The 50,055-nt window shown below is 37.2% G+C and carries 44 protein-coding genes and 1 pseudogene; 26 read left to right on the top strand and 19 right to left on the bottom strand.

Features of this window, described 5'->3' with window-relative positions; all coding sequences use genetic code 11:
- From PHO43_RS05695 to PHO43_RS05625, 15 genes and pseudogenes are all read left to right on the top strand, one after another.
- The coding region (locus tag PHO43_RS05695; RefSeq protein WP_288011591.1) for a hypothetical protein at nt 1–352 on the top strand (352 nt) is incomplete at its 5' end.
- 111 nt (nt 353–463) lie between these two features.
- Nucleotides 464–1,213: an inorganic diphosphatase gene (locus PHO43_RS05690; protein WP_045090666.1), complete on the top strand. Its 750-nt coding sequence runs from the start codon at nt 464–466 to the stop codon at nt 1,211–1,213.
- Nucleotides 1,214–1,278: 65 nt separating this feature from the next.
- Nucleotides 1,279–3,153, top strand: a complete 1,875-nt coding sequence (locus PHO43_RS05685; RefSeq protein ID WP_231623099.1) for a peptide deformylase — start codon at nt 1,279–1,281, stop codon at nt 3,151–3,153.
- Nucleotides 3,150–5,096, top strand: coding sequence for an NAD(+) synthase (locus tag PHO43_RS05680; protein WP_231623100.1), 1,947 nt, complete (start codon nt 3,150–3,152; stop codon nt 5,094–5,096). Before PHO43_RS05685 ends, PHO43_RS05680 begins: the two co-directional genes overlap by 4 nt.
- A gap of 27 nt (nt 5,097–5,123) precedes the next feature.
- Nucleotides 5,124–6,539, top strand: coding sequence for a RapZ C-terminal domain-containing protein (locus PHO43_RS05675; RefSeq protein ID WP_288010314.1), 1,416 nt, complete (start codon nt 5,124–5,126; stop codon nt 6,537–6,539).
- Nucleotides 6,540–6,556: 17 nt separating this feature from the next.
- Nucleotides 6,557–7,285: a nucleotidyltransferase family protein gene (locus tag PHO43_RS05670; RefSeq protein ID WP_053826963.1), complete on the top strand. Its 729-nt coding sequence runs from the start codon at nt 6,557–6,559 to the stop codon at nt 7,283–7,285.
- Between the two features lie 415 nt (nt 7,286–7,700).
- Complete coding sequence (locus tag PHO43_RS05665; protein ID WP_045090663.1) at nt 7,701–8,876, top strand: n-acyl-d-glucosamine 2-epimerase; 1,176 nt, start codon at nt 7,701–7,703, stop codon at nt 8,874–8,876.
- A 62-nt stretch (nt 8,877–8,938) separates the two neighbouring features.
- A pseudogene (locus PHO43_RS05660) lies at nt 8,939–9,202 on the top strand (RagB/SusD family nutrient uptake outer membrane protein); the annotation flags it as partial.
- A gap of 93 nt (nt 9,203–9,295) precedes the next feature.
- Complete coding sequence (locus PHO43_RS05655) at nt 9,296–9,970, top strand: GDSL-type esterase/lipase family protein (RefSeq protein WP_045091055.1); 675 nt, start codon at nt 9,296–9,298, stop codon at nt 9,968–9,970.
- Nucleotides 9,963–12,062 carry a GDSL-type esterase/lipase family protein gene (locus PHO43_RS05650; protein WP_045090662.1) on the top strand — a complete coding sequence of 700 codons (2,100 nt, stop codon included), beginning with the start codon at nt 9,963–9,965 and terminating at the stop codon, nt 12,060–12,062. The genes PHO43_RS05655 and PHO43_RS05650 overlap by 8 nt, the downstream gene beginning before the upstream one ends.
- Before the next feature lie 76 nt (nt 12,063–12,138).
- The gene (locus PHO43_RS05645) at nt 12,139–13,740 is read left to right on the top strand and encodes a sialidase family protein (RefSeq protein ID WP_288011587.1); all 1,602 of its coding nucleotides are present in this window, start codon (nt 12,139–12,141) and stop codon (nt 13,738–13,740) included.
- A 14-nt stretch (nt 13,741–13,754) separates the two neighbouring features.
- Nucleotides 13,755–15,710, top strand: coding sequence for a family 20 glycosylhydrolase (locus PHO43_RS05640; RefSeq protein WP_288011585.1), 1,956 nt, complete (start codon nt 13,755–13,757; stop codon nt 15,708–15,710).
- A 15-nt stretch (nt 15,711–15,725) separates the two neighbouring features.
- Nucleotides 15,726–16,940: a cyclically-permuted mutarotase family protein gene (locus PHO43_RS05635; RefSeq protein WP_288011583.1), complete on the top strand. Its 1,215-nt coding sequence runs from the start codon at nt 15,726–15,728 to the stop codon at nt 16,938–16,940.
- Between the two features lie 66 nt (nt 16,941–17,006).
- Nucleotides 17,007–18,269: an MFS transporter gene (locus PHO43_RS05630; protein WP_288011581.1), complete on the top strand. Its 1,263-nt coding sequence runs from the start codon at nt 17,007–17,009 to the stop codon at nt 18,267–18,269.
- A 54-nt stretch (nt 18,270–18,323) separates the two neighbouring features.
- Nucleotides 18,324–19,247: a dihydrodipicolinate synthase family protein gene (locus PHO43_RS05625; RefSeq protein WP_288011579.1), complete on the top strand. Its 924-nt coding sequence runs from the start codon at nt 18,324–18,326 to the stop codon at nt 19,245–19,247.
- 24 nt (nt 19,248–19,271) lie between these two features.
- Here PHO43_RS05625 and PHO43_RS05620 read toward each other — a convergent pair whose 3' ends face one another.
- The 5 genes from PHO43_RS05620 to PHO43_RS05600 all read right to left on the bottom strand — a co-directional run bounded on the left by PHO43_RS05620 (nt 19,272) and on the right by PHO43_RS05600 (nt 25,464).
- Nucleotides 19,272–20,906 (bottom strand): sialidase family protein, encoded by a 1,635-nt coding sequence (locus PHO43_RS05620; RefSeq protein WP_288009349.1) that lies wholly within the window; start codon nt 20,904–20,906, stop codon nt 19,272–19,274.
- A gap of 126 nt (nt 20,907–21,032) precedes the next feature.
- Nucleotides 21,033–22,940 (bottom strand): acetate--CoA ligase, encoded by a 1,908-nt coding sequence (gene acs / locus PHO43_RS05615; RefSeq protein WP_053826972.1) that lies wholly within the window; start codon nt 22,938–22,940, stop codon nt 21,033–21,035.
- Between the two features lie 161 nt (nt 22,941–23,101).
- Nucleotides 23,102–24,259 carry a molecular chaperone DnaJ gene (dnaJ, locus tag PHO43_RS05610; RefSeq protein WP_045090655.1) on the bottom strand — a complete coding sequence of 386 codons (1,158 nt, stop codon included), beginning with the start codon at nt 24,257–24,259 and terminating at the stop codon, nt 23,102–23,104.
- Nucleotide 24,260: 1 nt separating this feature from the next.
- Nucleotides 24,261–24,863: a nucleotide exchange factor GrpE gene (locus tag PHO43_RS05605; protein ID WP_045090654.1), complete on the bottom strand. Its 603-nt coding sequence runs from the start codon at nt 24,861–24,863 to the stop codon at nt 24,261–24,263.
- 64 nt (nt 24,864–24,927) lie between these two features.
- Nucleotides 24,928–25,464: an HD domain-containing protein gene (locus PHO43_RS05600; RefSeq protein ID WP_053826973.1), complete on the bottom strand. Its 537-nt coding sequence runs from the start codon at nt 25,462–25,464 to the stop codon at nt 24,928–24,930.
- 122 nt (nt 25,465–25,586) lie between these two features.
- Between PHO43_RS05600 and PHO43_RS05595 the strand changes: the two genes are divergently transcribed.
- Both PHO43_RS05595 and PHO43_RS05590 read left to right on the top strand, forming a co-directional pair.
- Nucleotides 25,587–25,937, top strand: coding sequence for a DUF8478 family putative metalloprotein (locus PHO43_RS05595; RefSeq protein WP_052673248.1), 351 nt, complete (start codon nt 25,587–25,589; stop codon nt 25,935–25,937).
- 119 nt (nt 25,938–26,056) lie between these two features.
- Complete coding sequence (locus PHO43_RS05590; RefSeq protein ID WP_053826974.1) at nt 26,057–28,486, top strand: TonB-dependent receptor; 2,430 nt, start codon at nt 26,057–26,059, stop codon at nt 28,484–28,486.
- Between the two features lie 188 nt (nt 28,487–28,674).
- Here the strand turns inward: PHO43_RS05590 and PHO43_RS05585 are convergent, their stop codons facing one another.
- The 4 genes from PHO43_RS05585 to PHO43_RS05570 form a co-directional block, all read right to left on the bottom strand.
- Nucleotides 28,675–29,619: a hydrogen peroxide-inducible genes activator gene (locus PHO43_RS05585; protein ID WP_053826975.1), complete on the bottom strand. Its 945-nt coding sequence runs from the start codon at nt 29,617–29,619 to the stop codon at nt 28,675–28,677.
- 45 nt (nt 29,620–29,664) lie between these two features.
- Nucleotides 29,665–30,642 (bottom strand): dihydroorotate dehydrogenase-like protein, encoded by a 978-nt coding sequence (locus tag PHO43_RS05580; RefSeq protein WP_288009356.1) that lies wholly within the window; start codon nt 30,640–30,642, stop codon nt 29,665–29,667.
- A gap of 99 nt (nt 30,643–30,741) precedes the next feature.
- Nucleotides 30,742–31,404 carry a YggS family pyridoxal phosphate-dependent enzyme gene (locus tag PHO43_RS05575; RefSeq protein WP_053826977.1) on the bottom strand — a complete coding sequence of 221 codons (663 nt, stop codon included), beginning with the start codon at nt 31,402–31,404 and terminating at the stop codon, nt 30,742–30,744.
- Nucleotides 31,401–31,853, bottom strand: a complete 453-nt coding sequence (locus PHO43_RS05570; RefSeq protein WP_045090648.1) for a DUF4494 domain-containing protein — start codon at nt 31,851–31,853, stop codon at nt 31,401–31,403. The genes PHO43_RS05575 and PHO43_RS05570 overlap by 4 nt, the downstream gene beginning before the upstream one ends.
- 135 nt (nt 31,854–31,988) lie before the next feature.
- Here PHO43_RS05570 and PHO43_RS05565 point away from each other — a divergent pair, with 135 nt between their 5' ends.
- Together PHO43_RS05565 and PHO43_RS05560 are read left to right on the top strand one after the other, a co-directional pair.
- A complete protein-coding gene (locus PHO43_RS05565; RefSeq protein WP_053826978.1) occupies nt 31,989–32,666 on the top strand; it encodes a DUF554 domain-containing protein in 678 nt (225 codons plus the stop codon).
- Between the two features lie 14 nt (nt 32,667–32,680).
- Complete coding sequence (locus PHO43_RS05560) at nt 32,681–34,102, top strand: amino acid permease (protein WP_288011577.1); 1,422 nt, start codon at nt 32,681–32,683, stop codon at nt 34,100–34,102.
- Here the strand turns inward: PHO43_RS05560 and PHO43_RS05555 are convergent, their stop codons facing one another.
- Both PHO43_RS05555 and PHO43_RS05550 read right to left on the bottom strand, forming a co-directional pair.
- Complete coding sequence (locus tag PHO43_RS05555; RefSeq protein ID WP_288011576.1) at nt 34,103–36,478, bottom strand: TonB-dependent receptor; 2,376 nt, start codon at nt 36,476–36,478, stop codon at nt 34,103–34,105.
- 146 nt (nt 36,479–36,624) lie between these two features.
- Entirely contained in the window at nt 36,625–36,987 is a 363-nt protein-coding gene (locus PHO43_RS05550; protein ID WP_045090646.1) for a DMT family protein, read from the bottom strand.
- A 139-nt stretch (nt 36,988–37,126) separates the two neighbouring features.
- On the opposite strand from PHO43_RS05550, the gene PHO43_RS05545 reads away from it, so the two are divergent.
- The 3 genes from PHO43_RS05545 (at nt 37,127) to PHO43_RS05535 (ending at nt 38,901) form a co-directional block, all read left to right on the top strand.
- Entirely contained in the window at nt 37,127–37,681 is a 555-nt protein-coding gene (locus PHO43_RS05545; RefSeq protein WP_288009364.1) for a nicotinamidase, read from the top strand.
- A gap of 79 nt (nt 37,682–37,760) precedes the next feature.
- The gene (locus tag PHO43_RS05540; protein ID WP_288011593.1) at nt 37,761–38,531 is read left to right on the top strand and encodes a HipA family kinase; all 771 of its coding nucleotides are present in this window, start codon (nt 37,761–37,763) and stop codon (nt 38,529–38,531) included.
- Nucleotides 38,518–38,901 (top strand): DUF3037 domain-containing protein, encoded by a 384-nt coding sequence (locus PHO43_RS05535; RefSeq protein WP_288009366.1) that lies wholly within the window; start codon nt 38,518–38,520, stop codon nt 38,899–38,901. Before PHO43_RS05540 ends, PHO43_RS05535 begins: the two co-directional genes overlap by 14 nt.
- On the opposite strand, the gene PHO43_RS05530 is transcribed toward PHO43_RS05535, so the two are convergent.
- A complete protein-coding gene (locus PHO43_RS05530; RefSeq protein ID WP_045090642.1) occupies nt 38,898–40,079 on the bottom strand; it encodes a dipeptide epimerase in 1,182 nt (393 codons plus the stop codon). The genes PHO43_RS05535 and PHO43_RS05530 overlap by 4 nt on opposite strands.
- 17 nt (nt 40,080–40,096) lie before the next feature.
- Entirely contained in the window at nt 40,097–41,224 is a 1,128-nt protein-coding gene (locus tag PHO43_RS05525; protein WP_052673246.1) for a C40 family peptidase, read from the bottom strand.
- 185 nt (nt 41,225–41,409) lie between these two features.
- Between PHO43_RS05525 and PHO43_RS05520 the strand changes: the two genes are divergently transcribed.
- Nucleotides 41,410–42,165: a protein-L-isoaspartate(D-aspartate) O-methyltransferase gene (locus PHO43_RS05520; protein ID WP_288011574.1), complete on the top strand. Its 756-nt coding sequence runs from the start codon at nt 41,410–41,412 to the stop codon at nt 42,163–42,165.
- A 38-nt stretch (nt 42,166–42,203) separates the two neighbouring features.
- Here the strand turns inward: PHO43_RS05520 and guaB are convergent, their stop codons facing one another.
- Together guaB and spt are read right to left on the bottom strand one after the other, a co-directional pair.
- A complete protein-coding gene (guaB, locus tag PHO43_RS05515) occupies nt 42,204–43,682 on the bottom strand; it encodes an IMP dehydrogenase (RefSeq protein ID WP_288011572.1) in 1,479 nt (492 codons plus the stop codon).
- Between the two features lie 111 nt (nt 43,683–43,793).
- Nucleotides 43,794–44,984, bottom strand: coding sequence for a serine palmitoyltransferase (spt, locus tag PHO43_RS05510; RefSeq protein ID WP_288011570.1), 1,191 nt, complete (start codon nt 44,982–44,984; stop codon nt 43,794–43,796).
- Nucleotides 44,985–45,174: 190 nt separating this feature from the next.
- Between spt and PHO43_RS05505 the strand changes: the two genes are divergently transcribed.
- The 3 genes from PHO43_RS05505 (at nt 45,175) to PHO43_RS05495 (ending at nt 47,005) form a co-directional block, all read left to right on the top strand.
- Nucleotides 45,175–45,702, top strand: a complete 528-nt coding sequence (locus PHO43_RS05505; protein ID WP_045090638.1) for a ferritin — start codon at nt 45,175–45,177, stop codon at nt 45,700–45,702.
- Nucleotides 45,703–45,774: 72 nt separating this feature from the next.
- Nucleotides 45,775–46,083 (top strand): hypothetical protein, encoded by a 309-nt coding sequence (locus tag PHO43_RS05500; protein WP_045090637.1) that lies wholly within the window; start codon nt 45,775–45,777, stop codon nt 46,081–46,083.
- 16 nt (nt 46,084–46,099) lie between these two features.
- Complete coding sequence (locus PHO43_RS05495) at nt 46,100–47,005, top strand: TraB/GumN family protein (RefSeq protein ID WP_288011567.1); 906 nt, start codon at nt 46,100–46,102, stop codon at nt 47,003–47,005.
- Nucleotides 47,006–47,044: 39 nt separating this feature from the next.
- On the opposite strand, the gene rlmD is transcribed toward PHO43_RS05495, so the two are convergent.
- The 4 genes from rlmD to PHO43_RS05475 all read right to left on the bottom strand — a co-directional run bounded on the left by rlmD (nt 47,045) and on the right by PHO43_RS05475 (nt 49,957).
- On the bottom strand, nt 47,045–48,454 hold the full coding sequence (rlmD, locus tag PHO43_RS05490) for a 23S rRNA (uracil(1939)-C(5))-methyltransferase RlmD (RefSeq protein ID WP_045090636.1): 1,410 nt from the start codon (nt 48,452–48,454) through the stop codon (nt 47,045–47,047).
- Between the two features lie 80 nt (nt 48,455–48,534).
- Nucleotides 48,535–49,161: a PKD-like domain-containing protein gene (locus PHO43_RS05485; protein WP_288011565.1), complete on the bottom strand. Its 627-nt coding sequence runs from the start codon at nt 49,159–49,161 to the stop codon at nt 48,535–48,537.
- The gene (locus tag PHO43_RS05480; RefSeq protein ID WP_045090634.1) at nt 49,119–49,505 is read right to left on the bottom strand and encodes a DUF7689 domain-containing protein; all 387 of its coding nucleotides are present in this window, start codon (nt 49,503–49,505) and stop codon (nt 49,119–49,121) included. Before PHO43_RS05480 ends, PHO43_RS05485 begins: the two co-directional genes overlap by 43 nt.
- Nucleotides 49,506–49,594: 89 nt before the next feature.
- Entirely contained in the window at nt 49,595–49,957 is a 363-nt protein-coding gene (locus PHO43_RS05475) for a hypothetical protein (protein ID WP_154904851.1), read from the bottom strand.
- Nucleotides 49,958–50,055 lie beyond the last annotated feature (98 nt).

The raw sequence follows: 50,055 nt of genomic DNA, 5'->3' as shown, positions 1-50,055 counted from the left end.
TTGGTTGTGGGATCCTTGTGGTGCTGAATTTCTACTGGAAGGTTTCATCTCTGCCAATCTGGAGGATGTAACAGTATTCAACTTCCCGGCAGATGCAGCTCAGGACGACTGGGCATGGACTGAAGTTTTAGGTCCCGGAAGCGGTATTATCAAGATGTCCTCTCCAAAAACCATTAACGGTGATATTGTAGCAATTGAGATGTATATCATTAAAGAAATGATTCCTGCAACACTTGCTCCAGAAATTGGTATCGGTATTTTCTCATCTGATGAAAACTGGTCTGATAATGGTGTACTTCCAAATACAGCAACTGGTGACCCGGCTCCATTAATGACTTTGAAACTACAATAAGAGTCTTATGACTGAGCGCTGATAAGTAACCGTCGCTCAGCAATAATAACCAGACTTTAGAAGTATAATATTAATTGTAACTTTGCAATTAATATTATACTTCTATTTTTTATGAACATACGTAAGCAGTTTGAGAGTTATCTCAGAAAACATAACTACACAAATTTTGATTTAAAGGCAGTTCTATTTGATATGGATGGTATTCTTTACGACTCCATGCCTGCACATGCAAAGTCATGGCAAATGACAATGGAGGAGTTTGGATATAAGTCAACCGAACCCATAGAGTTTTATTTTCATGAAGGTCGTGTTGGCAAATCTACTATAAACATCATAACTGAAAGAGAATTTAAAAGAAGCGCAACCAGAGAGGAGAAAGATAGAATATATGCACGCAAAACAGAACTTTTTCAACAGATTAATGATAATGCAATTATAAAAGGATCAAAAGAAGTTCTCAAATTTGTCAAGGATAGTGAAATGAAAACTGTACTGGTTACAGGTTCTGGACAGCCATCACTACTGGACAGGATCGACTCTCATTTTCCTGACACATTTTCCCCGGAAACAATGGTTACCGCTTTTGATGTAGTAAATGGTAAGCCTGATCCTGAACCATATCTTATGGGGTTAGAGAAGGGTGGAAAGTTAACTCCTAACCAGGCATTGGTCATTGAAAATGCTCCACTTGGCATTGAATCTGCTGCGGCTGCTGGTATTTTTACTATTGCTGTGAATACAGGGTTGCTAAGTGATGAATTGCTTATGGATGCAGGTGCCTCACTTCTGTTTCATTCTATGACTGAACTTCTCGATAATCTCCCTGAAATAATTCATCTGACTGATACAATCAGAATATAACAGACAATATTTAATAAGCATTTTTTGATATCTTTGTTACAACAATAGTAATCAGCAGTATGGTTATGAAATTCAAAACTCTAGCTTCTATATTGTTTTCTTTTCAATTTACATTGATCTTTTCTCAATCTTTCACGGAAAGAGAACTGGAAATAATATATAATGGAGATGAAGACTCTCCTTTTAGGGTTTTGCAAACTACAGATAAGGTTGATTCATTAATTCTGAGAATGGAATCTGCAGATATCGATGCTGACTCAATTGCAGGAAATGAAGATTTGCGGTATTTTCTTAAAAGACTAAAAAATACTTTATATGCTTCGGGTGGTGTAGGAATTGCTGCTCCTCAGGTTGGCGTTCTAAAGAACATATTCCTATTTATGAGAATGAATCATCCTGAGCAATTAGTAGAGACAGCTTTAAATCCTAAAATAGTAAGTCACCCGATTGAAACAGTCTGTTTTGAGCGCGATGGCTGTCTTTCAATACCTGAATTAAGAGGGAATTCTATTAGATTTCCATGGATTGATGTTGAATATTATGATGATTCCGGCAATTTGATAAATGAACGTCTTGAAGGATATAGCAGAATGGGTGACTTCACCTCTGTTATTTTCCAGCATGAGTATGATCATTTAAATGGCATTTTATTTATTGACAGACTCTGCCAGCCACTAATTAATTCAGATGAACTTGACAGAAGAGTCGCCCTCGACTTCAACAAAAGCAGAGATGACATAGTAAAATGGATTCAGAGTAATCACAATTTTACTCCAACCGAGAAACAACTTGATGAATGGGAGGAGTCAGGGATTCTTGAATTCAGAATTATTGAAGGGGAGAAAAGATATTTCCGAAACGCAGCTCCAAATATTTTCAGAGTGAATGCTGATGCTCGTCAGTTTATAAATTCATCCATCATAAAGAGTGCGGAGGCAGGTGCAAAAAACATTTTAGACACTCATCTGAATGAAATTTCTGAAACTGATATAAAAGGCAAGTATGTTCTGCCGGAAGTATCCACTCATGTGAAATACACTATCACAGTACTTGAAAGTAAAGTTAATGTTGGAGAGACAGTAAAGGCATGGTTGCCATATCCAAGAATGGATATTGATCGTCAGACTAATGTCTCTTTTATCAATGCGTCTCAAGACAATTATATATTATCTGAAGATCAGACCGAACACACTTCAATATATATGGAACAAGTAGCTAAGAAAGGAGAACCGATTACTTTTTCTGTGGAGTTTTCTTTCACATCACAGGGTGAATGGTTTGATTTATCACAAATAACTCCTAAACCATATAATAAAGATTCTGAACTTTATAGAAAATATACCTCTCAGAAACCTCCCCATATTGTTTTTTCAGAAAACATCAGAAGTCTGACCGACAGCATAACAAGGAATGATAAATCAGAAATAGAGAATTTACAATCTATATATAGTTATATAACTTCAAATTTCCCTTGGGCCAGTGCATTGGAATATTCAACTATACCAAATATACCGGAATATGTGCTTCAATATAATAAAGGTGATTGTGGTCAGGTAGCACTACTTTTAATAAGCATGTTGCGATACAAAGGTATCCCGGCACGCTGGCAAAGCGGATGGATGACTCACCCTGGAGAAGTTAATCTTCATGACTGGGCTGAAGTCTATTTTGAAGGTGTAGGGTGGATTCCGGTAGATGTATCGTTTGGTCGCGGAGAACCACTTAATAACAGGATTGGAAGAAAATTCTTCATGTCAGGTATTGACTCATACAGACTGTATATCAACAACGATTTCTCCGGTAAATTTTATCCTGCAAAACAGTTTCCAAGGAGTGAAACTGTAGATTTCCAAAGAGGTGAAGTTGAAACCGAAAAAGAGAATCTGTATTTTAACAAATGGGATTATAAGCTGGAGATTATATCACAAAAGAAAGAATGACAACAAATAAGGCTACAGAAATGAATATTAATGATCTTGGATTTCTTCGGGTTGCAGCTTCTGCACCAAAATTAAAAGTGGCAGACTGCGACTTTAATACAAACGAAATTAAGTCGGTTATAGAAAAAGCACTTAAAGAGGATGTACAGATAATCTGTTTTCCTGAACTCAGCATAACTTCTTATAGCTGTGGTGATCTTTTTTTTCAGGAAGCACTTCAGCAAAAGGCTTTAACATCGTTGATAGATTTATCTGATTTTGTTAAAGAAAAGAGGGATATCATTGTAATAGTTGGGTTACCACTAAAGATTAAAAATAGTCTTTTCAATGTAGCAGCTGTTTTGTCAAACGAAGGAATAATTGGGCTGGTTCCAAAAAAGTTTCTCCCTAACAGCGACGAGTTTCAGGAAAAGAGATGGTTTGCCACCGGTACCGGAATTGGTGAATTCAATGTAGATATAAATAACGAAGTTGTTCCCATCACTTCTGAAGGAATGGTCTTCACAAGCCCTTACGGAAATTTCGGAATTGAGATTTGTGAAGACTTATGGACTCCTCTGCCTCCCTCTTCAGAGCCAATAATGCAGGATGCAGATATTATATTCAACCTTTCCGCAAGCAATGAGCTGGTAGGAAAATACAAGTATCGAAAATCACTTGTTTTGCAACAGTCAGCAAGATGCAGTTCGGCATATGTTTATGCTTCTGCCGGTGTAGGTGAATCATCAACCGATTTGGTGTTTTCCGGAGCCTGTATCATTAGTGAGAATGGAAGACTGCTTACTGAGTCAAAAAGGTTTTCACTGGATAGTGAAGTAATTATCGCAGATATTGACATCACTTCACTGCGTCACGATAAGCTGGTTGACACAAATATTATTTATAATGCATCTGGTTATTTAACTGAGATTGAGTGTCCGATTGTACCTATATCCCCTGAGAAAATGTACCGAAGCTTTAATCCATACCCATTTATACCTTCTAAGGGAGAGGAGAATGACAGTTTTACAGATCTTTTCAATATACAAACACATGGACTTGCAAAGAGATTACTGCATACTGGAGTTGATAAAGCTGTAATTGGGATATCGGGTGGACTTGATTCTACTCTGGCGCTCTTGGTGGTTGTTAAAACATTTGACTTACTCGGTTATCCTCGTGAGAATATATTTGGAATAACAATGCCCGGATTTGGAACAACAGACAGAACCTACTCAAATGCAGTTTCACTTATGAAATCTGCAGGTATTACAGTAAAAGAGATATCAATAACAGATGCGGTTATGCATCATTTTGATAGCATTGGTCATGATCCTGCAATACATGATGTTACATACGAAAATAGCCAGGCAAGAGAGCGCACTCAGATTCTTATGGATTTTGCCAATAAAGTTGGAGGACTGGTTGTAGGTACAGGAAATATGTCAGAACTTGCATTAGGATGGGCTACCTATAACGGAGATCATATGTCGATGTATGGAGTAAACAGTGGAGTTCCTAAGACTTTAGTTTCTTCGCTTGTACGTTGGATTGCCGACACTCAGCTTGATAATGCTACCAGCAAAATCTTACATGATATCCTTGACACTCCATTCAGTCCTGAACTGCTTCCGGCTGATAATGAAGGGAAGATCGCTCAAAAAACAGAACATTTTGTGGGTCCTTATGAGCTGCACGACTTTTTCCTTCATCGTATGATACGATTTGGAGATAGACCAAAACGCATATTATTTATGGCAACTCTGGCTTTTAAAGAAAAATACTCTAGTGATGAGATACAAAAATGGCTAAGGGTATTCTACAAAAGATTCTTTGAACAGCAGTTCAAGCGATCATGTATGCCTGATGGTCCAAAAGTGGGAACTGTAAATCTTTCTCCTCGAGGTTCATGGAGAATGCCTAGTGATGCGGTTTTAAAAATATGGACAGATGAGATAGAGTAGAATAAATGAATAAAAAATTTAGTCTTCATGAAACAACTAATAGGACTGTTTTCTGATTTTACAGGTAAAAAAAATCCCTCTATTGAAGTTTTGCCTACTTCTGGCTCAAACCGTAAATATTACAGACTTCAAAGTAATAATATTTCATTAATTGGTGTACATGGTGAGTCAGTAGATGAAAATCGCGCATTCATCTGTTTAGCCAGACATTTCTTGGGCAGAGGTTTGAATGTACCTGAAGTATTAGCTGTATCTGACGATGAGATGTTTTATATTCAACAGGATTTAGGAGACACAATACTTTTTGATACCATAAAAGGAGGCAGGTTAACCGGTGTTTTTAGTCACCAGGAGAAAGAGCTTCTTCATAAAACCATATATTCATTAGCTGATTTCCAGATTAAGGGGGCACAAGAACTTGATTTCAGTATATGCTATCCTCTTTCTGAGTTTAATCTTCGATCAGTAATGTGGGATTTGAACTACTTCAAATACAGTTTTTTGAAGACCACAGGTATGGATTTCAGAGAAGACCTTCTGGAAAATGATTTTGAAAAACTTGCCTCAACACTTTTAGAGGATAAGTCGGATACTTTCATGTATCGCGATTTTCAGTCACGTAATGTCATGCTTGTTGACAGCTCTCCATACTTTATTGATTTTCAAGGAGGGAGAAAAGGTCCGATCCACTATGACGTTGCATCTTTTCTCTGGCAAGCTAAAGCAAATTTCTCTTCTGATCTAAGAGAAGAGCTAATTAAAACATATATTACGTCACTCGGCAAATATAAACAAGTTGATGAGAGTGAATTTAAATATCGTTTACGTCAGTTTGTACTTTTCAGAACACTTCAGGTATTGGGTGCATATGGTTTCCGCGGATATTTTGAAAAGAAACCTCATTTTATTCAGAGTGTCCCTTTTGCTCTTAACAACTTACGTGAACTACTTCGAGAGGGATTCAGTGAATATCCATATCTTGACACACTACTGCGGGAGATGGTTGATCTGCAACAATTTGCAGACACACGTAAACGAGAATTGGAGGTAAAGGTTTACAGTTTCGCCTATAAGAAAGGAATACCAAACGATGTTTCAGGTAATGGAGGAGGCTACGTTTTTGATTGCCGTGCTATAAACAATCCCGGGAAATTTGAAAGGTATAGCAATGTTACCGGACTGGATGAACCTGTCATTAAATTTTTGGAAGATGATGGCGAGATAGTAGATTTTCTTGAAAACATCTATCCATTAGTCGACATGCATGTAAAGCGATATATGGAAAGAAATTTTACAAACCTGATGATCTCCTTCGGCTGTACGGGGGGTCAGCACCGTTCCGTTTATGCAGCACAGCATGTAGCTGAACATATACATAAGAAGTTTGGTGTAAAGGTTTCTCTTGTACATAGAGAACAGAATATTGAGCATGAGTTTAAATAGGTATTGTCAGTAATCTCATGAAAGCAATGATATTTGCAGCCGGACTCGGCACTCGTCTTAAACCAATAACAGATACAACTCCCAAGGCATTGGTGCCTGTTGGGGGTAAACCATTATTGCAGCATACTATAGAGAAGCTCAAACTGGCAGGATTTGATGAGATAATAATAAATATCCATCACTTTGGTGATCAGATTATCGATTTTGTGAAATCCAATAAATATTTTGATATAAGAATTGAATTCTCTGACGAACGTGCATCACTTCTTGATACAGGAGGAGGAATAAAAAAGGCTTCCCATTTTTTTAACGATAACAAACCCTTTCTGGTACATAATGTAGATATCCTTTCAAATATTGATCTGAATCAACTCTATAATTACCATTTAAACAATAATGCTGTAGCAACACTTGTATGCAGTTGCAGAAAAACATCCAGGTACCTCTGCTTTGACTCGGAAAGACAACTGAAGGGGTGGGTTAATATTAAAACCGGTGAGGTGAAATCCTCTATTCCCGAATTCAATTCTAACCAATATATTCAGATGGCATTTTCAGGCATTCACATAATTAATCCTGAAATATTTAACCAAATGCATAAGTTTGAGGACAGGTTTTCAATCATAGATTTTTACCTATCCATCTGCAATGATGAGAAAATAGTATACTACTCCAATGAAAATAGTCAAATGATTGATGTAGGTAAAATGGAGTCACTGGAACAAGCAAATAAATTTTTCTCTTAGCATCTATTTATTAAATATTTTTATTAATAGTGAGTAAGGTATTAATTGCTATTGATCATTTTTATCTATCTCTGAAATTAACATATTTTTCTATCCTGACTTCACAGTTATTCCCTATACTCTGATAGTAAAACATATATTCTACTTGTTGGAAGCTACTTATAATTTTTAAAATAAGTGGTTACTTTCAATTTCAATACTTAAGAATTTATATCAACTCCACCAGACTTATTAACATAATATAGTTAATTATCGTTAAGTATATAAAGTATTTAATCAACACTTTGCATTATAAATATTTTTGTAGTTAATTTGCCATATAGTTAATTATTTTATTTAGTAGGTTATATTTGAATTTATATTTAACTATTAGTGGCAATGAATAGAATGATTTTTATCAAAAAACAGTGAGAAAATGTTAGACTATAATAATTTAGAGAAACTTTATAAAACTGAACTTTTAGAAAACGTAGTACCTTTCTGGTTATTTAAATCTCAGGATAAGGAATTTGGAGGTTACTTTACCTGCCTTGATCGGGAAGGTAATGTATTTGATACAGATAAATTCATCTGGTTACAAGGAAGGCAAGTCTGGCTTTTCTCAATGCTTTACAATAAAGTGGAGAAAAAACAAGAGTGGCTCGATTGCGCTATACAAGGTGCTGAATTCTTGAAAAAATATGGTCACGATGGTAATTATAATTGGTACTTTTCACTCACAAAAGAGGGAAAACCTTTAATAGAGCCATATAATATTTTCTCATACACATTTGCCTGTATGGCATTTGGTCAGTTAAGCCTTGCCACTAAAAACAACGAGTATTCTGAAATTGCAATAAAAACATTTCAAAAGATACTTACCAAAAGAGAAAATCCAAAAGGTAAATGGAATAAAGCTTATCCTGGAACACGCCAACTGAAAAGCTTCTCCTTACCTATGATTTTAAGCAACCTTACACTTGAGATTGAGCATCTTCTTGACAAAGAAACGATAGAGCGAACTATGGAAGAATGCATTCACGAGGTAATGGGTGTGTTCCTTCGTCCTGAGCTGGGTGGAATTATAGTGGAAAACCTAAACGCAGACGGGACATTATCAGATACATTCGATGGTCGTCTAGTTAATCCCGGACATGGACTTGAGTCTATGTGGTTCATTATGGACCTGGGTGTCAGACTTAATAGGAAAGATTTAATTGAGAAGGCCGTAAAAACAACATTAACTTTAATGGAATACGGATGGGATAAAAAGTACGGTGGCATTTTTTATTTCATGGACCGTAAAGGATTTCCACCTCAACAACTGGAATGGGACCAGAAACTATGGTGGGTACACATTGAAGCGCTTATAGCTTTATTAAAAGGATATCAACTTACAGGTTCTGAGGAGTGTATTGCCTGGTTTGAAAAGTTACACGAATATACATGGAATCACTTTAAAGACAGTGAACACCCAGAATGGTGGGGATACTTAAATAGAGAAGGTAAAGTTTTACTTGATTTAAAAGGAGGAAAATGGAAAGGTTGTTTTCATGTTCCCAGAGGCCTATTCCAATGCTGGAAGACATTAGAACAGATTAACAAACAATAAAAGACTTATAATTTAATATAGTTATCAAATAATATCCATGTTACTAATCGCCAGAGTTTGCTTATGAAGCAGGTGACTTTACAGCAAACGAGCTTGCAATCCTTGCAGAGAAAGATAAAGAATTTGTTCAGGAAGGACAACGTTGGTGGGATATACGTCGTATGACTCTTACCAAAGGAGGAAAACCTCTAGTGTTTACACCACAGGCAAGTTTTAATGGTGAGCCAATTTTGAATGAGTCAACAGAAGCTCATAAAGTATTATGGCCTATTGATAGAGCATTGCTTGATAATGATGATGCCTTAGAGCAAACTCCTGGTTATTAAACATTTCATTCTCTTTATTAATCCAAAGATGGCGATATTTTATTACATTTATCGCTATCTTTGGATAGTTTTTAGATGACTACTCATTTGCTTATGAGATACTTAACTAGACAATCAGTTATATTATTGTTTTTATTTGCCTTTGTAGCCTCAATTCAGGCTCAGAATGGCAATCACTCCACTTTCTATTATCAGAGAGTATCATTATTTGAGAAACTACCTGTCTCTAATGAAGATATTATCTTCCTTGGAAATAGTATTACCAATGGAGGAGAGTGGGCTGAACTGCTGAATGATATAAGAATCAAAAACCGAGGTATCAGCGGAGATGTTTGTCAAGGAGTACTTGACAGACTAAACTCAATTATAGATGGAGAGCCTTCTAAAATATTTCTTTTGATTGGAATAAACGATCTCGCAAGAGGTATTTCATCGGACAGCATAGTATCCGGTACAGAGAAAATTATAGATAGAATAAAGTCGGATTCACCAAATAGTTTAATCTATATTCAAAGCATTTTACCTGTCAATGATTCATTCGGTATGTTTAGCGGACATACCAAGCATAAAGAAATAATCAAGTCATTAAACAACAAACTCGAGTCTCTTGCAAATAGTAAAAAGGTGAAGTTTATAGACCTGTATAGTCATTTTGTAACTCCGGGTACGAACAATCTTAATCCTGAATATACAAATGATGGACTACACCTCATGGGAGAGGGATATATAAAATGGATAGAAATAATTAAACCATATATATATGAATAATACTTGGAGCAAAATAGTTCTTATTGTTACTTTTTATTTATTAGTAACTTCTTCAATTTTTGGTCAACCTATCAAGGTTGCCTGTGTGGGGAACTCTGTTACATATGGTATGGGAATTGAGAATCCTGAAGAAAGATACCCTGCTCAATTACAAGTAATGCTTGGCAATGAATATGAGGTAGGAAATTTTGGTCACAGCGGAGCTACCTTAATGAAACATGGATACAGACCCTATTGGAATTTACCTGAATTTAAAGAAGCTGTTGATTTCAGAGCAGACATCGTTATAATTCATTTAGGATTAAATGACACAGACCCAAGAGCATGGCCGAAGTACAGAGATGAATTTGTAAGAGACTATATTAACCTGATCGATACATTCAAACAAGTAAATCCTGATGCAGATGTTAAGATTTGCAGGATGACTCCAATATTTACCGGTCATTCGCGCTTTGAATCAAGTACCAGAGATTGGTATTGGCAGATTCAAGAGACAATTGAAGTGATTGCTGAAATTAGTGGTGTAGAGTTGATTGATTTGCATACGCCACTACATAAACGACCAGACCTTTTCCCGGATAATCTGCATCCCACTGGTGAAGGTGCAAAAATAATTGCAGAAAAAGTATATGGTGCCATAACAGGTGATTATGGAGGTTTAATACCAGCTTCAATATTTACCAGCGGTATGGTACTACAAAGGAATAAACCCATAATATTCTGGGGTACAGCTAATGCTAACGAAATAGTAGAAATAGAATTCAATAATCAAAAAAGAGATACTTCAGTAAACAGGTCAGGCAAGTGGGAAATTGAATTCCCTCCTTTAGAGGCAGGTGGGCCATACATCATTACAATCTCAAATGGTAATGAGGTTATCAGCTTGAAAGATATACTTATTGGAGACATATGGTTATGTTCAGGTCAGTCAAATATGGAGTTCCGACTTAATCAGGCTGCTACTTATTCTGATGATATAAAGGATGCAAATCTGCCTGAAGTAAGATTGTTCAATATGCAGCCTGTTGCGTATACAAATAATGTAGCATGGGATAAAGAGACGCTTGATAAAATAAATCGACTTCAATATTTTACCAAAACCGAATGGAAGAGAACTACACCTGAAACAGCAAAGGATTTCTCGGCAGTTGCGTATCATTTTGGCAAAACATTGCACCAGGAGACAGATGTACCGATCGGACTTATACTGAACGCTATAGGTGGATCTCCGGCAGAGGCATGGATAGACCGTTTTACTTTGGAGCACCATCCTCGCCTTGTTGGAATGTTTCGTAACTGGAAAAACAATGATTACATAAATCCATGGTGCAGAGAAAGAGCAGAAAAAAACAGTGAGCTCTCTGAAAACCCTTTACAACGCCACCCATATCAACCTTCTTATCTTTATGAAGCTGGTATACAGGACATCACAAGACTAAATATCGCAGGTGTTATATGGTATCAGGGAGAATCAAATGAACAAAATGTTGAATTGCACGAAGTAATTTTCCCTACACTGGTTGAAAGCTGGAGAAATGCATGGAGTGATGATCTGCCATTTTACTATGTACAGTTATCCAGTATGGCTGTGGGCAGAGAGACTTGGGGGCATTTCAGGGATAGTCAGCGCCGGCTCATGTACGAAATCCCAAATAGCGGAATGGCTGTTTCCTCTGATCTTGGAGACAGCACCGATGTTCACCCTCGTGAAAAGAGACAAATAGGTGAGAGGCTTGCTCGCTGGGCATTAAATAAAACATATGGTGTTGATGATATTATACCTTCTGGACCTCTGTTTCATGATTTCTTTATAGAAAATGATACAGTTTATCTCTCTTTCGAGTATGCTGAAGGACTTAGAACTTCTGATGGAAAAGCTCCCAGATCATTTGAGCTTGCTGAATTCCCGGGACTCTATTATCCTGCTGATACAGTAATCGAGGGAAATGTGATTAAAGTAACTTCTTCTAAAGTCAAAACTCCAAGATATGTAAGGTACGGTTGGAGTTCTTTTTCAGATGGCAATCTTATAAACATTGAGGGATTGCCCGCATCAACATTCTCAACACAGTTTAATAATAATTCACGATAGAATGATATATAAAAGAGGAGTGATATCAACTTTTTTGCTCAGTGCAGTATTTTCAATAATGTTTGCAGGGACTTCTTTGGCAGACAGTGTAATATGGGAACCAAAAGTAATAGGCATTCCTCCAAGTGATGCATATATTGGTCTTTCACTACTTGAGTCTGGTGAAATCAGACATTACAATTATGGTGAACAGGCTGACGAAGGAACTTTTTATCTTTCAAGCAAAGATAAAGGGCTGACATGGACTAAAGTAAACATTCCAAACAATATTCCCTTTGCCGATACCCGCAGTCCACTCAGCGGTGAATATTTAAGACTAATATCTTCACCGGGTATGGGCACTTATGCCATACGTACTAATGGAGGGCTTAACGGTGGCAGAGAGCTGGTTAAGGTATCCGATTCTATGGGCATTATGCTGAAGCCACCTGTTTTTATCAGAAATGGTAAACGTGTTGTTGTAGCAGGACATTATGGACTGCAAAGAGGTCTTCCAAGAGCATGTTTCACATTTATTTCAGATGATGACGGAAGAACCTGGAGACGTTCATCACTTGTCACAACTCCCGACCATCAGGGAGGCGGATTTCATGATGGTATACGTTGGAATCACGGTGCGGCAGAGCCTACGGTAATTGAACTTAAAGATGGAAGATTGTGGATGATTATACGAACTTCTCAAGATCACCACTATCAGTCGTTCTCAGACGATGGAGGAGAAACATGGAGTGATGCAACTCCCTCACCATTCTATGGCACAATTACAATGCCTACAATTGGCAGATTACAGGATGGAAGGATTTTATTCCTTTGGTCAAATACCACACCTCTACCCGAAGTAAATAATACTAATGGAGTATGGGATGATGTTTTTACCAACAGAAATGTAATTCATGCAGCAATATCTTCTGATGATGGGAAAAGTTGGCAGGGATTCCGTGAACTATATCTTGATCCCAGGAGAAATGCAGAAGACTTCGGGACAATACCAGGTATAGACAAAAGTGTTCATCAGAGTCAGTTTATTGAGGTCGATCCTGGTGAAGTTTTAGTATCACTTGGTCAACATCCACTACACAGGGTTATGCTTCGGTTTAATGTAGACTGGCTATATGAGAATGAACGTTTTTGCGATTTTTCTGATGGACTAGACCAATGGAGTGTCTTTAATTACTACAAAGGTATAGTGGGCCATTGCGGCTATAACCGTATTCCGGGTTGTACTCTTGAGGATGGGAAATTACTGGTAAAGTATATCGAAGATGATACATTGCTTACCTCTGTAAGAGGAGCTGTATGGAATTTCCCTGCTTTTCATAAGGGAAAATTGTCACTGTCTATTAAATTTAATGATTTAAACAGTCAGGGAGAGCTGATACTTAACGATAGATGGTTCAACCCAACCGATACAACTGCATCATATTTTGCCCCCTTCAGTCTTAAGTTAAATACTAACATTCTAAAGATAAGGGATACTAATCCACACTTAATAGAGATTGAATGGGATCTCAATAAAACCAGACCTGCTGCAATTGTATATGTAGATAAAAGAAAAAGATTGTCATTACCTCTTTCAGATGAGTCTCTACATGGCATCTCTTATCTGCAACTGCTTAGTGACAGGGTTAAAGGAGACAAAGGTTATCTAATTGAATGGGTAAAGGCTGAAAAGCTTTAATAAAAACAATAGAAATGAAACTTAATAGCAAATTACTTTTTGTACTTTTTTTAGTATCAGGACTTATTTCCTGCTCAAATAAAAAAAATAGTGAGTCGCTCCAATTGCTCCCAATGCCCCAGGAAGTAGTGGTCGACTGGTCAAAAAAACATCAGCTTAAAAACGGTGAGATTGATGCTGATAAAATATCAGTAAAATTCATAAGCTCATTCCCTGAAGAGGAGGGATACAGACTTTCGGTAACTCCTGACTCTGTGATAATAGAAGCTGTAAACGATAAAGGTGTTTTTTGGGCTAAACAAACATTAAATCAACTTATTTTACAGGCACAAAATAGTAATCAGTATATACCTCAGGTTGTTATTACCGACTGGCCTGCTTTTCGTGTCCGTGGTTTTATGCATGATGTTGGCAGAAGTTTTATATCTGTAGAAGAGCTTAAAAAACAGATTTCACTTTTATCACAGTATAAGGTAAATGTGTTTCACTGGCATTTGACTGAAAATCAAGGATGGCGACTAGAAAGCAAGCGATTCCCTCAACTTAACGACAGCAGCAGTTTCACCCGTTTACACGGAAAATACTATACTATTGAAGATGCTCACGAGATTGCAGATTGGGCCCGTCAACACAATATGATGTTAATTCCAGAGATTGATATGCCGGGTCACAGTGCGGCTTTTGTACGTGCAATGGGTGTGGATATGCAATCTCCTGAAGGAATGAAGATATTAAAGGAGCTTATGGAAGAGATCTGTACAGAGGTCTTCCCTGATGCTGAGTACATACATATTGGTACTGACGAAGTGCAATTTACTAATCCTGATTTTGTTCCTGAGATGGTAGAATATGTCCGTGGTTTCGGAAAGAAGGTAATCTCATGGAATCCCGGCTGGAATTATAAACCGGGAGAGATTGATGCTACTCAGCTATGGAGTTATAAAGGCAAGGCACAGCCGGGTATACCTGCGATAGATTCAAAGTTTCATTATATAAATCACTTCGATGCCTTTGGAGATATCGTTGCGTTATATAACAGCAGAATATACAATCAGGTGCAGGGAAGTGATGATATAGCCGGGTCAATACTTGCAATTTGGAATGATCGTTATTTGCCAACTGAAAAAGATATTATACTTCAAAACTATTTCTATCCAAATATGATGGCGTTTGCAGAACGTACCTGGAGAGGTGGCGGCAGTGAATATTTTGATAAAAATGGTGTAATTCTGCCTACTGATGAAAATGATCCTGTTTTCATTGAGTTTGCCAATTTTGAGGATCGCATGCTTTGGCATAAAAAGTATATTTTTGCTGATGAACCTTTCCCTTATGTTAAACAGACCCATTTGAAATGGAATATTACAGATCCATTTCCAAACGGAGGAGATCTGGATATGTCGTTCCCTCCTGAAGAGAATCTAAGTGATAGTTATACATATGAAGGAGAAGTATATAATGCAAACCCTGCAGTTGGTGCAGGTATTTATTTACGACATGTTTGGGGTCAAACTGTTCCTGCTTTCTATGATAACCCTCAGGAAAATCATACAGCATATGCATACACATGGGTATGGTCTCCTAAGTCTCAAAAAGTAGGTTTATGGGCTTCTACTCAGGACTACAGCAGATCAGAAGCTGATCTTGCAGCACCACAGGGACAATGGGACTATCGAGGTAGTAAGATATGGATTAATAATCAGGAACTTCCGGCTCCTGTGTGGGAAAATACTCATACTGAAAAGACAAATGAGATTACACTTAAGAATGAGAACTATATAGCCCGTGAACCAATAGAGGTTCAGTTAAATAAAGGATGGAACAAGATACTTTTGAAACTGCCCGTTGGTAAATTCAGTACTCCTGAAGTAAGGCTGCAGAAATGGATGTATACATTTATATTTGTCACTCCTGACGGAAAAGAGGCAATGCCGGGATTAATATATAGCCCTTCGAAAATAAAAGAATAAGAGTTGAATTTGAAAATGAATTCGTTTACTACTTTCATATCGCAACTATTTATTATTTCACTTGTAGCAGTATTCACACTTTCTTGTAAACAGCCTGCAAGTGAAAAATCAAAAAACAATACAATGAAAATAAACTGGAACAAATTATCAACAGCCGGTTTAAACGGAGATTTAACTAAAGGTGTATCTGCATCTTATGCTGCACTGATCAACGGGAAATTAATAGTTGCAGGAGGAGCAAATTTTCCCGGTAAGCTTGGTTTTGAAGGTGGAGCAAAAGCTTTTTACGATGAGATATTGATTTATGACAATACTTCTGAAGATTGGAAAGTTATAGGCCGGCTCCCAACACCTTCAGCCTATGGAGTCTCTGTTTCTGTCTCAGAAGGAGCACTATGGATAGGTGGTAACAATGAAAAAGAGTCATTAAAGTCCTGTTATAAGTTGTCGCTATCACCAAATAATGAAATTTCACTCAAACCATTAGTTGATTTACCTTTTCCTATGGACAATTTCTCTGGTTGCTCCATTAATGAAACTGTATTTGTTGGTGGTGGCATCGTGGATGGCAAATCTTCCAATAAATTTTATTGCTTAGATACTAAAACTGATAGTGAGTGGATTGAATTGCCAGATTACCCAGGAATACCACGAGTACAGCCAGTATTGGTTTCATTAGAAACAGAAGGTAAAACCTATATTTATCTTTTAGGAGGCTTCTTTGGTGGTGATGAGAATCAAGAACCGGCTATGGCCACTGATATTTTACGATTTGATGTTGCTGAAAATGTATGGTCTGTGGTTGGTGAGCAGATTGACCCTGAAACAGGTAATCCCTTCTCACTTGGAGGAGCAACTGCGTTTGCTATCAACAACAGATATATAATATGCCTTGGTGGTGTAAATTATGATATATTCCTTGATGCAATCACTACGCAATATAACATTGGATTTGATACTAAATTAACTCCTGAAGAAAAGAAGGAGAAAAATCTAAATTTCTCAAAGCATTATATGACTCAACCTGTTGAATATTATAAGTTCAACACTGAATGCAGGGTTTATGATACTCATACAGGAGAATGGATAACCATTGATAATACAACCAACTCAGCACGCGCCGGCGCCACTCTGGTAACTGATGGAAACAGATTCTATGCTGTGCAGGGTGAGTTAAAGCCTGGTTTAAGAACATCTGTATCATATATGGGAGAGGTTGTAACAGAGTAAATATACACCCTTAATATGGGGTCAAATTGAAATTATTAATCAAAGAAACAATATAAAAGACAAATAATGAGAAACAGTAAATATTATCCCTGGGTAGTAGTTGGATTGCTTTGGTTTGTAGCCCTTCTGAATTATCTCGACAGACAGATGCTTTCTACCATGCAATCTTCTATGCAGATGGATATCCGTGAACTGGCAATTGCAGAGAACTTTGGACGAATAATGGGTATATTCCTGCTTATATATGGATTAATGAGTCCTATAGCAGGTATAATTGCAGATAGAGTAAATCGTAAATGGCTAATTGTGGGCAGCCTTTTCGTTTGGTCGGCCGTAACCTGGGGAATGGGTTATGCTGAGACCTACAGTCAGGTTTATTGGCTTAGAGCGCTAATGGGTGTAAGTGAAGCGCTGTATCTGCCTACCGGACTTGCTATGATTGCAGATTTTCATAGCTCAAAAACAAGATCTCTGGCAATTGGAATACATATGTCGGGACTTTATACCGGTCAGGCTCTCGGTGGTTTTGGTGCTACTATTGCCGCAAATTACTCCTGGCAAACTGTATTTCACTGGTTTGGAATAGTTGGAATAATTTATTCAGTATTATTGATATTTATACTATTTGATAAAGAGGGTCATGCAGGAACAAAAACATCAAGACTCAATGTCGATCCTCAAAAAACTCCAGTTAAGAAAGCCTCTGTTTTAAGTTCATTCGGATTAATATTAGGAACACTCTCATTCTGGATAATGCTGTTCTATTTTATGGCTCCAAGTTTCCCGGGATGGGCAACAAAAAACTGGCTACCTACTCTATTCTCAGAGAATCTGGGTGTAGAAATGGCTAAGGCAGGACCTATGGCTACGATATCTATTGCTATCGCATCGTTTTTTGGAGTACTTATTGGTGGGCCACTTTCTGACAAGTGGGTACAGAAAAATATAAGAGGAAGAATTTACACTAGCGTTATAGGTTTAACGCTTACTATTCCATCTCTGATTTTATTAGGCTATGGTCACAGCTATGTAGGACTAATTGGTGCTGCTGTGCTGTTTGGTATTGGTTTTGGTATGTTTGACACAAACAACATGCCTATTCTTTGCCAGATTATACCACAGAAACTAAGGGCAACAGCATATGGAATAATGAATATGATGGGTGTATTTGCAGGTTATATCGTTACTCTCATGCTTGGCAGTTCAACAGATGCAGGAAATTTGGGGGCAGACTTCAGCAAATTATCAATTGTAGTATTAGTTGCCGTAGTACTGATGCTTATATTTGTAAAACCTAAACCTGAACTGACTTACAATCAGGAGAATTAAAGCTAAAAGCAAAAAATAAGAATTATAAATCGTAAACAAATAAAAATACTAAGTATGCAATTCGAAAAGATTAAAGGATTAATAGTAGCACCATTTACTCCTTTTGACAAAAAAGGTGAAGTGGATCTGAGCCCTATAGATAATTATGCATCCATGTTGCAGAAAAATGGACTGATAGGCGTATTTATAAACGGATCTTCGGGTGAAGGTTATATGCTGACAGTTGAAGAGCGAATGAAACTTGCTGAAAAGTGGGTATCAGTATCTCCCAAAGGATTTAAGGTAATTGTACATGTGGGGGCAACCTGTATAAAGGATAGCTTCAGGCTTGCTCAGCATGCACAGGAGATAGGAGCTTTTGGTACAGGTGCAATGGCTTCACCATTCCCAAAAGCAGGAAGAGTTGAAGAGCTTGTAAAATATTGCGAAGAAATTGCTTGCGGCGCCCCTGATCTGCCATTCTATTTCTATCATATACCTGCATTAAATGGAGTTTTCCTTCCTATGCTTCCTTTCCTTAAAGCTGCAGATGGAAGAATCCCTAATCTGGCTGGTATCAAATACACATATGAAAGTCTGTATGAATACAATCAGTGCATGCTCTATGAAAATGGTAAATTTGATATGCTCCATGGGCAGGATGAGACAATACTTTCTGCTCTGATTATGGGTGGTGCTAAGGGAGGAATTAGCGGAACTGGCAGTTACATTGGTAAAACTCTTGTTAGCGTTATTGATGAATATAATAAAGGTAATATTGCCGAAGCTGTTGATCACCAAAACTTTGCACAGGAAGTTATCAATGTTATTGCTCGTTACAGAGGCAATATTGTTGCCGGAAAACGAATAATGAAATTCTTAGGTATTGATTTGGGTATCAATCGTACTCCATTCCAGAATGTAACATCTGAAGAAGAAGCTATAATAAGAAAAGAGCTTGAAGCAATCGGTTTCTTCGAACGATGCAACAAGCTCTGATCATTATTTATAATGATTGATTAACTATTTGATGAGGTCAGTCAGTTTAACAGCCTGGAAGGTCATGTGTGCTACACTACTTTCGTAAAGGATGCCAACTGTCTCCTCATCAATCATAGTTAAGCATGAATAACCCCAACCGTAATCCTCATCAAGCAATACATCATATTCTGTAGGGAATGTTAATCCACCATCTAAGCTTGCTTTGATAGTAATATTATTTCTGCCCTTTGTTGTATTGGGATTTGAGAAAAGGAGTATATCCTTACCAATTATATTATCTTCTGCTTTAACACTTATCAAACTTGCCATACAAACCGGCTCCTGAAGTACGCTGCGTGATGATGGATGTTCCTTCCATGTTTTACCCAGATCGGTAGTTATAGCAACAGCCCTGCTCCCTCCTCTGTTATCTCTCATGTTTAGCATTAACACACCCGGCTCAACTTCCACCACTTGTGCTTCTGTTGTGTTAGATCTTGCAGGATTGTGAATTTTCCATGTCTCTCCATGATCCTTACTATACATTATGCCTGCATGAGGCATTCTTTCTGAGTCGATAAACTGAATTGCAAACACTAATGTTCCATCTTCCATTGTTATACCTTTACCGGGGCCTTGCAGTAAAAAGTTCCATGAAGGATCTTTAACCTGCTCTGTAATATTAATAGGCTCAGACCAGGTTTTGCCATCATCTGTACTTTTACTTAATACCAGCTGAGCTGTAGTCTCTTTTCCATTTCCTGACATTGAGTTTGTCCATGCTCTGCCATTCCCCATACCGTGTGTCCATGCTGCAATAACCCAGATAGTACCTGTTTTTTTGTCAACAAGAATTGCCGGATCACCTACTCCATTCTGTGCCTTTGGCATACCATCAGTTTCACCAAAACTTAAAGGTAATCTCATTTTCTCCCATGTTTGACCTTTATCTGTACTTCTGCTTAGTCCAACATCAACATATTCCTGCAGATCTACACTACTGTTATAACGTACATCGTATACACCTAAAAGTGTACCCTCATTTGAAGTATCTAATCCTGGTATTCTGAAAGAGGCAGAACCATCATCACCAGCATGTCTCACACCAATTCCCAGTCTATGAACTGCCTTCTCTGAAAACATTGATAAAGGTGCATCCTTACCATCAAGTTTTACAGAACTCATTTCCACATCTATTTTTGAGACAAGAGAGCTGTTGGGTTTCATCTGCAAACTTACCCAGAAGTAGTTAATACCAGGGAATAGTTTATAATTGGGAGAAAAAACTACATCGTTGCCAGGTGACTTCTCCTCAACAATTTTTATGGAGTATGACTCATTGGCTGATAAAGTCTTTCCGGGAGAGTGACTGGATATATATTGTCCCACAGGTGCAAAATGAAGCTCTCCTCTTCTTTGCGGTGCTTCAGTACCGCTATAATAAAGTTTTACTGCTGCAATTTCGCTAAGGTTTACTTCATCTGCAAAGCGAAGCTTTATCTCATTCAGCTCTTTGGAACTCTTGGCATCAATCCTTACATAGAATAATACATTGTCGGTTCTGTCAATAAGAATCGGAATCTTGGTCTGCTTTACCTGTACTGTATCAGCAGCCTGAATTATAAAAGTAAGTGCAAAAAGTTGCAACAAAAAAAGTAAAGAGATTTTAGTTTTCATAAAAGTTAGTTTGTTTGTATAATATTTTAATAATACTGGTGTATATAATTAGTAAATATAGTAAAACAAATTATATACTCAATAAATAAAACAGTAAATTGCCTATATTGTATATAAATTATATTATTATAAGGCCTCTTTGCTTATTTCTTCAACTATTTCAGGATTTACCAATGTTGTTATATCACCAAAATCACTCTTTTCCCCTTCCGCTATTTTCCTCAAAATACGGCGCATTATTTTTCCTGATCTTGTTTTTGGCAATCCTGTTACAAACTGTATCTTATCCAGTTTAGCTATTCCACCTATCTGATCAGAAATAAGCTGGTTGATCTCTTTATACAGATTATTTCTGTCACGCCATAAACCAACCTCTTTCAGTACCACAAATCCATACAGTGCATTACCTTTAATATCATGAGGAAATCCTACAACAGCACTTTCAGCAACAGTCTGATGCTCATTGATTGCATCTTCTATAGGTGCAGTGCCCAGGTTGTGACCCGAAACAATAATCACATCATCAACTCTTCCGGTAATCCTGTAATAGCCAACCTCATCTCGCAAAGCTCCATCACCGGAAAAATATTTCCCCGGGAACTTAGAAAAATATGTATCAATATATCTCTGATGATCCCCCCAAATGGTTCTTGCAATTCCCGGCCATGGATAATCAATGCAGAGGTTACCAAGTTTCTGGTTTCCCTCTATCTCATTTCTCAGTTCATCCATCAATACCGGTCTGATACCCGGCAGTGGCAAAGAAGCGTATGTAGGTTTTGTTGGTGTAACAAAAGGTATGGCAGAGATTACAATTCCTCCTGTTTCAGTTTGCCACCATGTATCTACCAATGGACAGCGTTTATTACCTACATGGTCGTTGTACCAATGCCATGCCTCTTCATTTATTGGCTCTCCTACTGAACCGATCACTTTAAGGCTATCCATTTCAAAATCCTGTACAAATTCTATTCTCTCTTTAGCAAGCGAACGAATAGCAGTAGGTGCTGTATAAAACTGATTCACATTATGTTTTTGTATTACATTCCAGAATCTGCTGTGATCGGGATAAGACGGAATACCTTCAAATAATACTGTTGTCGCACCATTAAGCAAGGGTCCATATATTGTATATGAGTGGCCTGTTATCCATCCTATGTCAGCTGTACACCAATAGACATCATTTTCTTTGTAATTAAATACATTTTTAAATGTATATGCAACATATACCATATATCCTGCGGTTGTATGCACCATACCTTTTGGTTTGCCGGTTGAACCTGATGTATATAGTATAAAAAGAGGATCTTCTGCATCCATAACTTCAGCTTTACTGGTAGTTTCTGCCTGTTCAAGCAAAGGTTGCAGCCATATGTCGCGCCCCTCTTTAAAATCTATTTCCTGATTAGTTCTTTTTACCAGGAGAACCTTTTCTATTGTATTAGTTTTGTTTAGAGCATCATCCACAATTTTTTTAAGATCAACAGTTTTATTGCCCCTATATCCTCCGTCAGCAGTAATGATTACCTTTGCATTGCAGTCATTAATCCTGGTTGACAGAGCATTTGCTGAAAAGCCTGCGAAAATGACTGAGTGAATAGCTCCTATTCTGGCACATGCTAAGACTGTAAACACAAGTTCCGGAATCATAGGCAAGTATATACAGACTCTGTCACCCTTTTTTACACCCTGATCACGTAAAACATTAGCCATCTTGGACACTTCAGTATAAAGCTCACTGTACGTGAAAAATCTTGATGGTTCATCGGGATTATTTGGTTCAAATATGATTGCTTTTTTATCACCTCTGTTGGCAAGATGTCTGTCGATACAATTTTTTGTTATATTAAGCTTTGCGTTCTTATACCAAACAAACTCCGCTTTCTGCATATCAAACTCCACAACTTTATCCCACTTCTGATACCATGTAAAATTATTTTCTGCAATTTTACCCCAGAACTTTTTAGGTTTATTCACTGATTTCCTATACACCTTAAAGTATTGTTCCAGAGAGTCTATACTGTAACTACTCATATTTACCGGATTTTTAAATGTTTAAACAATTTTAATTCTGAACATATCTGTGAGTGAAAAAGTTTTAGATATCCTTAGCTTTGTATAATAAAAAAAAGTAGTGGTCAGAATTTTTAATAATCTGACCACTACTTTCTTATATAAATATTCTCTTTTAGTACCTAATCGAACATCTTTCTGAATTTATTGAACACACTTTTACGTGCGGTTGCTGAAGGAGAAAAGCTCTCTGATTTCTCAAACTCTTCCATCTGCTTACGCTCTTTAGCACTAAGATTCTCCGGTACATATACATTTACATGTATCAACTGATCTCCCTTTCCATATCCATTAACAGTGGGCAGTCCCTTATTTCGCAGGCGTAAAACCTTACCCGGTTGTGTTCCCGGATCAATTTTAACTTTAGCTATACCATCAATTGTTGGCACCTCCACGGTTCCACCAAGTGCTGCAGTTGGGAAACTAAGGAACAGATTATATATCACATCATTTTCATCTCTGATAAGATTTGGATCTTCCTCCTCTTCTATTACTATCAGCAAATCACCGTTTACACCGCCTCTACGTGCAGCATTACCCTTTCCGGACATAGAAAGCTGCATACCTTCAGCTACACCTGCAGGAATCTTTATAGATATAACTTCTTCCTCCCTTACTATACCTTCACCATTACAGTTAGAACATTTTTTTGTTATTGTTTTTCCATCACCGTTACAGGTAGGACAGGTTGATGAAGTCTGCATTTGACCAAGTATAGTGTTTGCAACACGTGTTACAACCCCTGAACCATTACATGTGGTACATGTAGATACAGAGTTACCGTTTTCAGAGCCATTACCATCGCAGTGGGAACAAGAGACATATTTCTTAACTTTAATCTTTTTCTCAACTCCGTTAAGAATCTCTTTTAGTGTAAGCTTCACTTTCACTCGTAGATCAGAACCCCTGTTAACCCTTCTTCCGCGCTGAGAACTGCCAAAGCCCCCGAAACCGCCAAATCCACCAAAGTGTCCTCCGAAAATATCTCCAAACTGAGAGAAGATGTCGTCCATTGACATCCCTCCACCACCAAAGCCGCTTGATGCAGAACTGCCTACACCTGCATGTCCAAACTGATCGTATCTTGCACGTTTATTCTCGTCACTCAATACTTCATAAGCTTCGGCAGCCTCCTTAAACTTTTCCTCAGAAGCCTTATCCCCTGGATTCTTATCCGGGTGATACTGAATTGCCTTTTTTCGGTAGGCCTTTTTTATCTCTTCAGCTGATGCATTTCTGGGTACCTCCAGAACTTCGTAATAATCTCTTTTACCGGCCATATTATTCTCCTACAACTACTTTAGGGAAACGAATAATTTTATCATTCAATTTATAACCCTTTTGTATACAATCAATCACTTTACCTTTCTGTGACTCATCTTGTGCTGGTACGGTTGTAACAGCTTCAAAAGTGTCAGCATCAAAAGGCATGCCTACAGATTCGATCTCTTCTACTCCATTTTGTTTTAGGAAGCTGATGAACTTTGAATAAATAAGATCCATGCCCTCAAGCATTGCATCCTTATCCTCTGACTGATGCAAAGAGTCAAGTGCACGTTCAAAATCGTCTACTAATGATATAATATTAAGCAGAACTCTCTCACCTCCATTTTTTATGATCTCTGCTTTCTCTTTTATAGTTCTTTTTCTGAAATTGTCAAATTCAGCATTTAACCTTAGGAAACTGTCATTCAGATCTTCATGACTTTTCTGAAGCTCATCATATTCACTCTTAAGCTTTGTATACTCGTCAATATCCTCCTGTTCCCCGGAATCTTTATTTACTTCTTCCTTAGCTGAATTATCGCTGTTTTCTGTCAAATTGTCCTTAATATCTTTTTCACTGTCTTTAGCACTATCGTGCTGACCTGTTCCACGTTTCATATATAATTTATTTTGTTTTCAATATCTACCCTAAGTCTACTGCAAATAGTTTGCCATAATTTTTTCAAAGAAATAATTCACACCATTCATCAAAAATTTCTACTTGATGCCAACCATGTCTGCTCAGGCTTTGTCTTATCTTCTTTAATGGTTTTTCTTTTCCCAACTGAGATTTTGAAAAAAATTTATCTGCAAAGCAGATTATCTGCTCCTCAAGACTTTGGGGTCTCATATCTCTTTTTGGAATTGGCAAGTTCCTGTTGAGGATTGTTTCAAGACTTAGTCCTGTACCTGTATGTCTCTCACACACCTTACCATGCTTAGGGTACCCCTCTTCGGTCAATAGCTCTCGTCCCAGATAACCGTGACATATATATGGCATATCTCCCATACATGCAATATGAGGAGCTTTGGTCTTAAAAATCCCAATATCATGAAGCATTCCTGCCTCCTCTATAAACTTAACATCTACAGCCAGCTCAGGATGTTTATTAACTATATCAAGAGCCTTTTTTGTCACATCGCTACAATGAGACATATAGATATCATATAATTTAGTTCCTTCTTTATAGTACTTTCTTATAATTATATTTGGATCCATAAATATCGGTTTTCCAGCTACAAAGGTAGCATAAAAATATCAATCTGTCAGCTGATTCATATTTGTTAATTTAGTCTAAACATATAAGTGAGAAAATATAAATAACATATATTTGTCAACATATGCTGAAAAAAAGGTTGAATAGGCTTAGTTTGTTTTATCCATTGCTGTTTACATTATACGTATGCAGTATCACACTTTTCACCCATTCACATTATATTAACAACATCAGGTACGTTCACTCACACCCTATAAGGTTAGGTGAAATACCTTCACATGACCACTCTGAAAAAGAGCTTCAGCTGCTCGATCAGCTTTTCAACACATCAATAACATCAGATATAATACCTGATGTAGATCTTTCAGGTAATATTCCCCTAAAAAAGATAAGATATAGCAATCTTTATCAGCACCTGCACATAATTAGCCCCACTACATCATTACTGCTCAGGGCTCCTCCTTCATTTCTGTGAATAGATCGGTCTGGATATCAGACCACACAATCATTTCATCTATGATTGATAAAATAGTAGACCTATCATAGTCTGATAGTCTCATACAGAATAACTATACACTCAAATCAAACAACAGAATGAAGAAGTTTATAATAATCACTCTGATAGTTGTACTATTTAACAACTATATCAAAGCGGATAATAACATTACAGATCAGACAGATGCAAATATTTATGGCCATGTTTTGGATAAAAAAACCAATGAACATCTCCCATATGCAACAGTTAAACTGCAGGGCACAACAATTGGGATAACTACAGATGGTACTGGCCACTACTTTTTAAGAAATCTTCCCACAGGCAATTTCACTCTTGAAGTGTCTATGATTGGATTCAAGACAGTTTCAAGAGAAGTAAACATTGAAGCCGGAAAAACAATAGAGATAAATTTTGAACTGGAAGAGTCGTCAACTTCACTTAATGAAGTGGTTGTATCTGCAAATAGAAATGAGACAACAAGAAGAACTGCACCATCACTAGTCAGTGTTCTCGATATGCAAACATTAGATGTAACAAATTCAAAAACATTGTCGGATGGACTTAAATTTCAACCCGGATTAAGAGTTGAAAATAATTGCCAGAATTGTGGAACTACACAGGTTAGAATAAATGGTATGGAAGGTTCATATTCACAGATTCTCATCGACTCTCGGCCGATGATTGGAGCACTAGCTGGTGTTTATGGTCTGGAACAGATACCTGCTAATATGATTGAACGAATTGAAATAATTCGTGGAGGCGGATCTGCCCTTTTCGGAGCCAATGCCATAGGAGGAACAATTAATATCATAACGCGGGAACCTATTAGAAACAGTGGTGAGTTCTCTCACACCTTATCAAGTATAAACAGCAGCGGTAGTTTAGAGAATAACACAACATTTAATGCCTCACTTGTAAATGACACTCGAAATGCAGGTATAATGGTTTATGGTCAGCACCGCCTAAGAGATGGGTTTGATATAGATGGAGATAGCTTTACAGAGCTGCCCTCGTTAAAAAACAGGTCACTCGGATTTAGATCTTTCCTTAAAACAGGTGTATATTCAAAGCTTACCCTTGAATACAGGAATATTCATGAATTCCGGCGTGGTGGAGACAGATTAGATCTTAAACCTTATGAAAGTTTTATAACAGAGCAAGTTGAGCATTACATTAATAGTGGTTCTCTGAGCTTCGATAAATATTCATCTGATCAAAAAAGCAAACTTAATCTCTATACAGCTGCCAGTCATACGGAAAGAGCAAGTTACTATGGTGCAGGTACTCCTTTTAATAATAATGTACCTGCAATTGAACCAGGTATGTCTCAAGATGAAATCGAAAGCATAAATGAAATAATAAAGAACAACCAAGCACGATTAAATTCCTTTGGTACAACATCTGAACTCACCTATCAGATTGGAGGTCATTATATCCGATCGTTCAGCAATCTGTGGTTCATGCCGGCTGACCTTACTGCCGGAGCTGAATACCTTGGGAGTGAACTTGATGATATAAGTGGCTACCGAACAGAGAAAATTTCACAGAAAACATATACATTAAGTGGATTCATCCAAAATGAATGGAAAATTGAAATGTGGAGCTTTCTTGTTGGTGGAAGACTTGATAAGCATAATTTAGTGGATAACGCAATTTTCAGTCCTAGAATTAATATGCGGTACAACCCAACCGAAAATATTAACTTCAGACTTACATATAGTGCGGGTTTTCGTGCACCTCAGATATTCGATGAAAACCTCCATGTGGATATTGCAGGAGGTAAACAGATAGTGAGGATACTCTCTGAAAAGCTGAAAGAAGAGAGATCAAACAGTGTTAGTGGCTCGGTAGATTTCTATCATCAGATAGATAACAACAGACTATTAAACCTGCTTATCGAGGGATTCTATACAAAACTAAACAACCCTTTTACTGATGTAAGACTTGGAAATGAAATTGTTATAGAGAATGCAAGCTCTGGAGCGATGGTGTATGGTATGAACCTTGAAGGCAGAATTGCATTAAACAATAAACTCGATCTGCAGGCAGGGGCTACATTTCAAAAAAGTCTGTATGAAGAGGAGAGAAAATGGTGGGAACCTGAAACACCCGAAGAGGAAGAATTAGATAAGGTAATACCTACGAAAAGAATGATGCGAACACCTGACAGTTATGCATATTTAGTGATAACTTTAGCTCCAACAGATAAGTTTACAGCCTCTTTGTCGGGCAACTATACTGGCAGTATGCTTGTGCCTCATGATGCAGGTTTTGGTGTAGAAGGTGTTGACAAGTTCTCTACAGTTTATATAACTGAAAAATCTCCATCATTTTTTGAACTCAATACAAAAATTGCATACACTATTAATGTTTATCATGACACAAAGCTTGAGCTGAATGCTGGCATTCAAAACATTTTCAACTCATTTCAGAAAGATTTTGATACCGGTGCAGGAAGAGCCAGCAACTACATTTATGGACCTGGAATGCCAAGAACATTTTTCATAGGTACAAAAATATTGCTCTAACTATCAAAAAACATTAAACCAAAACAGGTGCAACTTTATGCAGTTGCACCTGTTTTATTTATACATATCTATTTTATTGGTCACATTCTACTCTTACATGCTCCTTATTTAAAAGAGCAACATAAGAACAAGGTAAGAGCAAAGTAAGAGTTAAGCAAGTACCAATAGTGTGTAAACTGTCAATATAATTATAACGGAATTACATATTTTTTCATTGCCTCATCCTGGAGAGATTTTGGCACAGCCTCCTTCACTTCATCAACAATAATGTTGATCAACCTTTCGCGGATAAACTCCTTACGGGTTACGAGACTGACTTCACGTACAGGAGTTGAGTTTTTAAATGGTCTTACATTCTTTTTTTGCTTCTCACTGAGGTTGGCGATAGCCATTTCTGGAATAACAGTCAGACCCTCATTCTCATCTACAATATTTATAAGTGTATCGATACTGCCCGCTTCATAGGAGAAAATGGATTGATTTGCACCTTTTCTTTTCTTAAGATTGCACAAGTGAAGAATCTGCGTCCTGAAACAATGCACCTCGTCAAGCAACCATAACTTAGTAGCATTCAGATCATCTTCATCCAATGCATTTTTTGCATACAGAGATCGCTCAAGTGGTGAAACATATGCAAAAAACTGTTCGTAATAGATTGGGGTTTCATTTATCGAAGGTTCTTTCAGCGGAGTAGCCAGAATTCCACCATCAAGAGAATCATTAGATAAACCTTTTAATATCTGATCGGTTGTAAGCTCTGAAATAATAATTCTGATATCATAATTATTGTCACGATGAACCTGCATGAGTTTAGGCAAAAGATAGGGAGAGATAGTAGGAATTATTCCGAGTCTGAACACCCCTTTTACGATACCTTTCTCCTCCAGAATTATCTCCTTTATATGATTAACCTGAGCAACAGCAACGCGGGCTTGGTCGATAATACGTTCTCCAATCTCTGTTGGCTGAACAGGCAGTTGTGAACGATCGAATATTTTTACTCCCAGCTCCTCCTCCAGCTTTTGAATCATCATACTCAGTGTTGGCTGTGTTACAAACGATGCCTCTGCAGCTTTGGAAAAATGGCGATAGTTATCTACTGCAATAATATATTCTAACTGTTGTATATTCATAAAGCTTATTCTTTAATCAAATGAAACATAAAAATTACCTGTATATTACTTGTAGTTTGAGAAATACTTCATAAACTGTACACGTTCGTACAGGTATGGACTCTTTATGTTTGCATAGTTCAATTTACCCTTAAACTCCTCAATATTTGTATAGTTGTTTTGGTTCATCCACTCTTCAATACATGTAAGGATATGATCAACTGTTTCCAAACCGTTTTCATATAATGTACTGCATAATTGTATTGCTCCAGCACCTGCAAGAATTCCCTTAATTACATCTTCCCATGTATGAACACCGTATGAACAGGCAATATCAAAATCAGGCACTCGACCCGACACTATTGCGGTCCACCTTAAAGTATCACTGAAATCAGAAGGGTTGCTGAAAACCGGACCTGGTACTAACTCCAGAGTCTTAATATCAATATCAAGCTGATAGAAACGATTAAACAACACTATACCATCAGCTCTAAGAGCCTTCAACTTTGAAACAAGTCCCGGTAAATTACCGATATTCTTTGCCATTTTGATTACAACCGGTATATGGATAACCTTTTTTAGTTCCCTGACAATATTAACATATGTATCCTCAAGATATGTATCTCCAAACTCACCGGCATTTAGAACAAACAGGTTAAGTTCCAAACCATCAGCTCCTGCATCCTGAATAGTTTTTGCAAATTCAGTCCATCTTGCCATTTTATAGCAGTTTATACTTGCAATAATTGGCACACTGCAACGCTTCTTTGCCGATCTGATTAAATCAAGATATTTATCCATATGATTCATCTGAACATAAGTATTGATGTAATCGGCAGCTTCCGGGTAATCTGCTATCTGAGATAGTTTTTCTGAATGATTTTCAATCTGCTCTTCAAAAAGAGATTTCAAAACTATTGCTCCCACACCTGAGTTTTCCAGTTCTATAATCTTATTAATAGAATTTGTTAACCCGCTGCTTGCAGCAATTATGGGATTTTTTAGTTTTAACCCCGCAAATGTTGTTTGTAAACTTGTAGTCATACGATGAAGAAATGTTTTTCAAAATTTCATAATAAACAAAAATAGGGAATTTTATTGATAAAATCGATATGTTATATTTAAAAATAATGTCATCGTTTATCAGCGACTTCCAAATATAAGTGTCCCTATTCTTACAATTGTACTCCCTGACTCAATTGCGAGGGGGTAGTCGCCGGTCATTCCCATTGAAACTTCTTTAAAATCAGCATCATCTTTAAAATGAAGATCTTTGAATTCATCAAAAAGCGACTTAAGCTGATCGAACTCATTTTTCACCTTTTTTTCATCTTCAGTAAATGTGGCCATACCCATGAGGCCCGAAATTTTCACATGCCTGCATTCTCTCCATCTGCCTTCTGACAAGAACTTGCGACACTCTTCGGGAGAGAATCCTGATTTAGTGTCTTCATCTGCAATATGTATCTGGAGCAAACATGGTATTACCCTGTTATTGGCGCTACCCTGCTTCTCAATTTCACGCATTAGCCTCTCACTATCTAAACTATGAATTAACGTAACAAAAGGGGCAATCTGTTTTACTTTATTACGCTGCAGATTCCCAATGAAATGCCACTCAATATCTTTTGGCAGTTCCTGTTGTTTTTGCACAAGCTCCTGTACACGACTCTCGCCAAACAATCGCTGTCCGGCATTATAAGCTTCCATAATCTCTTCATTTGAATGAAATTTGGAAACAGCAACAATCTTTACATTCGATGGAACAGTCTCTTTTAACGCCTCTATTTTTGATCTTATACTCATTCTTCCTTATTAGTAACCTTATCGCCCGTATATGGGAAAACATCCATAATAGCTGTCTCTGTGACAGACGCTATTGAATAGTCTATCATAGTTTTTTTCATTTCAGCCTCAATAATTTCAACTGCCTCTTTAAGTTCAGATGCCTGAACGAGCATGTTTACAGCAGTTTTTTTCTCTGAACCGCTTTTTTCATCAAGTGTTATATAATACAGTTTTGCCTTATAATATCTATCACCTGTTTCATTAAAAAATGAGTCTGAATATTTAACTCGCTTAATATCAGACACAGTAAATTCGCCCGAAATGAAGGGTCTGATCTCTTCTATAATTCTTGCCTCAGCTTCGGTAAATGACAACGCATCCACCAGATAAGGCTCTGTAACAGTTTTCTGAATGCCGGTCTCCAGCATTTTATCATATCTCAGTTTACACTCAAACCAGTTGTACATATAATCTTATTAATTTATTTTATTAGGATAACAAAGATAAGGATAAAATAGAAATGAAAAGGAGATTTTGTGAAAGCTGAAGTGATTTGCAGTTATTCGGTTTTAAATACTATTTTTGCAAATTATCTTAATAAAATGATTGGAACCATTGTAAATACAGTAGCGGTACTGGTGGGCGGACTACTAGGTCTTGTTCTCAATAAAAAAATGCCTGGAAGAGTTACATCAATTTATTTTCAGGCAATTGGACTTTTCACTCTTGCAATAGGAGCCACTATGGCTGTGAGCATGGAAAAAATACTTATAATAGTTAGCAGTCTTGCTATTGGTTCTCTCTTGGGTGAGTGGTGGAACCTGGAAAAAGGTGCAGAACAGTTGAGTGAGTACCTTAAAAAGCGCTTCAAAATTGGGAGTGAGAGGTTTTCAGAGGGATTGGTTACTGCTTTTCTTTTGTTTTGCGTAGGTTCGATGACTATACTTGGCACTATACAGGAAGGAACAGGAGGGTCACCTGATCTCCTTTATACTAAATCGATGATGGATTTTTTCTCTGCAATACTCCTGGCTTCTGCATTTGGAGTAGGTGTAGCATTTTCTGCTCTGCCACTTTTTTTATTTCAGGCATCATTGACGCTATTTGCCATGTTTGCATCCCATTTTTTCACTGATGATATTATACTGGGACTAACCAATGTAGGAGGAATATTATTAATAGGATTAGGTATCAACATACTTGAAATAAAGAAACTCCGCATTATGAATATGCTTCCCTCTCTGGTTATAGTGGTGCTGTTACTATGGATTTTTAACTAAATTCCTCTCAAAAGTTGCAAAAGAAAGATCAGAAGTTAGGTTTATGGCTGTTGGTTTTTATAGCCCTCGGATCGATGATTGGATCCGGCATATTTAATTCTCCTAAAGATCTCATCAGTTCGGCTAATCCACAAGGTGCAATGATTGCCTGGCTTATAGGTGGATTCGGAGCTTTGATGCTTGCTCTGGTATTTGTTTATCTCGCAGCAAAAAAACCAGAATTGAAAAGTGGTATCTATGCCTATGCCCGTGATGGGTTTGGCGATTTCATGGGATTCAATTCAGCATGGGGATACTGGTCGTTAGGCTGGCTTGGCAACATTGGATTTATCGCACTATTTTTTAAGACATTTAATGATCTGCTGGGCGATAAAGCTATTTCACCCCTACAAGCTTTTATTATTGGTTCACTTATTATCTGGATATTCTTTTTTATACTGAAAGCGGGTATAAGAGAAGGCGCCATACTTAATTTCATAGTAACAACTGCAAAGCTGATTCCTGTTATTCTTATAATAGTTCTAGGTGTTTTACTGGTAAAAAGTGATCTCTTCATTGTAGAAAACTGGCAAACAAGACTTGCCTCAACAGGTGAACCAACATCGCCCACGATACAGATTAAAAGTGCAATGGCAATTATTTTATGGTGTTTCGTGGGAATGGAGGCAGCATCGGTATTATCTGGAAGAGCCAAAAGTCAGAAGATTGTCAGACTTACTATTATAATCTCTCTGCTTATTGTGCTTGGGGTATATATGCTGATCACTTTTATTGCAATGTCCTCTATACCGGCAGATAAATTAGCAGCATCTGAGACTCCTTTGGCACTGGTTCTTGAGCAGACTGCGGTAGGTGCAGCCGGAGGAGTGATAGTGAAGCTTGGAATTATGGTTTCCGTGCTTGGTGCAAGTTTCTCCTGGATTATGCTGTCGGTTGAGACACTATATGTTGCAGCAGTTGATAATGTTCTTCCCCGTATATTTAAAAAGGTAAACAAAAACGGAACCCCCGTAACTGTACTTCTGATTACTCAGGGTTTTACTCAAATATTTCTTATTTCAATATTGTCGCCTAAACTAAACGAGACATATCTGGCTGCTATAACAATTGCAACTACGCTGGCGCTTATTCCCTATTTACTGTCATCACTTTATGCTGTAAAGATTGCAATGATTAACAGAAAAAGGGAATCATTGCATCATCTTATTATTGCACTGTTGGGTACGATCTACTCTCTTTATGTAATATTTGCCGTAGGTATTAAATATCTTATTCTTTCCTTACTATTTTATGCCATAGGATCACTTCTCTTTATAAAAGCAAAAAGAGAGCAAAAAAAACAGCCCAAACCTTGGGAGTGGGCTGTTATAGTTTTATTGCTAATTGGATCACTGATAATAACCGGTCTGATTTTTTCAGGGAAAATCATTCTCTGATTATCTGTCAAATGTATATCTTAATGTAGCTCCTATTCTGGCAGGATAACCACGCTGAACGAATGAATTAGTATTTCCTGTAGTCATATCGGAAGCCTCAAAAAGGAATGAATTATAATCTTTTCCTAATAGGTTTTTTCCCCATAATTCCAGAGAAAAAACACCTTTCTCAACTGCTACTGTTCCATTTACCAAACCATAAAATGGCTGATAAAGCTCTTGTCCGTTATAATCCTCGTTAGATTCAGTCCAGTAAATCTTTCCTACACCTGTATATTGAACGTTTGCAATAAACCTGTCTATAAATGATCCATTATCAAATTTATATACATAACCGGCTCCCAGACTTAAAGTATGACGAGGAGCAAATGGGATATAATTTCCTGCATAATTTACATCCTCAGATGCCTGATAGTCTTTAAATCGAGCATTAGCAAAGCCATAATCACCATAAAATGAAAGATTACTAATAGGACTGTACTTAACACTCAACTCAAATCCCTTGCTTTCTGATTTACCGGCATTTTCCACTGTTCTGCCTGAAGTTCCCTGTCTTGTAAGTTTAATTATCTGGATGTCATTTACTCGAGAGTAGAACAGAGCATATGTAAGTGAAAGTTTATTGTTTAACATTTCATAGCGACCACCCAGCTCATATGTCCAACTTGTTTCAGGATCATATGAAAGCATCTCCTCCAGACTTGGATCTTCATCTCCATTTCCGGGAGCACCACCACCAGGCAACATTCCGGGAGGCATTCCGCTCATTGCATTTCTCATTATTGATTCCGAAAGAGCTCCTTGCAGCACTTCGGAGAACACCTGTTCGTTATATCCGCCTGTTTTATATCCTTTAGAGGCTGATAAATAAATCATTGAAGTAGGTGAGTAATTATATTTTAATGCGAATTTTGGAAGAAGCTGACCAAAATCCCTGCTGAAAGACCCTTCAATTAAAGTATCTCCCTCAACAAATATATCAGGCATTGGTCTGTTTGGAATCTGAAATTTAAGATTTACATCACCACCATCACTTTCAGTAGAGAAATCTATGGCAGTCTGCTCATAGTCGAATCTCAAACCTGCTGTAGCTGACAAGCCTTCAACACCAAAAAGATCATTTATTGTTGATTGGTGGAAAAGAGCCGCTCCCTTTGAGGGTTTTGTATATATTCCGGGAAGATCAATTCTATCATTAGCGTAGACAATTCTAAGCGGGGCTCCCTTTCTCTCCATAGCTGTATCGAGATGACCCTGCATGGCAACCATACCATCCTCTTTAATTGCTACAGGTGTATCTACAACTCTTCTGTCATAAAATCCAAATGCACCAAGCACCCAGCTATAAGTTTTGTTTAAGTCTGACTTAACGGTAAACTCCTGACTAATAGAATGCTGCTTTTGCTTTTGATTTATAGAAAAAACAGAATTGGAGGTATAGTCCTGATCCATTTTCATATCATCTTTCAGATACTGAAATCCGGTTGTTGAGTGAACTGTGAAGCCACTCCTGCGCCATTCAAGAGACAATCCGTTTGTAAAAAGATGGCGATCATAGGAAGAGGGTTCATTAAAATTGGATCTGGTTGAATCGACATGCATATAGGGGAATGCTCCACCGGTAACATAATCATAATTACCAAACAGTATTGCTTTAAAATCAGGTGATGCCTGCCATTCTAATTTAATTTTGCCTCCGGCATTTTCTGAATTGTCGACTTTTTCTCCTGTATAGCTATTAGTAAAATAACCATCATCGCGCTTATAATATGCTGCTGCAGAGAGACCAAAATTGTTGGAAAGCTTACTGTAATTTGAGCCCATTAGTGAAAACTGGCCATAATTGCCCCCACTCATTGTCAAGCGGGTTCCCTGATATGCTAAAGGAGACAGGGTGTAAAGATTCACAATGCCGCCAATTGCATTTCTGCCATAAAGTGTTCCTTGTGCTCCTCGCAATACCTCTACACGCTGAATATCCTGAAATTCAAAATCAAAAGCTGATGGATTGAAGCTTGGCACATTGTCTACATACAAACTAACTGTTTGAGAACCTAACCGTGCACCAATACCTCTAATATAAATAGGAGTTGACACTTTTGAACCATAAGTGGGTATAAAGAAGTTTGGTATATAACTGCTTAGATCAGGCAGTGATTCAATCTGTGTATTCTGCAGCTGCTTAGGAGATACAACCGAAACAGCGGTTGGCATATTTTTCAGGTTATTTGTTTCCTTCACGGAACTACTAATCACAAATTCGTCTAAATAATATACCCTTAATGTATCTTGTGGATTTTCTTTTTCATAATCTGCTCCTGAAGCAGTAATAAAAGTGTAGCAAACTACAGACATTAACAATATCAACTTCTTCATATTTGAAATTTTATTTAAATAGAAAAGACAACAATAGATCAATCCTCTATTGTAGTCTTAAAATTAACCTAAGATATAATGCAAAGTAATATTAATTAGAACGATGAAACAATCACTACTATTAGTGATTTTTTTCTTTAATCACATTACTTGAAAATAAAATAGACAGCAAGCACAAGAAAGACAAATCCTATAAGATGATTCATTTTCAAAGTTGTCTGAAATGCAAATGAGGAGAACAGAACAAAAATTACCAGAGTGATAACCTCTTGAATCACCTTTAACTGAAGTAATGAAAGAGAACCTCCATTGCCTTCATATCCAATACGATTGGCAGGAACTTGAAAACAGTATTCAAAAAATGCAATAAGCCAGCTTACAAGGATTACTCCAATAAGAGGTAATTTACTAAACCAGCTTTGTTCTGCCAGCTTTAGGTGACCATACCATGCCAGCGTCATAAATATATTTGAAATTACTAAAAGTCCGATTGTAAGAATGTAGTTCATATCATTTCAAAAAAATTGCGCAAAAATACAACATTTTAGAATACAAACAATATTATGCACTACCGAACTTTCAGCTAATGAACACCATCTCATATCTTTTGTTATAGTTATATATTTAGGAATTTAGGAGATAATTTATATGAAAACAGCTCTGCTAATTGTTGATGTTCAAAATGATTTTTGTCCCGGTGGTGCACTGGGTGTAAAAGATGGAGATAAAATTGTACCAACTATAAACAAAATAATCAAGAAATTTGACCTGGTTATATCGTCACAGGACTGGCATCCTGAAGATTCTGTACATTTTGAAAAGTGGCCGGTACACTGTGTTGCTGGTACAAAGGGTGCTGAATTTCATCCTGACCTGAAAAGCGAAAAAATTGATCTTAGATTAATTAAGGGTACAGATAATAAAGATGATGGCTACTCTGCTTTTGAGGCTACAAATTTATCATTCGCAAATTATCTTGAGGAGAATGAGATTACAACACTTTATATCTGTGGGTTAACAACTGATTACTGCGTTAAAGAGACGGCTCTGGATGCTGTTAAAAACGGTATTCACACTTTTGTTATAACAGATGCAATTGCAGCTGTGAATGTTCAGCCTTGTGATGGCAAAGAGGCTCTTAACGAAATGTATTCAAAAGGTTGTATTTTGATAGAATCTGAAGACATTTCTGATGTTTTATAGAAAACTCCCGGATTGAAATGCTCACAATAATGTAAAATCATTTTTGGTTAGTATCTTTGTATTCAAGATGTCAAATGATATTACTCTACGAAGCGTTAATGTATCAAGGTATATTCTCCCTTTGCGTGAAGGAGGGTCCCTGCCTGCTTTAGCTGAAGCGGACGACGGATTTAAGTATGTACTGAAATTCCGCGGGGCAGGTCATGGTACTAAAATGCTGATATCTGAACTTCTGGGTGGAAAGATTGCATCGGTCCTGGGATTGAATATTCCAGAACTGGTATTTGCACATCTGGATGAAGATTTTGGACGTACAGAAGGTGATGAAGAAATTCAGGATTTACTGAAAGGGAGTAAGGGGCTTAACCTGGGATTACACTACCTGTCAGGAGCCTTGGCTTATGACCCGAAAACAGAGATCGATCCTTTGCTCGCTTCAATTATTGTGTGGTTTGATGCGTTTACAACCAACATCGACCGCACACATAATAACAGCAATCTGCTCTGGTGGCATCAGGAGCTTTGGATTATTGATAATGGGGCATCTTTTTATTTTCATCACTCATGGAAAGATTTTGACACCAATGCTTTGAATCCATTCCCTTATGTAAAAGACCATATACTTTTGTCACAAGCCTCGAAACTTGACGAAGCTGATGAGTTTGCACATAAAATACTTACTGACGATTTACTAAGAGAGATAGTAAACCTCATACCTGATGATTGGGTCGTATGGGAACATACTAATGAAAGTCCTGATGAAGTGAGGGACGTCTATTATAACTTACTTACTAAAAGGTTGTCAAATTCCGCCATATTCCTAAATGTTGCTAAAGATGCGAGAGGATAAATTATATCATTATGCTGTTATCCGACTGGTGCCAAAAGTGGAGAGGGAGGAGTTTTTCAATGTCGGACTTATTCTCTTCTCAAAAGAAGAGAAGTATATTCGATTAAAATATCATCTCTGTCCAGAAAAGTTTCAGCTTATGTGCACAGGTCTGGAATACGAAGAAGTGATAGAAAGTCTTGAGACATTTAAAAATATTGCAGATGGAAACTGCGATTACGCTCCAATTGCTTTATATGATATACCTGAACGATTCAGATGGCTTACAGCGGTAAGAAGTACAATAATTCAGACATCCCCCGTCCACGCAGGAAAGAGTAATGATCTGGATAGAACTTTTGACAGACTATTTAACGAATTGGTTGTCTAATTATGGCTAAAATTCAATTCACGATTTGGAGTTACCCCAATGCCCGGCAAATCTGATGCTATAATTTTACCACCTTCTAGTTTAGCTCCATCAAAACAATCGTTTCCAATTAATAAAGCACCATCAAGATCAGCAAAATCCATTCCTGAATATAGTTGTGAAGCAGCAGAGATTGCACAGGATGTTTCAGTCATACATCCCATCATCACTTTCATTCCCAATGCTTTTGCCATGTTGCGCATTTTCAGGGCTTCGTGCATACCGGTGCACTTCATCAGTTTTATATTTACACCAGAGAATACACCTTTCAATCGTTCAATATCGCTAAGTCTTTGCAGGGACTCATCAGCAAAAATTGGGAGAGGACTCATTTCTGTAAGTCTGGATATATTGTCAAGATCATTCTTTGGCATGGGCTGTTCAACCATTACCACACCCTGCTCTTTAAGCCAGTAGATCATATCCAGAGCCTCATGTCTGTCAGTCCATCCCTGATTAGCATCTACCGATAACGGAAGGTCTGTAACAGAACGAATTGCATTAATCATTCTTTTATCGTCGGGACCGCCAACTTTCACTTTAAGGATATTAAACTGATCTTTAGCCTCAATGGTTTTTTCTCTTACCACCTCATCTGTATCAATACCAATTGTAAAAGTTGTATCTGGTACATCTCTCTTGTCAAATCCATACATTTTATACCATGGTGCTCCTATAATCTTTCCTGCAAGATCGTGCAGGGCGATGTCCACTGCAGCCTTTGCCGCTGTATTGTTTATGGCAATGGAATCGACATAATGTACAATATCCTCAATATGTGTAGGATCGTTAAATCCGGATAAATCAACCCGTTTTAAAAAGTCAATTACAGAGGCCTGTGATTCACCCAAATATGGTGGAAGAGATGCTTCTCCATACCCAACAACTCCATCATACTCAATTTCTGTGAGTACTACCGGTGTAGTAGTTCTTGAGAAGCCTGAAATGGTGAATGTATGTTTAAGCTGTAGGTTATAGGGAGTCCATGAAAGTTTCATCTTAGAGGAAGAGTTATGATGTTTATTGATACTGAAGAGCATATTGTTTTTTGCAGCACTGTTTATCGAAAATTCAGGTGATGCAAAAGCTACTGCAGCAATTGCAGCCGATCTTATAAAACGACGTCTCTCTTTGTCCATATTAAAATAAACTTGAATTATAAAGGCTCAAATCTGTTTACATTAATAACCTTACCATCTGTAATATATCTTTTTGAACGCAGATATCTGCCTGCATTAAATTTATCATAGAGTTCATCTACAGGGTTTACACTGTTGATATGAATATTATCTGATGCATGAATAAAGTGGTTATTCCCTATATATATTCCTACATGTACAACTCTCTCCTTACTCTCTTCTTTAGTTTTTGCAAATGGCTTGGCTTTTGATCCAAAAAACATAAGATCTCCGGGAAGAAGTTTACTAAAGTCTCCTGCAGAATCCACTAATTCGCCCTGATTAACCTGTTGTGATGCATCCCTTGCAAGAACAATCCCATGCATGAAGTAGACACTTTTGGTAAATCCACTACAATCAAGTCCTTTTGCTGAAGTACCTCCCCAAAGATATGGAACACCTTTAAACTTATAGGCAGTGTTTACTATACTTTCTCCAGTCAGTACTATATTATTCTTCCAGTCACTAAGTTTTAAGGCATCTGTCGATTTAATAAAAGCTATTCTTCCATCAGGATAAATGACCTCAAAATAGTCTTTCCCTTCAGACATGAGATTTAATATGTTTCCAATTACAAGGTCTGATACGGGCAATGAGTTAACATCGGCATTTTCATATGAGATGGCAAAATTACTTGTAATGATAACTCTTTCTTTACTCTCATACTGATTCAGTTCTTCCTGAGACATGGATTTAACCGAGCCCGATATCCATCCTATATATCCGTCAGGAGTCTGCACCCGCAACCACCCTCTCTGCTCTTCGAGAATTCTTACTGTTGTTCCAAGCAATGCCTGTGACACCATCTCTGAGCTATATCTTGGAGCACTCCTTAATGTCCCGACAGAGTTATAAATAACGCCAAAGGTTTTCTCACCAAGACTTATATCAGGCAGAACACGAACAGAATCCTCTATGTCAGGATAAATATTTTTTAATTCACTTAATAGTATTTTATGTGCATTACTGCTGGTAGTTTCTCCTTTAATAATGAATCTATTATCTTTTCGAAATAGTTCTACATTAAACACCTCCACTCTCTTGTCAGGTGCATATTTCTCCTGAATATTACGGATTATCTGCTCTGCATCGTTATTCTGAACCATACAACTTTGTATTGAAAGGATACATATAAAAAGTATTAGGAAACCTTTGTTCATATCTAAAAGCCCTTTTTAATAGATACTCGAAATATACGACATTTCTTTTAAAAATTGTTGAATTTAAAGATATTCAGCATAAAGTTCAGAAATACACTATCTTTGTAATAATAATGTAAACAGATTGAAAGATGAAAACAATAAGAAAACATCAAATCACGCTGTTAACAATTCTACTTTGCTGTGCAGGATTAATTACCTGTTCTTCTAATAAGACTAAAAGTAGAAATACAAATCCTGAAGTAATTATGGACTCCCGGCAGATGACAGAAGCTGCTAAGCTGGCAAAGCAGCTTGAACAGAAAGGAATCTCAGACCAGCTTGTTCTCAAGGCTATAGCTAATGTTCCGAGACATGAATTTGTTGATGAAGAGTTAAGAGGTGCAGCCTATATTGACCGACCATTGCCTATTGAGAGAGGACAGACAATCTCTCAACCATTTACTGTTGCTTACCAATCAGAGCTTTTAAAAATTAAGCCTGGAGAGAAAGTACTGGAAATTGGTACCGGCAGCGGTTATCAGGCAGCTATACTGTGTGAAATGGGAGCGGATGTGTATAGTATTGAAAGATATGAAGAACTATACCTGTCTGCTAAGAAGAGGTTGAATTCGTTAGGATACTTCCCCCATCTGTTTTATGGTGATGGTTATGAAGGATTACCGGATGATGCCCCGTTTGATAAGATTCTTGTTACAGCTGCACCTGATAAGGTTCCAGAAAAACTAATGTATCAATTGCGAATTGGTGGATGGATGGTTGTACCTGTAGGTGGTAGATCGGGTCAAAAAATGACAATTATAAAACGAACCGGAGAAGAGTCATTTAAAGAGTCTTTACATGGTGATTTTATATTTGTACCAATGCAAAAAGGGGTTGAAAAGTAAACTCATCAACCCCTGGGTAAAATATCTCTTAATATTATTTATTCGCTTCCTTTACTATAATTTGGTGCTTCACGTGTAATCATAACACCGTGAGGATGACTTTCTGTATATCCTGCAGCTGTAATTCTGGTGAATTTTGCTTCGTGAAGTTTTTCAATATTCTCGGCACCACAGTAACCCATTCCGGCACGCAGACCTCCAACCATCTGGTAGATAACTTCCTGCAAGGTGCCTTTGAAAGGAACTCTGGCTTCAATACCTTCCGGAACAAGTTTCTTAATATCGTCCTCAACATCCTGAAAGTATCTGTCTTTAGAACCCTGTTGCATTGCAGAAAGGGAACCCATGCCTCGATATGTTTTGAATTTCCTTCCGTTAAATATGATAGTTTCACCCGGTGACTCTTCAGTCCCTGCAAGCATAGAGCCCATCATTACTGAAGAGCCTCCTGCAGCAAGTGCTTTAACAATGTCGCCTGAATATCTAAGTCCACCATCTGCTATTAAAGGTACTCCAGTTCCTTTAAGCGCTTTTGATACTTCATAAATTGCAGATAGTTGAGGAACACCCACACCTGCTATTACACGGGTTGTACAAATTGAACCTGGTCCAATACCTACTTTTATACCATCTGCTCCGGCTTCTACTAGAAACTTTGCAGCCTCCGTAGTTGCAATATTACCTACGACCACATCGATTTGAGGGAATTTCTCCTTCACGAGTTTTAACATATCAGCAACACCTTTTGAATGACCATGTGCAGTGTCAATAACTATTGCATCCACCCCGGCTTCAACTAGTGCGGTTGCTCTCTCGATAGAGTCTGCAGTAACACCAATTCCTGCTGCAACTCGAAGTCTTCCCTGTTCATCTTTACAGGCAAAAGGCTTGTCTTTAGCTTTTGTGATATCTTTATATGTGATAAGTCCTACCAGCTTATAGTTGGGATCTACAACCGGTAGTTTTTCTATTTTATGTTTTTGTAGGATCTCTGCTGCATTATCAAGGTCAGTAGAAATTGTTGTGGTAACAAGGTTATCCTTTGTCATAACCACCTCTATCTTCTTATCCATTTCCTTTTCAAAACGGAGATCACGATTAGTAACAATACCAACCAGGATATTATCACCGTTGACTACCGGAATCCCTCCAATCTTATACTCAGACATCAGACCCAGTGCGTCTGATACAGTTTTATCAGGAGTGATGCTTATTGGATCCAGTATCATTCCATTCTCAGCGCGTTTAACCGCTTTTACCTGTTTTGCCTGCTCATCAATACTCATATTTTTATGTATAACTCCAATACCTCCTTCTCTTGCTATAGCAATAGCCATAACAGTTTCGGTTACAGTATCCATGGCTGCTGAAACCATAGGGATATTGAGCATTATATTTTTTGAGAATTTTGTCTGCAGGCTTACATCACGTGGTAGTACCTGAGAATAGGCTGGAACAAGAAGGAGGTCGTCAAAAGTCAAACCTTCCATAACAATTTTATCTGCAATAAATGACATAAACTTTACCTTTATATTTTTATTGCATACAAAAGTATATATTTTTTATCTAACGACTCTCTTTCTTGATGTTAAATAACATTGTAGAGGATGGCTATCCCATGCAATGGATTATAACAAATCTAATTTCTTGAATATTTTTGTGATATTTTCTATTGCAAAATCAATCTGATCTATTGTGTGTGTTGCCATCAATGAAAAACGTATGAGAGTATCTCCGGGAGAAACAGCAGGTGAAACCACAGGATTTACAAATATTCCATTTTCAAACAGCATTTTTGTAATAAGAAATGTTTTATCATTATCCCTAACATAGAGTGGCATAATTGGAGTTGAAGTAGGTCCTAATTCAAACCCTCGCTCCTTAAATTGATTTATTGCATAGTATGTCAATTCCCAAAGTCGCTTTACCCTCTCAGGTTCAGACTTTAAAATATCAAGTGCCGCAGTAGCAGCCGCAGTAGCAGCCGGTGTTATACTTGCACTAAAGATATTAGTTCTTGCATTGTGTCTCAAATAGTTGATAACTGAATAATCTCCTGCTATAAAACCTCCAATAGATGCAAGTGACTTGCTAAAGGTTCCCATTACCAGATCCACATCTCCCAGTAAGCCAAAATGATCACATACACCGCGACCACTATATTTTTTACCGAGTACTCCTAAACTGTGAGCCTCATCAACCATTATATTGGCATTATATTTACGAGCCAGTTTCACAATTTCAGGCAGATTGGTCAAATCACCTTCCATGCTAAACACACCATCTACTACAATAAGCTTAACACTCTGTGCATCACAGCGCTTGAGCTGCTTCTCGAGGTGTGCCATATCATTATGCCTGAATTTATACTTCGTAGAAAAAGAGGTCCTTAATCCCTCAATTATTGAAGCGTGATCTCTTTCATCCCATATTATATAATCTTCACGACCTGTAAGGCAACCTAAAACACCTTCGTTTACAGAGAATCCGGTAGAAAATACAATAGCTTCATCTTTATTCATAAAATTGGCAAGCTTTCTCTCCAATTCTATGTGTATATCCAGAGTCCCATTTAAAAAACGAGAGCCCGCCATTCCGGTCCCATATTTTTTAGTTGCAGCTACTGCAGCTTCAATAACTTTTGGATGATTTGTCAGTCCTATATATGCATTAGAACCAAACATCAGTACTTTCTTGCCACTTATGACAACTTCGGTATCCTGATCACTTTCTATAGCCCTGAAATATGGGTATATTCCTGCTGCCTTCGCACGTTGCGGGGCATCATATTTCATCATTTTTTCTCTTAGCAAGTTCATTTGAAGAAAATTAATAAAAATATTTTTTCACGAAGCCATTGTACAAAGATAGTAATAAATTTAAAAACAATATTCACATCATGATTAACACAGTTTTTATTAATAATAAAAGTGATTACTTTTACAAAACATTTTTCTTAACAGAGCGTTTTAACAAAGTATGGTACAAAAATAATAAAACAGTAAAATTATGATCAGTGAAAAATTAGAAGCAGCAATCAACAAACAGATTAATGCCGAATTATGGTCTGCTTATCTCTATCTTTCTATGTCGGCTCATTTTGCAAACAATGCATTGCCCGGTTTTGCAAATTGGTTTAAAGTACAATTTCATGAAGAACAGGATCATGCACTTAAATTCATGAACTACCTGACTTCAAAAGGAAATAAAGTTGTATTACAACCAATTGAGGGAGTACAAACTTCATGGGATTCAACTCTACAAGCGTTTGAAGACACATTAAAACATGAGAGAGTTGTTACATCGTTAATCAATAACCTGGTAGCAATTGCACGCAGCGAAAATGATTACGCAACTGAAAACATGCTTCAATGGTTTGTAAACGAACAGGTAGAAGAAGAGGAAACAGCACAAGGTATGGTTGATGCATTAAAACTTATTGGAGACAATGGAATTGGTGTTTACATGATGGACAAGGAACTTGCAACCAGATCCTATACACCTTTAAACAGTTCTCAAAGTTCTCAGGAAGCTTAAGACAAATATATATATAAAGATATATAAATCAGGGAATTAAAACTCCCTGGTTTATATATTAAAAATTTGCCCATGGGTAATAAATATATAAAATTAGCCAAATGTGTTTTACTTGATGCTATAGGAATGGCATCAGCCGCTATTCCTGTTGCAGGACCAGTTATTGATGTCATATGGGCACCAGTTGCAGCGTCAATAAGTTACAAGTTGTTTGGCAATAAAAGAGGTAAATACACCTCACTAATTACATTTATTGAGGAACTGCTGCCTGTTACAGACTTTATACCTTCATTTACCATATTCTGGATACTTTTCGATTTCCTTAAGATAGGAAAAGAGGAGCCTTCATTTAGCGACACAAGAGAGGCAGACTTAGTTTGAAACATTCAAATACATTATGAATAGAAAATCACTGTTATTATTAACAGCATTATTAATGATGCTGTCATGTACAGTTCAGTCAAAAGTTGACAACAACTCACTATTATGGAGTATTTCAGGTAATGGACTGGAAAGTCCTTCATATCTTTTTGGGACGCATCATCTTGTACCCATAACATTTCTTGATTCAGTACCCGGACTAAAACACTCTTTTGAAAACACAGAACAAGTAGTTGGAGAGCTGGACATGAGCAATATGGCAGAGATGCAGATGAAAATAATGAGTGAATCAATGTTGCCGAATGGCGTAACTTATGACTCACTCATATCAGAGGAAGATATTGAATTACTTGACAGCACGTTAAGGAATCTTGTAGGAGTTGGTCTTGAACAACTAGGAATCATGAAACCGGCACTCCTTTCTAATTTAATTTCCTTAACTCTATATCAGAAGTTTTATCCAACACTCTCAAATGAGATTAGTATGGATCAGCACTTTCAGGAAGAAGCATTATTGAGAAACAGGCCGATAATAGGACTTGAGTCAACAGAAGATCAGATAGAGGTGTTGCTTAATCTGCAATCTCCTGAGCGTCAAGCAGAGATGTTAATGTGCATGGTTAAGAATCCTGATTTACTTAAAGAACAGATGGATGAACTACATGTTGCATATCACTCCTATGACATTAATGTACTTTATGAGCTTTCTGAGAAAGAATTGCCAAATGATCCATGCCCAAGTACAGAAGAGGAGAAAAATGCACTAAACAGGGACCGAAATAATAAATGGCTGAGAAAACTACCAGATATAATAGCTGATAAGTCTTCATTCATTGCCGTAGGTTGCCTGCACTTACCCGGAGAAGTTGGTTTGATTGAAGGACTTAGAAGTTTGGGCTATACTGTTGAGCCGGTTAAATAGGTATAATGAGTCTATAAACCTATTTTATCCATTTAAAGTCTACTTTTTCTCTAATAGCACAACATTCTCCACATGATGTGTCTGAGGAAACATATCTACAGGTTGGACTCGTACTACTCTATATTTGGAATCCAGCAGACTGAGGTCACGAGCCTGTGTTGCAGGGTTACAGCTTACATAAACAATTCTTTCAGGTTTTGCTATAAGTATTGCATTTACCACATCTTCATGCATACCTGCACGTGGAGGGTCTGTAATAATTACATCAGGCCTGCCATGTTCGCTTATGAACTCGGTTGTAAGAACATCTTTCATATCACCTGCAAAGAAAAGGGTATTACTAATTCCGTTAATCTCTGAATTTACTTTTGCATCCGCAATTGCCTCTTCAACATACTCAATGCCAATTACCTTTTTGGTATCACGTGCAATAAAGTTGGCAATAGTGCCGGTACCTGTATATAAATCATAAACCAACTCATCACCGCTTAACTGTGCAAATTCACGAGCAATCTCATAAAGATGATATGCCTGTTCGCTATTTGTCTGATAAAATGATTTTGGACCAATTTTGAATTTCAGTCCCTCCATCTCTTCAAAAATATGATCGCGCCCACTCCAGGTAATAACTTCCTGATCGGTAATTGTGTCATTTGCCTTTTGATTGATGACATATAATAATGAAGTTATCTGAGGAAATTCAGTCTGAATGTGACTCATCAGTTTTTCTCTTTTCTCTCGGTCATCTTCATAGAATACAACAATAAGCATCCACTCACCAATAGAAGTGTTTCTTACAACAAGTGTTCGCATCAATCCTTCCTGATTACGAAGATCAAAAAAGGAGTAATCATTATCAAGACAAAACTTACGAAAACTGTTTCTTATATCATTCTGGAGATCATCCATCAGCCAGCACTTATTGATATCAAGCACTTTATCAAACATGCCAGGAATATGAAAGCCCAATGCATTTTTACGAGAGAACTCCTTATCCGACGATATCTCAGCATCCGTAAGCCATCTCTTATCAGAGAAAGTATACTCCAGCTTATTTCTGTAGAAATTTGTTTTAGGTGCACCAAGTATAGGACTAATTTCAGGCAATTCAATCTTTCCAATACGCTCTAGGTTATCTACAACCTGCTTATGTTTGTATTTCAGCTGCTCTTCATAAGGCAGACTCTGCCACTTGCAACCTCCGCATACCCCAAAATGCTCACAGAAAGGCACAGCCCTATTTTCAGAATAGCTCTCGAAACGTACAACCTTACCTTCTGCGAAACTGCTTTTCTTGCGTGTAAGCTGAATATCTACTACATCACCCGGCACTGCATAAGGCACAAATACTGCCATGCCATCCACTTTGGCAATTGCTTTGCCTTCAGCTGCCACATCAGTTATAAGCACATTCTCTATTAGGGGAAGTTGTTTTCTCTTTCTTGCCATTCTTTATATTTTTTGGAGATACAAAGATAGGCATTTTCTATGTTAATACGGTATATTCCTATACACGACAAAATTCAACTTCATTCCTGTGAGAGGAGTTTCAAAAGTGTGAAATATCCACTTCTTGATACTGTCACAATAGTATTTATTGCAGAACCAAATCCACAAGGGCTAATTATCTGGCATGAAACACTATAAGTACCTTCAGCATGAAAGGTAATAGAATTGGAATTATTCCAGGGATTTGTGGAAACAGTAGAAGGCACCACTATCCATTTATATAGAATATCACTACTATTTATATATGGCTCAGCTATAAAATTGCCAGTACCATCAACCGATAAATAGGAAGGGCCTGTAACAGAAGTTGCTACTGGAGTACCAACATAATCTATTACCTTATTCGCAGTTAAAACAATATGGCCAATTAATTTTATTTTAACATTTATATAACCTTTCCCAAATTCAGCTGATGAAGCCTTAGAAGCTATTATAGTTGCAGTTCCTTGTCCGGAAACAATTACAATATTTGGACTTGTTGTCCATTCAATTATGGAACCATTAGGTGAATAAGTTATATCGTAATTCTCTATATCGCATATAGTTGAAGATCCAGTTATAGCAAATTTTGGTACGCTCCTTCTATAATATTTTATTGAAGTACTTATATAATGGAGTCGTATATTGAATGCTTCAATAAAGGCCATTGCCCCCATTTGGAAATAACTATTCCGTTTTCAGATGTAGTTACTGCAGAATGATTATCATTAACATATACTACTTTGTCTCCCTTAATTGGGTTAGTAACTTCAATATAACTACCATCCTGCCAATAAATATCTTCCGCAGTAGCAGTATAATAACCAATCCAAACTCTATTTCCTCCTTCAGAAATATGCCATGCGTAAGCATGACAATTATAAGTACTAGTTGCTTCTTCTAATTTTTGAGCATTTGGATATTGGATAGTTAATTTACTGTTCATGTAAACAATATCAGCAGGTGTTAATGATTCCTCGACAATATATGTGTCTGAAACGAGACTACCCATGGAAGTATATTTACGCTTTGTGGCAACAAAATTAAGGATGACAATATAAATAAGATACAACAAATGAAATCTTTCATTTTCTTAAAATTTTAATTAGACCATAATAATGTAAATTTATTGTCTTTCAACAATTTTAAATATTGATTGTGTTTTTCTGAATTAAATTCTATTCTTTCACCGTTGCAATAAAAAAACATCAACCCCTCAGAGAAATTTGAATTTACCAGATCCTCTATTGATACAATTTCTGTATCACCATCAATATAAAACGATACTTTGACAGGTCTATGAGATCTTAATTCTGTTATTTTTGATATTTCAGATAATAACCAAGCTGGGTTCTCAGTACCGCAAACACTTATTTCTATCTCTTCCATTGCCTCACTTCGGTTTTCACAATTAGAAAAAGATAAGATAATAGGCAAAATCAAAATGAATAAATATTTTTTCATAGTAATAATTATTAGAGATGACTTAATAATTCTGTATAAACATCGTAATTGTTCAGTATACCAGTATTTATAAAAACTTCCGTTTCTTCAGAGAATTT

The sequence above is a fragment of the Lascolabacillus sp. genome (assembly GCF_028696275.1).
In the GTDB taxonomy this organism is placed as follows: domain Bacteria; phylum Bacteroidota; class Bacteroidia; order Bacteroidales; family Dysgonomonadaceae; genus Proteiniphilum; species Proteiniphilum massiliensis.
This window is presented reverse-complemented; position numbering and strand designations above follow the sequence as displayed.

Excerpts from the sequence above, each read along its gene's own strand:
- PHO43_RS05690 (WP_045090666.1), top strand. The coding sequence starts at position 464 with ATGAACATACGTAAGCAGTTTGAGAGTTATCTCAGAAAACATAACTAC.
- PHO43_RS05685 (WP_231623099.1), top strand. The coding sequence starts at position 1,279 with ATGAAATTCAAAACTCTAGCTTCTATATTGTTTTCTTTTCAATTTACA.
- PHO43_RS05680 (WP_231623100.1), top strand. The coding sequence starts at position 3,150 with ATGACAACAAATAAGGCTACAGAAATGAATATTAATGATCTTGGATTT.
- PHO43_RS05675 (WP_288010314.1), top strand. The coding sequence starts at position 5,124 with ATGAAACAACTAATAGGACTGTTTTCTGATTTTACAGGTAAAAAAAAT.
- PHO43_RS05670 (WP_053826963.1), top strand. The coding sequence starts at position 6,557 with ATGAAAGCAATGATATTTGCAGCCGGACTCGGCACTCGTCTTAAACCA.
- PHO43_RS05665 (WP_045090663.1), top strand. The coding sequence starts at position 7,701 with ATGTTAGACTATAATAATTTAGAGAAACTTTATAAAACTGAACTTTTA.
- PHO43_RS05655 (WP_045091055.1), top strand. The coding sequence starts at position 9,296 with ATGAGATACTTAACTAGACAATCAGTTATATTATTGTTTTTATTTGCC.
- PHO43_RS05650 (WP_045090662.1), top strand. The coding sequence starts at position 9,963 with ATGAATAATACTTGGAGCAAAATAGTTCTTATTGTTACTTTTTATTTA.
- PHO43_RS05640 (WP_288011585.1), top strand. The coding sequence starts at position 13,755 with ATGAAACTTAATAGCAAATTACTTTTTGTACTTTTTTTAGTATCAGGA.
- PHO43_RS05635 (WP_288011583.1), top strand. The coding sequence starts at position 15,726 with ATGAATTCGTTTACTACTTTCATATCGCAACTATTTATTATTTCACTT.
- PHO43_RS05630 (WP_288011581.1), top strand. The coding sequence starts at position 17,007 with ATGAGAAACAGTAAATATTATCCCTGGGTAGTAGTTGGATTGCTTTGG.
- PHO43_RS05625 (WP_288011579.1), top strand. The coding sequence starts at position 18,324 with ATGCAATTCGAAAAGATTAAAGGATTAATAGTAGCACCATTTACTCCT.
- PHO43_RS05620 (WP_288009349.1), bottom strand. The coding sequence starts at position 20,906 with ATGAAAACTAAAATCTCTTTACTTTTTTTGTTGCAACTTTTTGCACTT.
- acs (WP_053826972.1), bottom strand. The coding sequence starts at position 22,940 with ATGAGTAGTTACAGTATAGACTCTCTGGAACAATACTTTAAGGTGTAT.
- dnaJ (WP_045090655.1), bottom strand. The coding sequence starts at position 24,259 with ATGGCCGGTAAAAGAGATTATTACGAAGTTCTGGAGGTACCCAGAAAT.
- PHO43_RS05605 (WP_045090654.1), bottom strand. The coding sequence starts at position 24,863 with ATGAAACGTGGAACAGGTCAGCACGATAGTGCTAAAGACAGTGAAAAA.
- PHO43_RS05600 (WP_053826973.1), bottom strand. The coding sequence starts at position 25,464 with ATGGATCCAAATATAATTATAAGAAAGTACTATAAAGAAGGAACTAAA.
- PHO43_RS05595 (WP_052673248.1), top strand. The coding sequence starts at position 25,587 with ATGCTGAAAAAAAGGTTGAATAGGCTTAGTTTGTTTTATCCATTGCTG.
- PHO43_RS05590 (WP_053826974.1), top strand. The coding sequence starts at position 26,057 with ATGAAGAAGTTTATAATAATCACTCTGATAGTTGTACTATTTAACAAC.
- PHO43_RS05585 (WP_053826975.1), bottom strand. The coding sequence starts at position 29,619 with ATGAATATACAACAGTTAGAATATATTATTGCAGTAGATAACTATCGC.
- PHO43_RS05580 (WP_288009356.1), bottom strand. The coding sequence starts at position 30,642 with ATGACTACAAGTTTACAAACAACATTTGCGGGGTTAAAACTAAAAAAT.
- PHO43_RS05575 (WP_053826977.1), bottom strand. The coding sequence starts at position 31,404 with ATGAGTATAAGATCAAAAATAGAGGCGTTAAAAGAGACTGTTCCATCG.
- PHO43_RS05570 (WP_045090648.1), bottom strand. The coding sequence starts at position 31,853 with ATGTACAACTGGTTTGAGTGTAAACTGAGATATGATAAAATGCTGGAG.
- PHO43_RS05565 (WP_053826978.1), top strand. The coding sequence starts at position 31,989 with ATGATTGGAACCATTGTAAATACAGTAGCGGTACTGGTGGGCGGACTA.
- PHO43_RS05555 (WP_288011576.1), bottom strand. The coding sequence starts at position 36,478 with ATGAAGAAGTTGATATTGTTAATGTCTGTAGTTTGCTACACTTTTATT.
- PHO43_RS05550 (WP_045090646.1), bottom strand. The coding sequence starts at position 36,987 with ATGAACTACATTCTTACAATCGGACTTTTAGTAATTTCAAATATATTT.
- PHO43_RS05545 (WP_288009364.1), top strand. The coding sequence starts at position 37,127 with ATGAAAACAGCTCTGCTAATTGTTGATGTTCAAAATGATTTTTGTCCC.
- PHO43_RS05535 (WP_288009366.1), top strand. The coding sequence starts at position 38,518 with ATGCGAGAGGATAAATTATATCATTATGCTGTTATCCGACTGGTGCCA.
- PHO43_RS05530 (WP_045090642.1), bottom strand. The coding sequence starts at position 40,079 with ATGGACAAAGAGAGACGTCGTTTTATAAGATCGGCTGCAATTGCTGCA.
- PHO43_RS05525 (WP_052673246.1), bottom strand. The coding sequence starts at position 41,224 with ATGGTTCAGAATAACGATGCAGAGCAGATAATCCGTAATATTCAGGAG.
- PHO43_RS05520 (WP_288011574.1), top strand. The coding sequence starts at position 41,410 with ATGAAAACAATAAGAAAACATCAAATCACGCTGTTAACAATTCTACTT.
- guaB (WP_288011572.1), bottom strand. The coding sequence starts at position 43,682 with ATGTCATTTATTGCAGATAAAATTGTTATGGAAGGTTTGACTTTTGAC.
- spt (WP_288011570.1), bottom strand. The coding sequence starts at position 44,984 with ATGAACTTGCTAAGAGAAAAAATGATGAAATATGATGCCCCGCAACGT.
- PHO43_RS05505 (WP_045090638.1), top strand. The coding sequence starts at position 45,175 with ATGATCAGTGAAAAATTAGAAGCAGCAATCAACAAACAGATTAATGCC.
- PHO43_RS05500 (WP_045090637.1), top strand. The coding sequence starts at position 45,775 with ATGGGTAATAAATATATAAAATTAGCCAAATGTGTTTTACTTGATGCT.
- PHO43_RS05495 (WP_288011567.1), top strand. The coding sequence starts at position 46,100 with ATGAATAGAAAATCACTGTTATTATTAACAGCATTATTAATGATGCTG.
- rlmD (WP_045090636.1), bottom strand. The coding sequence starts at position 48,454 with ATGGCAAGAAAGAGAAAACAACTTCCCCTAATAGAGAATGTGCTTATA.
- PHO43_RS05485 (WP_288011565.1), bottom strand. The coding sequence starts at position 49,161 with ATGGCCTTTATTGAAGCATTCAATATACGACTCCATTATATAAGTACT.
- PHO43_RS05480 (WP_045090634.1), bottom strand. The coding sequence starts at position 49,505 with ATGGGTAGTCTCGTTTCAGACACATATATTGTCGAGGAATCATTAACA.
- PHO43_RS05475 (WP_154904851.1), bottom strand. The coding sequence starts at position 49,957 with ATGAAAAAATATTTATTCATTTTGATTTTGCCTATTATCTTATCTTTT.